At 57.8% G+C, this 55,797-nt stretch carries 59 protein-coding genes (1 of these 59 only partly in view); 45 read left to right on the forward strand and 14 right to left on the reverse strand.

Annotated features, from left to right (window positions below):
- Positions 1 to 44: 44 nt before the first annotated feature.
- Positions 45 to 1,022, forward strand: a complete 978-nt coding sequence (locus tag G411_RS0116270; protein WP_022959703.1) for an IS1595 family transposase — start codon at positions 45 to 47, stop codon at positions 1,020 to 1,022.
- A 170-nt stretch (positions 1,023 to 1,192) separates the two neighbouring features.
- Here G411_RS0116270 and G411_RS0116275 read toward each other — a convergent pair whose 3' ends face one another.
- On the reverse strand, positions 1,193 to 1,636 hold the full coding sequence (locus G411_RS0116275) for a hypothetical protein (RefSeq protein WP_022960273.1): 444 nt from the start codon (positions 1,634 to 1,636) through the stop codon (positions 1,193 to 1,195).
- Positions 1,637 to 1,743: 107 nt separating this feature from the next.
- On the opposite strand from G411_RS0116275, the gene G411_RS0116280 reads away from it, so the two are divergent.
- Positions 1,744 to 1,986, forward strand: coding sequence for a hypothetical protein (locus tag G411_RS0116280; RefSeq protein WP_022960274.1), 243 nt, complete (start codon positions 1,744 to 1,746; stop codon positions 1,984 to 1,986).
- A 194-nt stretch (positions 1,987 to 2,180) separates the two neighbouring features.
- Here the strand turns inward: G411_RS0116280 and G411_RS22195 are convergent, their stop codons facing one another.
- Positions 2,181 to 2,348, reverse strand: a complete 168-nt coding sequence (locus tag G411_RS22195) for a hypothetical protein (protein ID WP_022960275.1) — start codon at positions 2,346 to 2,348, stop codon at positions 2,181 to 2,183.
- Positions 2,349 to 2,789: 441 nt separating this feature from the next.
- On the opposite strand from G411_RS22195, the gene G411_RS0116295 reads away from it, so the two are divergent.
- From G411_RS0116295 to G411_RS0116475, 36 genes are all read left to right on the forward strand, one after another.
- On the forward strand, positions 2,790 to 3,059 hold the full coding sequence (locus G411_RS0116295) for a hypothetical protein (protein ID WP_022960277.1): 270 nt from the start codon (positions 2,790 to 2,792) through the stop codon (positions 3,057 to 3,059).
- Positions 3,056 to 3,259 (forward strand): hypothetical protein, encoded by a 204-nt coding sequence (locus tag G411_RS0116300; protein ID WP_022960278.1) that lies wholly within the window; start codon positions 3,056 to 3,058, stop codon positions 3,257 to 3,259. The genes G411_RS0116295 and G411_RS0116300 overlap by 4 nt, the downstream gene beginning before the upstream one ends.
- Complete coding sequence (locus tag G411_RS0116305) at positions 3,256 to 3,642, forward strand: hypothetical protein (protein WP_022960279.1); 387 nt, start codon at positions 3,256 to 3,258, stop codon at positions 3,640 to 3,642. The genes G411_RS0116300 and G411_RS0116305 overlap by 4 nt, the downstream gene beginning before the upstream one ends.
- Entirely contained in the window at positions 3,596 to 3,856 is a 261-nt protein-coding gene (locus tag G411_RS20890; protein ID WP_157581384.1) for a hypothetical protein, read from the forward strand. The genes G411_RS0116305 and G411_RS20890 overlap by 47 nt, the downstream gene beginning before the upstream one ends.
- A 194-nt stretch (positions 3,857 to 4,050) precedes the next feature.
- Entirely contained in the window at positions 4,051 to 4,404 is a 354-nt protein-coding gene (locus G411_RS20895; protein WP_022960281.1) for a hypothetical protein, read from the forward strand.
- Positions 4,401 to 5,375 carry a DnaT-like ssDNA-binding domain-containing protein gene (locus tag G411_RS0116320; protein ID WP_022960282.1) on the forward strand — a complete coding sequence of 325 codons (975 nt, stop codon included), beginning with the start codon at positions 4,401 to 4,403 and terminating at the stop codon, positions 5,373 to 5,375. Before G411_RS20895 ends, G411_RS0116320 begins: the two co-directional genes overlap by 4 nt.
- Entirely contained in the window at positions 5,353 to 5,721 is a 369-nt protein-coding gene (locus G411_RS21650) for a hypothetical protein (RefSeq protein ID WP_022960283.1), read from the forward strand. The genes G411_RS0116320 and G411_RS21650 overlap by 23 nt, the downstream gene beginning before the upstream one ends.
- Positions 5,718 to 5,909, forward strand: coding sequence for a hypothetical protein (locus G411_RS0116330; RefSeq protein WP_157581386.1), 192 nt, complete (start codon positions 5,718 to 5,720; stop codon positions 5,907 to 5,909). The genes G411_RS21650 and G411_RS0116330 overlap by 4 nt, the downstream gene beginning before the upstream one ends.
- Before the next feature lie 9 nt (positions 5,910 to 5,918).
- Positions 5,919 to 6,434 (forward strand): hypothetical protein, encoded by a 516-nt coding sequence (locus G411_RS22200; protein WP_022960285.1) that lies wholly within the window; start codon positions 5,919 to 5,921, stop codon positions 6,432 to 6,434.
- Positions 6,435 to 6,709: 275 nt separating this feature from the next.
- The gene (locus G411_RS20910; RefSeq protein ID WP_022960286.1) at positions 6,710 to 6,937 is read left to right on the forward strand and encodes a phage holin; all 228 of its coding nucleotides are present in this window, start codon (positions 6,710 to 6,712) and stop codon (positions 6,935 to 6,937) included.
- Positions 6,938 to 6,939: 2 nt separating this feature from the next.
- The gene (locus tag G411_RS0116345) at positions 6,940 to 7,293 is read left to right on the forward strand and encodes a hypothetical protein (RefSeq protein WP_022960287.1); all 354 of its coding nucleotides are present in this window, start codon (positions 6,940 to 6,942) and stop codon (positions 7,291 to 7,293) included.
- A 6-nt stretch (positions 7,294 to 7,299) separates the two neighbouring features.
- Positions 7,300 to 7,626 carry a hypothetical protein gene (locus tag G411_RS0116350; RefSeq protein WP_022960288.1) on the forward strand — a complete coding sequence of 109 codons (327 nt, stop codon included), beginning with the start codon at positions 7,300 to 7,302 and terminating at the stop codon, positions 7,624 to 7,626.
- Positions 7,626 to 8,006 (forward strand): HNH endonuclease, encoded by a 381-nt coding sequence (locus G411_RS20915; protein WP_022960289.1) that lies wholly within the window; start codon positions 7,626 to 7,628, stop codon positions 8,004 to 8,006. The genes G411_RS0116350 and G411_RS20915 overlap by 1 nt, the downstream gene beginning before the upstream one ends.
- 78 nt (positions 8,007 to 8,084) lie before the next feature.
- Entirely contained in the window at positions 8,085 to 8,549 is a 465-nt protein-coding gene (locus tag G411_RS0116360; RefSeq protein WP_022960290.1) for a P27 family phage terminase small subunit, read from the forward strand.
- On the forward strand, positions 8,527 to 10,278 hold the full coding sequence (locus G411_RS0116365) for a terminase large subunit (RefSeq protein WP_022960291.1): 1,752 nt from the start codon (positions 8,527 to 8,529) through the stop codon (positions 10,276 to 10,278). Before G411_RS0116360 ends, G411_RS0116365 begins: the two co-directional genes overlap by 23 nt.
- The gene (locus G411_RS0116370) at positions 10,275 to 11,579 is read left to right on the forward strand and encodes a phage portal protein (protein WP_022960292.1); all 1,305 of its coding nucleotides are present in this window, start codon (positions 10,275 to 10,277) and stop codon (positions 11,577 to 11,579) included. Before G411_RS0116365 ends, G411_RS0116370 begins: the two co-directional genes overlap by 4 nt.
- The gene (locus G411_RS20920) at positions 11,569 to 12,426 is read left to right on the forward strand and encodes a head maturation protease, ClpP-related (RefSeq protein WP_022960293.1); all 858 of its coding nucleotides are present in this window, start codon (positions 11,569 to 11,571) and stop codon (positions 12,424 to 12,426) included. The genes G411_RS0116370 and G411_RS20920 overlap by 11 nt, the downstream gene beginning before the upstream one ends.
- Positions 12,427 to 12,436: 10 nt before the next feature.
- Positions 12,437 to 13,810 carry a phage major capsid protein gene (locus tag G411_RS0116380; RefSeq protein ID WP_022960294.1) on the forward strand — a complete coding sequence of 458 codons (1,374 nt, stop codon included), beginning with the start codon at positions 12,437 to 12,439 and terminating at the stop codon, positions 13,808 to 13,810.
- Positions 13,811 to 14,167: 357 nt separating this feature from the next.
- Entirely contained in the window at positions 14,168 to 15,910 is a 1,743-nt protein-coding gene (locus G411_RS22300) for a hypothetical protein (protein ID WP_051151378.1), read from the forward strand.
- On the forward strand, positions 15,895 to 16,233 hold the full coding sequence (locus tag G411_RS0116390) for a head-tail connector protein (RefSeq protein WP_022960296.1): 339 nt from the start codon (positions 15,895 to 15,897) through the stop codon (positions 16,231 to 16,233). The genes G411_RS22300 and G411_RS0116390 overlap by 16 nt, the downstream gene beginning before the upstream one ends.
- Positions 16,230 to 16,580: a phage head closure protein gene (locus tag G411_RS0116395; RefSeq protein WP_022960297.1), complete on the forward strand. Its 351-nt coding sequence runs from the start codon at positions 16,230 to 16,232 to the stop codon at positions 16,578 to 16,580. Before G411_RS0116390 ends, G411_RS0116395 begins: the two co-directional genes overlap by 4 nt.
- Positions 16,573 to 17,112 carry an HK97-gp10 family putative phage morphogenesis protein gene (locus G411_RS0116400; RefSeq protein WP_022960298.1) on the forward strand — a complete coding sequence of 180 codons (540 nt, stop codon included), beginning with the start codon at positions 16,573 to 16,575 and terminating at the stop codon, positions 17,110 to 17,112. The genes G411_RS0116395 and G411_RS0116400 overlap by 8 nt, the downstream gene beginning before the upstream one ends.
- Positions 17,112 to 17,489, forward strand: a complete 378-nt coding sequence (gene gp17 / locus G411_RS0116405; protein WP_022960299.1) for a tail completion protein gp17 — start codon at positions 17,112 to 17,114, stop codon at positions 17,487 to 17,489. The genes G411_RS0116400 and gp17 overlap by 1 nt, the downstream gene beginning before the upstream one ends.
- 63 nt (positions 17,490 to 17,552) lie before the next feature.
- Positions 17,553 to 18,041: a phage tail tube protein gene (locus G411_RS0116410; RefSeq protein WP_022960300.1), complete on the forward strand. Its 489-nt coding sequence runs from the start codon at positions 17,553 to 17,555 to the stop codon at positions 18,039 to 18,041.
- A gap of 1 nt (position 18,042) precedes the next feature.
- Positions 18,043 to 18,402, forward strand: coding sequence for a phage tail assembly chaperone family protein, TAC (locus G411_RS0116415; RefSeq protein ID WP_028968539.1), 360 nt, complete (start codon positions 18,043 to 18,045; stop codon positions 18,400 to 18,402).
- A gap of 14 nt (positions 18,403 to 18,416) precedes the next feature.
- The gene (locus tag G411_RS0116420) at positions 18,417 to 18,692 is read left to right on the forward strand and encodes a phage tail assembly protein T (RefSeq protein ID WP_211218368.1); all 276 of its coding nucleotides are present in this window, start codon (positions 18,417 to 18,419) and stop codon (positions 18,690 to 18,692) included.
- Between the two features lie 41 nt (positions 18,693 to 18,733).
- Positions 18,734 to 19,048, forward strand: a complete 315-nt coding sequence (locus tag G411_RS0116425; protein WP_022960302.1) for a hypothetical protein — start codon at positions 18,734 to 18,736, stop codon at positions 19,046 to 19,048.
- Positions 19,049 to 19,105: 57 nt separating this feature from the next.
- Positions 19,106 to 21,346 carry a mitotic spindle assembly checkpoint protein MAD1 gene (locus G411_RS21660; protein ID WP_022960303.1) on the forward strand — a complete coding sequence of 747 codons (2,241 nt, stop codon included), beginning with the start codon at positions 19,106 to 19,108 and terminating at the stop codon, positions 21,344 to 21,346.
- Positions 21,346 to 21,849, forward strand: coding sequence for a DUF1833 family protein (locus tag G411_RS0116435; RefSeq protein ID WP_022960304.1), 504 nt, complete (start codon positions 21,346 to 21,348; stop codon positions 21,847 to 21,849). The genes G411_RS21660 and G411_RS0116435 overlap by 1 nt, the downstream gene beginning before the upstream one ends.
- The gene (locus tag G411_RS0116440; protein WP_022960305.1) at positions 21,842 to 22,234 is read left to right on the forward strand and encodes a hypothetical protein; all 393 of its coding nucleotides are present in this window, start codon (positions 21,842 to 21,844) and stop codon (positions 22,232 to 22,234) included. The genes G411_RS0116435 and G411_RS0116440 overlap by 8 nt, the downstream gene beginning before the upstream one ends.
- Positions 22,234 to 24,753, forward strand: coding sequence for a host specificity factor TipJ family phage tail protein (locus tag G411_RS0116445; RefSeq protein ID WP_022960306.1), 2,520 nt, complete (start codon positions 22,234 to 22,236; stop codon positions 24,751 to 24,753). The genes G411_RS0116440 and G411_RS0116445 overlap by 1 nt, the downstream gene beginning before the upstream one ends.
- A 12-nt stretch (positions 24,754 to 24,765) precedes the next feature.
- Positions 24,766 to 25,227 carry a hypothetical protein gene (locus tag G411_RS0116450; RefSeq protein WP_022960307.1) on the forward strand — a complete coding sequence of 154 codons (462 nt, stop codon included), beginning with the start codon at positions 24,766 to 24,768 and terminating at the stop codon, positions 25,225 to 25,227.
- A gap of 6 nt (positions 25,228 to 25,233) precedes the next feature.
- Complete coding sequence (locus tag G411_RS0116455; protein ID WP_022960308.1) at positions 25,234 to 27,225, forward strand: SGNH/GDSL hydrolase family protein; 1,992 nt, start codon at positions 25,234 to 25,236, stop codon at positions 27,223 to 27,225.
- Between the two features lie 3 nt (positions 27,226 to 27,228).
- Entirely contained in the window at positions 27,229 to 27,981 is a 753-nt protein-coding gene (locus G411_RS0116460) for a hypothetical protein (protein ID WP_022960309.1), read from the forward strand.
- Positions 27,982 to 28,031: 50 nt separating this feature from the next.
- Positions 28,032 to 28,934: a hypothetical protein gene (locus tag G411_RS0116465; RefSeq protein WP_022960310.1), complete on the forward strand. Its 903-nt coding sequence runs from the start codon at positions 28,032 to 28,034 to the stop codon at positions 28,932 to 28,934.
- A 476-nt stretch (positions 28,935 to 29,410) separates the two neighbouring features.
- The gene (locus G411_RS0116475) at positions 29,411 to 30,067 is read left to right on the forward strand and encodes an SOS response-associated peptidase (protein WP_084495634.1); all 657 of its coding nucleotides are present in this window, start codon (positions 29,411 to 29,413) and stop codon (positions 30,065 to 30,067) included.
- Positions 30,068 to 30,216: 149 nt separating this feature from the next.
- Here G411_RS0116475 and G411_RS0116485 read toward each other — a convergent pair whose 3' ends face one another.
- From G411_RS0116485 to G411_RS0116495, 3 genes are read right to left on the reverse strand one after another with little or no spacing between them, the layout of a single operon-like run.
- Positions 30,217 to 31,506: a nitrate regulatory protein gene (locus tag G411_RS0116485; protein ID WP_022960313.1), complete on the reverse strand. Its 1,290-nt coding sequence runs from the start codon at positions 31,504 to 31,506 to the stop codon at positions 30,217 to 30,219.
- Positions 31,507 to 31,552: 46 nt separating this feature from the next.
- On the reverse strand, positions 31,553 to 32,317 hold the full coding sequence (gene cobA / locus G411_RS0116490) for a uroporphyrinogen-III C-methyltransferase (protein WP_022960314.1): 765 nt from the start codon (positions 32,315 to 32,317) through the stop codon (positions 31,553 to 31,555).
- Between the two features lie 11 nt (positions 32,318 to 32,328).
- The gene (locus G411_RS0116495) at positions 32,329 to 34,992 is read right to left on the reverse strand and encodes a nitrate reductase (RefSeq protein ID WP_022960315.1); all 2,664 of its coding nucleotides are present in this window, start codon (positions 34,990 to 34,992) and stop codon (positions 32,329 to 32,331) included.
- 479 nt (positions 34,993 to 35,471) lie between these two features.
- Between G411_RS0116495 and nirB the strand changes: the two genes are divergently transcribed.
- Positions 35,472 to 38,051, forward strand: coding sequence for a nitrite reductase large subunit NirB (nirB, locus tag G411_RS0116500; RefSeq protein WP_022960316.1), 2,580 nt, complete (start codon positions 35,472 to 35,474; stop codon positions 38,049 to 38,051).
- Complete coding sequence (gene nirD / locus G411_RS0116505) at positions 38,051 to 38,377, forward strand: nitrite reductase small subunit NirD (RefSeq protein ID WP_022960317.1); 327 nt, start codon at positions 38,051 to 38,053, stop codon at positions 38,375 to 38,377. The genes nirB and nirD overlap by 1 nt, the downstream gene beginning before the upstream one ends.
- A gap of 107 nt (positions 38,378 to 38,484) precedes the next feature.
- Here the strand turns inward: nirD and G411_RS20935 are convergent, their stop codons facing one another.
- The 7 genes from G411_RS20935 to G411_RS0116540 form a co-directional block, all read right to left on the reverse strand.
- Entirely contained in the window at positions 38,485 to 39,735 is a 1,251-nt protein-coding gene (locus G411_RS20935) for an NAD(P)/FAD-dependent oxidoreductase (RefSeq protein ID WP_022960318.1), read from the reverse strand.
- Between the two features lie 3 nt (positions 39,736 to 39,738).
- Complete coding sequence (locus G411_RS20940; RefSeq protein WP_022960319.1) at positions 39,739 to 40,884, reverse strand: alginate export family protein; 1,146 nt, start codon at positions 40,882 to 40,884, stop codon at positions 39,739 to 39,741.
- Between the two features lie 21 nt (positions 40,885 to 40,905).
- Positions 40,906 to 41,745 carry an ABC transporter ATP-binding protein gene (locus G411_RS0116520; protein ID WP_022960320.1) on the reverse strand — a complete coding sequence of 280 codons (840 nt, stop codon included), beginning with the start codon at positions 41,743 to 41,745 and terminating at the stop codon, positions 40,906 to 40,908.
- 23 nt (positions 41,746 to 41,768) lie between these two features.
- A complete protein-coding gene (locus G411_RS0116525) occupies positions 41,769 to 42,773 on the reverse strand; it encodes an ABC transporter permease (RefSeq protein WP_022960321.1) in 1,005 nt (334 codons plus the stop codon).
- A gap of 20 nt (positions 42,774 to 42,793) precedes the next feature.
- Positions 42,794 to 44,167, reverse strand: a complete 1,374-nt coding sequence (locus G411_RS0116530) for a CmpA/NrtA family ABC transporter substrate-binding protein (protein ID WP_022960322.1) — start codon at positions 44,165 to 44,167, stop codon at positions 42,794 to 42,796.
- A gap of 326 nt (positions 44,168 to 44,493) precedes the next feature.
- Positions 44,494 to 45,237, reverse strand: coding sequence for an SDR family NAD(P)-dependent oxidoreductase (locus G411_RS0116535; protein ID WP_022960323.1), 744 nt, complete (start codon positions 45,235 to 45,237; stop codon positions 44,494 to 44,496).
- A 29-nt stretch (positions 45,238 to 45,266) separates the two neighbouring features.
- Positions 45,267 to 47,627: a TonB-dependent receptor gene (locus tag G411_RS0116540; RefSeq protein ID WP_022960324.1), complete on the reverse strand. Its 2,361-nt coding sequence runs from the start codon at positions 47,625 to 47,627 to the stop codon at positions 45,267 to 45,269.
- 133 nt (positions 47,628 to 47,760) lie between these two features.
- Between G411_RS0116540 and G411_RS0116545 the strand changes: the two genes are divergently transcribed.
- From G411_RS0116545 to G411_RS21665, 3 genes are read left to right on the forward strand one after another with little or no spacing between them, the layout of a single operon-like run.
- The gene (locus G411_RS0116545; protein WP_169530726.1) at positions 47,761 to 49,035 is read left to right on the forward strand and encodes a DsbA family protein; all 1,275 of its coding nucleotides are present in this window, start codon (positions 47,761 to 47,763) and stop codon (positions 49,033 to 49,035) included.
- 22 nt (positions 49,036 to 49,057) lie between these two features.
- Positions 49,058 to 50,698, forward strand: coding sequence for a sulfatase-like hydrolase/transferase (locus G411_RS0116550; protein WP_022960326.1), 1,641 nt, complete (start codon positions 49,058 to 49,060; stop codon positions 50,696 to 50,698).
- A 17-nt stretch (positions 50,699 to 50,715) separates the two neighbouring features.
- A complete protein-coding gene (locus tag G411_RS21665; RefSeq protein ID WP_022960327.1) occupies positions 50,716 to 51,363 on the forward strand; it encodes a TetR/AcrR family transcriptional regulator in 648 nt (215 codons plus the stop codon).
- A 10-nt stretch (positions 51,364 to 51,373) separates the two neighbouring features.
- Here G411_RS21665 and G411_RS0116560 read toward each other — a convergent pair whose 3' ends face one another.
- Both G411_RS0116560 and G411_RS20950 read right to left on the reverse strand, forming a co-directional pair.
- Positions 51,374 to 52,489 (reverse strand): glutathione S-transferase family protein, encoded by a 1,116-nt coding sequence (locus tag G411_RS0116560; RefSeq protein WP_022960328.1) that lies wholly within the window; start codon positions 52,487 to 52,489, stop codon positions 51,374 to 51,376.
- Positions 52,490 to 52,515: 26 nt separating this feature from the next.
- The gene (locus G411_RS20950; RefSeq protein ID WP_169530728.1) at positions 52,516 to 53,598 is read right to left on the reverse strand and encodes an MBL fold metallo-hydrolase; all 1,083 of its coding nucleotides are present in this window, start codon (positions 53,596 to 53,598) and stop codon (positions 52,516 to 52,518) included.
- 164 nt (positions 53,599 to 53,762) lie between these two features.
- Here G411_RS20950 and G411_RS20955 point away from each other — a divergent pair, with 164 nt between their 5' ends.
- The gene (locus tag G411_RS20955; RefSeq protein WP_211218369.1) at positions 53,763 to 55,502 is read left to right on the forward strand and encodes an arylsulfatase; all 1,740 of its coding nucleotides are present in this window, start codon (positions 53,763 to 53,765) and stop codon (positions 55,500 to 55,502) included.
- 74 nt (positions 55,503 to 55,576) lie between these two features.
- Positions 55,577 to 55,797 carry the beginning of a multiheme c-type cytochrome gene (locus G411_RS20960; protein WP_169530730.1) on the forward strand. Its footprint extends 1,948 nt past the window's final position, so 221 of the gene's 2,169 nt are visible here — the first part of the coding sequence; its start codon is at positions 55,577 to 55,579; its stop codon lies off the right edge, out of view.

Raw genomic sequence — 55,797 nt, forward strand, 5'->3', positions numbered from 1 at the left:
TATAAGGGGTATCCATTTAGCTCCACATAGCGTATAACTACTGGATGGATATCCATACTTTATCCCCGATTGCCGGCAAAGACTACCCCCAAAATTGGAATGCATTCCTGGACTGGTTTTCCACTGAGGATGCCTGTCTTGCTTATCTCGAAAAACTCCGTTGGCCAGAAGGCTTCGTGTGTCCATCCTGTGCCCTGGCGGGGAAGCCGCATAGAGCGAATCGCGGTCGATTGATTTGTCGCCACTGTCGTTATCAAAGCTCTGTTACTGCCGGTACGATTTTTAGCAAGACGAGAACACCACTCCGAGTGTGGCTGGCGGCAGCATGGTATCTGACCAATCAGAAGCAAGGTGTAAGCGCGCTTGGCTTGCAGCGGGTATTAGGCTTGGGAAGCTACCAGACAGCCTGGATGATTCTGCATCGGTATCGCCGGGCGATGATCAGGCCGGGTAGAGAAAAACTGCACGGTTTGGTCGAGGTCGATGAGACCTATCTGGATATGACTGATGGCCGGCCGGGGGATAGAAGCAAGCGGAAAAGCCATACACAGCGCGTACTTATCATTCTTGCGGTGGAGATAAAGGAGCCCCAAGGCTTCGGTCGGATTCGCTTGCGTCGCATTGATGATGACACGAAGGGTAATGTCCTGCCCTTTATCCAGAACTCAATAGAAACCGGCAGCCATGTCCGCACCGATGGCGCGGGTATGTATGTGAAGCTACATGAGCTCGGTTACCAGCATGATCGAAAAGTCATGCTGGGTTCGGAAACGCCTGCACATACCTCAATGCCGGGCGTACACCGTGTCGCTTCACTGATTAAACGCTGGCTACTTGGCACCCATCATGGGGCTGTTCGGCCCGAACAACTTGACGCTTACCTTGATGAGTTCGTGTTCCGATTTAATCGCCGTTCTTCAAGATCGCGAGGGATGTTGTTTTACCGATTGTTGCAGCAGGCTGTTGCAACTGAACCGGTGACTTACGAGAACGTCGTTGTGAGGAAGGCTAAGGAGGAATAAATGAGAGGTGGAGCTAAATGGATACCCCTTTTATCTATACAGTATTTTTACTGCGCGGCCCGAGTGAATAAAACGAGCATAACGCGGAAACCGCTCGGGCGGGGTTGTGTCGATGGATGACAGTGCAGCATCGCCATTGAGAGGCGCGGTCGCAGCCGATGTCGCGGAGGTCATCCGGTTTTGCCTCGCTGAGCGGCGATCCGGAAAATCTGCATCAGATATTCGCGTTCCTCAGGACTTGCCTCCCGAAGCGTTTGCAAGAGTTCTTCTTCTTCTGGAGAGGTGCCGGGTGTGATGGTGTATTTTCCCTTGCTCTCACCTACGCCGGGCGTTTCCTGCGCACCGGTTATTTCCTCTTCAGCAATGTCCAAGCCTTCGGCCAAGTCTCTGATGCTGTAAAGGTCGGGGTGTGGGGCGTCCATCCAGCCTTTTGGTAGGCCGATCACGGTTTCTATTTTTCTTGCTGTTCGCGATCCGAAGCTTCCGAACCCGCCGCAGAGCTGGTTGATGTAGTTGGTGCCGATGTAGCCCAACTTTTCTGCGACAAAATTCCTGCTGTATTTGTGGTCAGCAAGATAGCGAATATTCAAGCGGCGACAGGTGTTTGCGTCCATTGGGCGAGTATAAGCGTAGTAAATTACTAACCGTTATCAGCAAAACACTATTGACAGATATTAGTAAAACGCTATTATCTGCCTGTCGATAACGGAATTCTCAGGCTATGACACCAAAACAGTTCTACCACGGCACATCGAAAGAGCAGTTGGCTCGCGTGTGTAGCGAAGCAAAAACGACTGTCGCTAACTTTAAGCAGATTGCTTTGGCTGGCGGCTCCTGCGGTAAAGGTCTGGCTGAGCGCCTGGCTAAGGCATCGGGCTACGGAATGACCGAGATGGAAATTCTGTACCCGGAGCGTTATGAGCAATCTTCCTCTGTGCCTGATGCGCTGAAGTGCGCGTCATGAGTCCACTGTATCTCACGGCTGAGCCTCGCCGTCAGTCTCTTATTCGTTACCCACTAATTGGTGGGGTGTTTTCCAAGCTCGGGTCTCGGGCGTTGTGTGCCTGCCCTGGTGGCGGGCTTTTTTATTTGGGGGTGGGGTGATGCGCGCGCCGATTGTTTGTCGGGCGGAGGTCGCTGTGGCTGGAGTGAGGTGCGCTATGACGGTGGAAGTTGAGCCTTCAGCTTTTGCAAGTCCAGAAGCATTTTCAGCATTTGAGTGTGTAGCTTCATCGCTTGAGGAAGTGTTGGTGAGGCAATCGGCTCAAATGCATTCAGTGCTTTATTCAAATGCTCAATCGTTTCGTCAAGCTGTTGAGTTTGCATGCGGTGAGGCTCTTAAAAAAAAGGTGGGTCGGGATGTTTAGTGTAGCGCATTGCTGGTGCGATTTTTTCGGTGGCTGCGGATTGTGATGCGGCGCGCTGACTGGCTTGCGCCGCCTAAGCGATTCCGGTCTCGGCAGTGTCGTCGGGGTGAGCGGGTGCGGCGGGCCAGAAGGGCGGCTGTCGAGCTCAAGTCGCTGGATGGTTATGTCGTCGATGTTGGGGCGCTTCGGATGGTTGTAGTTGAGGAGCTCCGGGTAGCAGGCAACCAAGCAGCCAGTGCTGATGCTGAGCTAGCAATGATGAGTGGCGTTTGGTTCAAGTCCAGCCTCACCGGAATGCTGTACCGAAGTTCTGATGCTGCGGGCGATGTGGATTGCGTTTTGGTAGATGGCGTTTGGTACGACAAGGGTCGTCTTCGTTGAGGTCTTAGGAGGGGTAGCTATGTCTGGTATTACGTTTAAAACCCCGATGCAGCGCCGGGTGCATCGGGAGTTGAGTAAGTATCCGGAGGGTGCGACGGCGCATGAGCTGCGGCTGGGTATTGGGCCGCAGGTGGCGTCGGGCGCGGTGTTGAATGCGCTGCGGATTATGGAGCAGTTGGGGCAGTGCCGGGTGGTTGGTGCCACGACGGACCCTGATCGCAAGAGCAGTTCGCAGGAGGTGGTGAATTTATACGCAGTGACTGAGCGAGTTGATGGGGTGGCGGCATGACGGCGCTGAAGAAGCCGAGGCGGGCGCGGCCAGATACGTGCCAGAAGGCGCTGGCGGCGCTGGGCGATTTGTCGCTGTGGCCTGAGTTGACGTCGCGGGTGCGCAAGTCGCGTTTGCGGGCGGTGGCCGCGCAGCAGGAGCGAGTGCAGGCGGTAGAGGATGCGCTGGCGGTGTCGCAGCGGCACGGGATTTACCGTTGAGGCTGTTGATTACGGGTTGCGCTGACCCTTTGCGCTGGTACGCGCCCCTGGTGGGGCAGGTGGTGCCGATGCTGGGGGATGTGGGGAATGAGTATCGCAGCCGGGAGCCCGGTGGGGCGGTGAATTTTGTTCAGTACGCGGATGCGCGGCTGATTGCTGATGATGCCGACCCGGCGCTTGAGGCCTTGGCTGAGCTGGCAGATACGCTGGCGGCTGAGGTGGTAATGCATCGCGATGCGGCGGCAAAGGCGTTGCGGGCGGCATTGGTGTGCGAGCGTGGGGCGGCAGAGCTGCGGCAGACGTTGGCACGGTTTGAGAGGCAGCATGATGAGAATAATGATGGGCCAGCAAGAGCAGATCGATTCGCTGACTCAGCGCCTTGAGGCGTCGCGCCGGTTGTTGGTGCAGGCGGACTATCAGCGGCAGGTGTACAAGTCGGTGGCGACGAATCGCCTTGAGGTGGTGCGCAACCGGCTGCGTGATGCGGCGGGTGTGAGCTGCGATGCACAGTTGGCGGATGAGTTGGTAGCGGCGATAGATCGCTCGCTGCAGATTATTGATGTGGATGGTGAGCTGCGGCAAAGGGTGACAGAGTGAATTTGCCAAGTGAAATAAATTGTCGTATGTTGGCGCCCGTATCAGCAAAATCTGGTACCGGGGTTAGCCTCCCGTTCAGAGCACGAGCGCAAAGGCGCTCATCCGAAGCGCTTTTTTTGTGCCCGCAGTTTATGGTGGGCGTCATAGGGGCGACTTCGGTCGCGCCGGTTCTCGTGCCCGGTAAGGCTAACCCTGTGGCGCCTGCCACCCAATCGATTAGCCTCGACGGTGGCGGCTCTCTCAAATTGCACGAGGCCTCCATCATGGAAAACCCTACCCAAGATCCGTCCGGATTAACCGATACCGAAGCTCTTTATGAGGCTATTCGCGACGTTAATAGCCTTGCCCAAGAGGGATTTTTGCAAGTTGCGGCGCTAGCCAGTTTGGTGGCGCTGCGGCTTGAGAGCGGTATTCAGTACGCCTGGCAGCTGGAAGAGTTGCGCTATGCCTTACAGGTGATTCGCAGTCGATCGCTGGATGCGCGCAGCTGTATTTTGTGCATCGCGCAGGACTCTGGCTGCTTTGACGATGCCGAGGTGGGCCGATGACGCTGCATATACGCCTTACTGAGGCAGAGCAGGAGGCGCTTAACAGCATGCCTAGCTCTGCCCGCGTTCTTTACATGCTAGGCCTGCGCCCCTATATGGATTACGCCAGTGGAGTTGTTGGCGTGCAGCGCCGAATATCCTTGCAAGGTTTCCGCGAGCTTCTGGAATATGAGCCTGACAGGGGAAGTCGCTTAGGTGCGCGCTACACGCCAACCAAGGACGAGGTGCGCAATGAGGTGGATCGCCTGGTGAGGTCGGGGCTGCTTTTGCGCTTGCCTAAAAAGAAGCGCAATGATCCGCTGGTATTCAAACTCCCGCTTGCTGATTGTGATGCCAAGCTCCGTCTTTATGAGGAACCCCATATGAACCCCATAGGGAGAACCCCAAACGGAGCGACAAAGCACAAGACAAAGGAGAGCTGCAAAAACAGGGCTTTTAGTTCGCATTGCGCCACCAGCAGCGCCATAGATGACGCCACACCAGTTTCGGCAGACGAACCCCATACCTCCGTATATCCGTTAAGTAATAATAATAACGCGCGCGAGGCTTCGCCCTCGGGTTTGGGCGCGCCTACTCATGGAAAAACATCGGTTGATCAGTGGGAGCCTTGTTCTGAGACGTGGGGCATTCTGCGAGCGCAGGGCGTTGACCCGGTGTTCGCTCAGGAGAAGCTGCCAAGCTATCGAATTTATTGGCGGGACCGAGGCGAGGTTCGACATTCGTGGTCTTCGCATTTTGTGAATTACGTGATTGGTCAGTGGCGACGCTATGGCTGGCAGTGGAAGCAGGAGGTTGGCAATGAAGCAAGCAAGGTTCGATCAGGTGGCGGCAAAGGGCGAGAGAGCCTTGTTGACCGAGTTGAGCGCAAGTCAGAGGAGTGGCTGCGACGACGCCATGCCGCCAGCGAGGCAGAGGGCGGAGTTATTGACGGCGAAGTTGTGGCCGAAAATGAGCCAAGCCTACGGGTATAAATTTGCCAGCCAGTTTGGTGATGAGCCGAACGATGTGTGGATCGGTTCGCTGGCTGGGTTGAGTGGTGAGCAGCTGGCAGAGGGTTTGCGGCGGTGTGCCGAGTGCTATCCCCAGTGGCCCCCGGGCGCAATCGAGTTTAGGGCCCTTTGCTTAGGCAATGATCCGCGAAATGTTGACGGCAAGGGCAATGATGCAGGCTGGCAGCAGCGGGTAATGGCTAAACGCAGTGCTGAGCTGGATGCGGAGCTGGCTGAGCGTCGTTTGCGGCTAACTGATGGCAAGGCGAGGGCGCGTGCGAAAGCGGCGCGTGATTCGGTAATTCAGGCTATGCGGAGTGGTTTGTGATGATGGGTTTTGAGGTGCTGTGTTTACTGGTGAGCAAGGCGCGCTCTTCCGAGGAGCTGAGCGTGGCGATGGACCTTGTGGAGCGTGCGATCGACGATGGCTTGGTGATGACTGATGCTGAGTGGTCGGTGTTTGAGTGCGTGGCGGCAGGCGTGAAGGTGCGCTTGCTTGCGACGATAGCAGCCTAGGGGGTGGCAATGATTCCGTGGGTGCAGGGTTTGTTGGAGCGTTGGGCGGCTGAGATGCGCGCTGAGGCGGCTGGGGCGCTTGGGCTGGCATCGTCGCCTTCGTGGGTGGGTGGCGCGGCGCTAGGGCGGTATACGCGGGCGCGGCGGCGGCCTGATGGTCGTCGGGCATCGGTGTTGCGGGCGTCGTTGGGCGGCGGTTTGACGGCGAGCGGGGTGTCGAGTGGCCGAGGTGGGCCAAAGCAGGCGGTGCTGCGTGGGGATGTGGATAGGTTGGATCGGTTTGTGGGTGGTTTGCCTGCGGATGACCAGGCGCTGCTGGCGGTGATGTATGTGGAGGGCGCGCATTTGACGGAGGCGGAGAAGGCGGGGCGCTTGGGTGTTTCGGTGCCGACGTTGTGGCGGCGGCTGGACCGGGTGCATGTGTCGATTGACCGGCATTTCCGCCCCGCGGTGTATGGCGAGGCGCTGGATGCGGGTTACGACGATGAGACGGATCGGCTGATTTCGGCGTTGTTGGCGTCGTGACAAGTCGCGAATTAGGGATTTTTGAAATTATTTTTTGTGGGTTAAGTGCTTGTGGTGATTGGTGTTAGCGGGGTTATCCACATGGCATGGACATTTTGTCATCTTGCGGGAGTGATAGGCGCGAGGTAGTTTTGTGTCACGGTCGCCAGACGTGCACGCCGAGAGAACCCAGCCATTGCGCTGGGTTTTTTTATGTCTGCGTTTTGGTGCGGATCCTGTCAGCAGTAACCCCCGTTGCCCCTGTATTGGGGCTTTTTTGGTTTTGGAGTGTGTGGATGTCGCCAGACAAGGCTTCGACAGTGGGAAGTTATGCAGCGTCTGCGGTGACGACGCTGGCCGGTCTGACGATCAACGAGTGGGTGGCGATTGGTGGTTTGTTGATAGGTGCTGCGACGTTCGCGGTGAATGTTTGGTTTCGGCATGAGCAGCTGAAGATTCAGCGTGATAAAGCGCGGGCAGATGCGCGACTGGCATTGAATGCAGAGGCAGGGCAGGGAGAGTGACGATGAAGAATCTTTGGTCAAGCACGGTTAAGTGCTTGTGGTTGGTGGCGATGTTGCTGGTGGTGCCAGTGGCGTTGGCGATGGATGTTGATGCGGCAGAGGCTGCGGCGGCGGTTGTGCAGGTGGCGGCGTCGGCTGGTTGGCTGGGGTCGATGGGTACCTGGTTGGGCTATGGCGTGACGGCTGTGGGTGCGGCGTCGTTGGTGGTTCAGGGTTTGTCGATGGTGACAGGCATGACGCCGAGCAAGGCTGATGATGAGTTTATCAACGGCGCCTATCGATGGTTGGCGCGGGCGCAGCGTTGGCTGGACCGGTTGGCGCTGAATCCCCCGGCATCGAAGGCGCGGCGGCGGTAGACAGTGATGGCTGACGGTAAGGGTTTGATTGAGGTGCGCGTTGATTGCGCACTGACGCCTGAGCGGCGTGAATGGCTGCAAGAGCAGTTTGCTTTGGTGGCTGAGCAAGCGGGCTTTGTTTCTGTGGTGCTTGAGCCTGGCGTTGAGATGTCGGTGCATCATGATCTGTCGCCGTTGGTTGCTGCGATGGAGCGGCAAACCGCGATGGTTGGCGAGCTGGTAGAGCTGAATCAGGCCGTGCTCTCTGAGCTGCTGGCTGGTGATTGTGTTGATGTTGATGATCCGGATGGCTTGGGGATGCCGGTCTATCTGGATGGGTCGCCGGTAGAGTAATGCCGGGTAAGGCAAGTCGCTGGTGTGGTCGCTGTCAGGCGGTGCACGTTGGTGAGTGTCCTGAGCGTAAGCCGTTTGAGCGCAAGCGGGCTGGCAATGCTTCGGGGCGAGGTGGCAGCAAGTGGCGCAATAAGCGGCGCGAGATCTTTGAGCGTGACAACTATCTTTGTCAAATCCATTTGGAGCGCGGTGAGTTGGAGCCGGTGACGCTGCATGGCGAACGGCACGGCGTGTGCGATCACATTATTCCCTCGGCAGATGGCGGTACGGATGCGGACGGAAACCTGCAGACAATTTGCCAAGCCTGCGACAAGGAAAAAACCCAGGCGGAGTCGCAGATGGGGAGGGGTGGGGCAAAACCTTGGAGCTTTTCCCCCTGACACCGCCCCCCCCGTGCAATTTTTGCCTAGGGGCAATTGAAAAGAAATTCACCACCTGTTTGGTGGTTGGAGTGAGGTATGGCGGGTCGATACCCCAATGACAATACGGTGAAACACCCGGCGTTTCAAGAGGGTGCGGACAAGGCTGCCGAAAATGAGGCGCTGCACCAGCAGAAGGCTGATGAGCTGGCGCCTGCGGAGTTGACTGAGTTGGAGCGCAAGGTGTGGAACCGGCTTGCCCCCGAGCTGAGCCGACTCAGCCGATTGAAGCCTCACTTTGTTGATTTCATCGCACAGTACTGTGTGGTGAAGGTGCGCATGGATGAGCTGCGCAGCGAGCTTGATGCAGAGCAGTGGTCGTATGTAACGCATGGCCGTCACGGCGTGCAGTGGAAGAGCCGACCGGAGGTGGCCCAGCTGAACGACGATTGGCGCAAGTGGAACTCCCTGGTTGCGCAGTTGGGCTTGTCGCCAGCTACCGAGCTGCGTTTCAACGACCGGCAGGGCTCGCTGTTTGACGATGACGACTTCGGCGGCATCTGACCACCTCGCCGACATCGAGCTTTATTGCCGGCAGGTGCTCACTGGCGAGCGTCCGGCCTGCAAATGGGAGCGGCTTGCCGTGCAACGGCATGTGGATGATCTGGCGCGCCAGAACACTGACGATTTCCCCTACGTCTTCGATGTAGAAAAGGCTTGCCGGGTTATCAACTTTGGTCAGCTTTTTCCGCATGTAAAGGGTAAGTGGGCGCGCGGTACCGGTCTGTCAAATCGTATCAGGCTGGAGCCGTGGCAGAAGTTCAACTTCGCCTGCATCTTCGGGTGGGTGCATGCGACAACGCGGTTGCGCCGATTCCGCATCGTATTTCTGATCGTTCCGCGAAAGAACGCCAAGTCTGTCAAAGCGTCGATCATCGGCCTCTACATGCTCGTGGAGGATGGCGAGTACGGCGCCGAGGTGTACTGCGGTGCTACCAGCGAAAAGCAAGCATGGGAAGTCTTCCGCCCCGCGAAAAAGATGGTCGAGAAAAAGCCCAGCTACCGGCGCCGGTACGGTGTAAGCGTCCATGCCAAGCGCCTGGAGTGTGACTCGGTTGGGCGTGACGGTAATGGCCGCATCGTTGCCATGCCAGACGGCAGCCGTTTTGAGCCTGTCATCGGCAAGCCGGGCGACGGGGCGTCACCTAGCTGCGCAATCCTCGACGAGGTGCATGAGCATCAGGACGACACGCTCTACGACACCATGCTCACTGGCATGGGGGCGCGAGAGCAGCCACTGTTGGTCATGATTACCACGGCGGGGTCGAACATTGCCGGGCCGTGTTACGCCACTCAGCAGGAAGTGCAGCGCGTGCTGGAGGGTGAGCAGAACGACGAACTCTACGGGATGATCTACACCATCGACGATCCCGAATCCGAGTGGATGACCGATACCGGGATCATCAAGGCAAACCCCAATGCGGGTGTCTCGGTTGGTATCGACTACCTGCGTGCCCGTGTCGAAGACGCAAAGCGCAGTCCGCGTAAGCGCAGCATTGTGCTCACCAAGCACTTCAACGTCTGGGTCACTGCAAAGAATGCCTGGCTCAACATGCTCTACTGGAACAAGGCTGCCGATCACAGCTTGGCCCCGGACGACTTCGAGGGTGAGACCTGCGGGCTAGGGTTGGATCTGTCTGAGGTCGACGACCTCACCGCCGCGGTCAAAGCCTTTCGGCGTGAAGTCGATGGCGAGGATCACTACTACTTCTTTGGGCGGTACTACACCACTGAAGCCAAAGTGGAAGATCACGACCATTACGACGGATGGGTACAGGGCGGCCACCTGGTGGAGTGCGATGGTGAAACCATCGACTACACCGAAGTGGAAGAGCACATCGAAGAAGACGCTGAGATCTTCAGTATCCCGCGCGTTTTCTACGACCCGACCGGAGCGGCGCACCTCGCGCAGCGCCTGCAGCAAGGTCAGCACGAAATTGAGCCGGTAAAGGTGGCTCAGAACTACACCAACTTCACGGCCCCGATGCGCGAATTTGAGCGACTGCTCAAGGCGGGCCGGATTCACCACGACGGCAATCCCTGCCTCGCGTGGATGATGGGCAACGTCGTCGCGAAGGAAACCGACGACGGCAAGATGATGCGGCCCGTCAAGGAAAACCGAGAAAGCAAAATAGACGGCGCCGTTGCGTTGCTGCTCGCCTTCATCGGCGTGTACCAGCCAGCCGACGACGATGACATCGACGACTTCCTGATGGACCCCATTATCGTATGACTAAGCGAGCGAACAAGCCCGGCCGCATCAAATCAGCCGTGCTTGGGTGGCTGGGTGTGCCCATCGAGCTGACCGACGAAGCATTCTGGGCGGCGTGGGGCGGTGGCCAGTCATCGGCGGGGCAATCCGTCAACGAGCGCACGGTAATGACGCTATCGGCGGCATGGGCCTGTACGCGCTTGATCTCGGAAACCATCGCAACCATCCCGGTGCGGCTCTACGAGCGCACGCCGGGTGGTCGCAAGCTGGCCGACAGCCACCCGCTGTATCCGTTGTTGCATAGTCGCCCCAATGCCCAGTCAACCGCCACCACCTACTGGGAGGCCAAAGTTGCGGCCATGCTGTTGCGCGGGAATGGCTTTTCAGAAAAGCAGTACCTGGGTAATCGGCTGGTCGGCGTGAAATTCCTGGTGCCGTCGCGTTGCAAATTGCAGTACGACGCTCGGAGTCGAATTGAAATTCGGTATACCGAGTTTAACGGGCGGCAGCGTGTCATTCCTGAGGAGCGCTTGTTCCACGTGCCGGGCTTTTCGCTCGATGGGCGCTGGGGGCTGTCGGCGATCTCCTACGGTGCCGGGGTATTTGGCAGCGCGCTGGCAGCGGCTGAAGCCTCCAACAAAACCTTCGAAAACGGCTTGTCGCCGACCGTTGCGTTCACTCTCGAAAAAGTCCTGAAGAAAGAGCAGCGGGCAGATTTTCGCGACAGCTTGAAAGAAGTAACGGGCGCACTGAATGCCGGTAAATCACCGCTATTGGAAGGGGGTATGGATGCCAAGGTCATCGGCATCAAGCCCAGCGACGCCCAGTTACTGGAGTCGCGCAACTTCTCGGTGGAGGAAGTGTGTCGTTGGTTTCGCGTCGATCCGTCGATGGTGGGTCACGGCAATAAAGACAGCAACTGGGGCACAGGGCTCGAGCAAAAGCTCATTGCCTTCCTCACCTTTACCCTGCGCCCTTGGCTAACGCGCATTGAGCAGGCGGTTAACAAAGAGCTGCTTAGCCCGACAGAGCAGCTGCGCTACTACGTTGAGTTTTCCATCGAGGGCCTGCTGCGTGCCGACAGCGCGGGCAGGGCAGCGTTTTACTCCGTCATGGTCAACAACGGCATATTCACCCGCGACGAAGTGCGGGCGCTGGAGAATATGCCGCTCAAAGGTGGCAATGCATCTGTGCTTACGGTGCAGAGCGCTATGGCGCCGCTCGACAGCATTGGTGCGGCTACAGAGGGCGACCGGGCGCGGGCGGCGCTCAAGGCCTGGCTGGATGATCAAGAACCTGAAGGACTCCCCAATGAGCAATAGCAAATTTGCAGCCCTGCGTCCGCAGGCTTCGCTGAGTCGTGGCGACATCCGTTTCGACCTTATCCCTAAGGCGCTGGAAAGCTGGTCACCGGGTGTTCGTGCTGCGGGTAATGACGAAAACAGCATCAGCATTTTCGATGCTATCGGCGAAGACTACTGGACCGGCGAGGGCGTCACCGCCAAGCGCATCTCCGCTGCCCTGCGCAGCATTGGCGATCGCGACGTGGTGGTGAACATCAACTCTCCGGGCGGCGATATGTTCGAGGGCTTGGCGATCTACAGCCTGCTTAAAGAGCACCCCGGCAACGTCACTGTGCGCATTCTCGGGCTGGCGGCGTCTGCGGCGTCCATCATCGCGATGGCGGGCGACGATATCCAAATTGCCCGAGCTGGGTTTTTAATGATTCACAACGCGTGGATCTGCGTTTGCGGCAACCGCAACGACCTGCGGGAATTTGCCGAATACCTTGAGCCTTTCGACCAGTCGATGGCCGATATTTACACCGCTCGCACCGGTGAGGATATCGATGCCATCAAGACGTTGATGGATGCAGAAACATGGATCGGCGGCCAGGCCGCCATCGAGCAAGGCTTTGCCACCGCGCTGCTGCCATCAGACGCCATTGAAGAAGACGAAAGCCCCGAGGCTCGGGCCGTGGCGAAGGTCGATCTAATTCTGGCAAAGGCGGGCATGCCGCGCTCGCAACGCCGTCAACTGATCAAAGAAATCAAAACCAGTACGCCAAGCGCTGCTGGTGGTGATACGCCTGGCGCTATCACACCCGACATGCAAAACGCTGTCGTCTCAACTGCGGGCGCTATGCCCCGTCTTTCCTTTTCTGTGTGAGGTATCACCTATGAAGCTAACAGCAACGAATCTGCTGTCGGTTATTTCAATCGCAGCGCTGGGGCCGTTCACCTTTGGTGTATCGGTAACATCCATTCTCTGGGCGGCCGCCGTGGTCGCGATTGCCGCGCTCTGCACCGAGCGCGGCGTGTCGGTCAAGCGAGGGGCTTTTGGCCAGCTCGGCGAAGTCGGTGCGCTGGAGAAAGAATACAAGCAGGTGCAGGCCGATCTGAAAAAAGTCGGCGACGACCTGAAAAGCTACGCGGAGCAGTCGAAAAAAGAACTGGCTGGCCATCAGCAGCTCAGCGCTGAAACGAAAGAAAGCGTCGACAAACTGCTGGTCACTCAGGGCGAACTCAACGCCCGCCTGCAGGCTGCAGAACAGCTTATCGTGTCGCTGGATGGTGGCGGTCAACCGGCCAAGGTCAAAACGGCGGGCATGAAGGTTGTCGAGTCCGATGAGTTCAAGGCTGAGGCGGACAAAATCAACCGCGCCAAGGGCTCTTTCTCGGTGGCGGTGCAGGCTGCTATTACATCTGACCCCGGTTCTGCGGGTGATTTGATTGAGCCGACGCGCGTGCCGGGTGTTGTGGGTTTGCCTGAGCGGCGACTGACCATCCGTGACTTGCTGAACTGGGGGCGCACCCAATCCAACAGTATTGAATTTGTCCGTGAAACGGGCTTCGCGAACAATGCTGATGTGGTGGGCGAGAACCCCTCTGGCGGTAAACCCGAATCTGGTATCACCTTTGAGCTGGATGATGCCAAGGTTGCCACCATTCCTCACTGGATTCAGGCCTCCAAGCAGGTGCTGAGCGATGCCTCTATGTTGGCGTCGTACATCGATGGCCGGCTGATGTATGGCCTCAAGCTCAAGGAGGAGCTCCAGCTCCTGAAGGGCTCGGGTGTGGGGCTGAATATCAACGGCCTGTACACCCAGGCGTCAGCCTATGCCAATCCCGGTGTAACGGTGCAAGACGAAACCTTCATCGACCGCCTTCGTATCGCCATGCTGCAAGTGCAGTTGGCGGAGTATGCGGCCGACGGCATCGTGCTGAACCCAATTGACTGGGCGCAAATCGAGCTGACCAAGGACAACGAGGCGCGCTACCTGTTTGCGAACCCTAACGCCCTGGCGGGGCCGACGCTCTGGGGTCTGCCTGTTGTGGCTACGCAATCGATGGACGCCGATGAGTTCATGGCCGGCGCCTTCCGCATGGGTGCGCAGGGATGGGATCGCGAAGATGCGAGCATCACCGTGTCGACGCAGGACCGCGACAACTTCATTAAAAACATGGTCACCATCCTGTGTGAGGAGCGCGTGGCGCTCACGGTTTACCGCCCCGAGGCCTTTGTTAAAGGTCAGTTGTCACTCGGTTCGTAGCGGCGGTTGGTGGTTCTAAGGCGGGGCCCTGGCCCCGCCTTTTTGTATTGGGGGAATTATGCTGGTCACAGCTTTATCCAGTTTTGAGCACGGTGGTTCTCGAAAGCGCGGTGTCAGCTTTGATGTGTCGCCGCAAGTGGCTAAGCAGCTTGCGCGGGCAGGGCTGGTTCGTATTGCTGATTCCCGCCCTGTGGGGGCCGTTGGCAAACCGTTGTCTGCATCGCCAGCGGCCCCAGCCTCACCGCAGACGACTGCGAGAAAGTCCGCCAATGGCGGGACGCGGCGCCGCAAAGCCGAGGCGTCATCGTCACAAACACCACTTATCGAATAGCGCCGTGGGCGGATGTGCTCTACGCCATGGATCGCGCCTGGTGGCGTGAGCATGACGGCGCGCTCGGTGAGTTCAGTGGTCAGTGCGTGGCACCGGTAGCAGATTGCCCGAGTGCAGAGCATGTTAATTTTGCGAGCGGCCGTAACAGTGGCGCCGGGGCGATGGCTCTTGCGGAGCGTTTCGGTGCTCGGCGCATAATCTTGCTGGGTTACGACTGCAAAATCTCTGGCGGCAAAACCCACTGGCATGGTGATCACCCAAAGCCACTGGGTAATGCGGGCTCTGTTGGGAAGTGGCCTGCTCAGTTTGCAGATATGGCCGGTCAGCTGGGCCATGTGGATATTGTCAATGCCACCCGCGATACCGCGTTAAAGCATTGGCCGGAAGTGAGTTTAGAGCAGGCGCTCGCGAGTGAGGTCTGTCCGGCTCACAGCGGCAGCCCTTTTCTCATCGTCTCGGCGGCCACTGCTGGGAGTCGCTACGTCGAGTGTCTGGACCGGCAGCGTGCCAAACACGGCGCAGAGGTGTTTTTGGGGTTGGAAGTGCCCGATCGGGGAAGCTGGGCTGAAAACACAAAGATCAAGCCAGCGGCTATCTTGTCAGCCCTGGGGCGGTCGATACATGTGCTGTGGGTGGATGCTGACTGCGATGTGTCGCCGCCGTCTGAGCTGCCTCCCGGTGAGTGGGATATCTGTACAACGGAGAACATCCATCCTACTCACAAAAACCGGATCAGCGCGGCGTTTATCTTATTCAAGGATACGCCTGCCACTCGTCAGTTTCTGGCGGATTGGGCGGTGTTGAATCAAACAGCTAAAAAGGATCATCCCGCGTTTGTATCTGCGCTCCGGCGTGCCAGTAATTTGCGCGTAGGTGATATGACGGTCTGGTTGAAGGGATTGCATACCATCAATGCTTTCGCGCGGGACCGTGGGGAATTCGTTTCTTGCGGTGTCGACACGTCGATGCGGATAAATGTCATGCCCTGCCGCATGCCGCTAAAAGGTGGCGAGTGGCCGCAATTGCTCCGAAAGGGAATGGAGTCAGTCGGCGACAAGGTCCGTTTCTCGCAGGCGGTAGGTGATGACGACCTGCACGTGTTTTGGGGGATGCGGAGATCGTGGGGCAAGGCCGCTCTGCAGTCTGGTAAGAAGTGCCTCGTTGTAGAGCGGGCCTATCTGGGCGATCGCTTCAAGTGGCATGCTCTTGGTTTTAATGGCCTGAATGGCTTGGCAGATTTCTGCAACGAAAGCGTGCCTGATGATCGTTGGCGTAAATATTGGCGCCACACCGCCGAGCCCTGGAAGGAGTCGGGCGACTATGCCCTGATTATTGGGCAGGTTCCTGGTGATGCTGCATTGCGGGGCTTGGATGTTGGCGAGTGGGTTGGTTCGGTGGTAGAGGAGGCGAGGCAGCGATTCGGAAAGGTGTATTTTCGTCCGCATCCGCTGGCTCGTAAGCCTGTTCGTGTACCGGGTGTTGAGGTTATGGGTGGTGACTTGGCTAAGGCGCTGAGCGGCGCTTCGGCAGTGATTACGTATAACAGCAATACAGCGGTCGATGCGGTGATGGCGGGTGTGCCCGCTATTTGTTTCGATCGCGGCTCCATGGCGTGGGACGTTTGTAGCCACAGCATAAGCGAGCCGCTATATCGCGGAGACCGGGATGACTGGGGGCGGAAAATTGCCTATGCCCAGTGGTTGCCGGAAGAGCTGAGCAGCGGGGCTGCGTGGCGGCATTTGAGGGAATCTGTATGGCAGCCTTGTTGATACCGCTTGAGGATATCAAGCGCCATCTGCGGTTTTCCGATTTGTCGCCCGACTCCGAGCTGGACCCGTACCTTGAGGGCCTGCTCGATGCGGCCGTGGACTACTGCAGTAACTATCTCGGGCGGCCCATTCCGTGGGTGGACGATGATGGTGATAGCAATTCGCCGTCGGAGGTTTTTCCGGCGTCTGTGCGCCAGGCTATTCTGATCGTGATCGCAGAGCTGGACCAAAATCGAGAGCAGCGAGCTGTGGGTGTGAGTATTGATGAATTACCCACGGTAACTAATTTTCTGCACTTTTACCGCGTGGGGCTGGGTGTATGAGGCTGGGTCCGTTGCGGCATCGCGTGCAGTTTCAGCGGCGACAGAGTGTGCAGAACCCGGTATCGGGCGCGAAGGAATCCGTCTGGGTTGATGCCTTCAAGGCGTGGTGTTCCATCGAATACCTGAGCGTGCGCGAATTTGTTAGCGCCTCTGCCGAGCGTGCGGAGATTACCGCTCGTATCAAAACACGGTTTCGCGACGACATTCCCAGCGATGTGAATCGGCTGGCGAACATGCGGGCCAAGCATGGCGGCAAGGTTTACAACCTGCATGGCGCGCTGCCAGATCCTCGCTCGGGACGCGAATACCTCACCATGCCCGTAAGTGAGGGGGTTAACGATGGCTGACGGCGTCGATTTTTCCCTTACCGGCATGGATGGCGTGCTGGGCAAAATGCGCGAGCTGAAGGTGGATGCGCGTTTGAAGGGTGGGCGGTTTGCGGCCCGTAAAGCGGCGCAGGTGATGCTGGCGGCGGCGCAGGAGAATGCCAGCCGGATCGATGATCCGGCAACGGCAAACAGTATCGAGAAGAATCTGGCGCTGCGTTTTTCTGGTCGGCGGTTTAAGCAAACCGGCGACATTATGTTTCGCGTGGGGGTGATGGGCGGGGCGCGCAGCTATGCCGACACCAAGGAAAATCGGCGCAAGTCGCGGGTAGGTGCCCGCTATCGTACCGATGGCGACAAGTCGAATCCGGGCGGTGATACCTGGTACTGGCGACTGGTGGAGCTGGGAACGTCGCGTATGCCTGCTAACCCGTTTATGCGTCCGGCGCTGGAGCGCAATATCAGCCAGGTAATCGATACCTTCGCTACGCAGTACGACAAGGCGCTGGATCGCGCCATTCGCCGCGCTAAAAAGCTGCAGGAGAAAGGCTGATGTACCCGCCCATCTTTTTGGTCTGCGCTGCGGTGCCTGCGGTAACCGCGGTGCTGGGGGTGGAGCCGGTTCGTCTGTGGCCGTTTGATTCGGCCCCGGCTCAGGGCGACGACTTTTATGCGTTGCCCTACGCCGTGTGGCAGACCGTTGGCGGCTCGCCCGAGAACTACATTGATACAACGCCAGATATCGACTCGCACACCCTGCAAGTCGATGTTTATGACCTTAATGCCAGCTCGGCGCGCGGCGCTGCCGAGGCTCTGCGCAACGCCATAGAGCCACATGCGCACATCGTGTCGTGGCGCGGCGAAAGTTTTGAGCGCGATACCCAGCTGTATCGCTATTCCTTTGATGTCGACTGGTGGGTGCCTCGTTAAGGCGCTGCACCTTGTCACCCGCTGCGGCGGGCTTTTTCAAACCCCCTGTAGAGGACAACCACCATGAGTAAGCTAACTCAGGGCACGCAGCTCTATGTTATCGACCCGCGCGGCAGCGAGCCTGTTGTGCTGGAGATTAATTGCATCACCGGCTTCAATCCCGGTGGTGCGCCCAAGTCGCAAATCGACGACACCTGTCTGGACGAAACCGAGGCAATGCGCTATCGCGCTGGGCTCAAGGCGCCGGGGCAGGCCACAATCAACCTGAATGCCGACCCCACAAATGCCTCGCATGTGGCGCTGTATGAGCTGTATGACGATCCCCTTGTGGAAGACCTGCATTGGGTAGTCGGCTGGAGCGATGGCAAGGATATTCCGCCAACCATCGACAGCAATGGTGAATTCGAGCTGCCGACAACGCGCACCTGGTTTGGCTTCGACGGCTATATCGCCGACTTCCCCTTCGATCATCAGGGCAACACCGTGGTGGCCACGGCGGCGACCGTTCAGCGCAATGGTGCCGGTCGCTGGGTGCGTAAGGTGGTGGTGTAATATGGATCTGACGCTGGATGGCCTGAAAAAGATGGGGGCCTTCACCGGTGCGCCGGTGAAGAAAGAAGTGGAGTGGAAAAGCGGTGGCGAGAGCTATTCCGGTACGGTCTATGTGCGTATGTTGTCATTCCACTCCGCAAAAACTGATCTGCTGGCGGCTGGTGGCCGGGTTGACCAGGTGGCGGGGCGCATTGCGGCCTGCATCTGCGATGCGGAGGGTAAATCGATTTTTACGCCCGAAGATATCACCGGCGAAGCTGATCCGGCGCGTGGGCCAATGGATGGCAATCTAGCCATTGCCTTGCTGGGTGCAATAGGCGAGGTCAATAATCTGGCGGGAAAGCCGAAAGCCACCCACTAAACAGCGAGGATGAATTGTGGCACGAGCTGGTGCTGTGCGGTGTGGGTGGTCGGACCATCGCCGAAGCGCAACACCGAATGAGCTACAAGGAGTTTTTGCGCTGGGCGGAGTACCGGGCATTGCGGGGTAGCCTGCATATCGGCATGCGGGTAGAGGGCGGCATTGGGATGCTGGCGGCAATGTATGCCAATGCTCATAGCAAATATGGGGGCTACTCTGCCTACGACTTTGCGCCGCACCTCGAAGAGCCGGAAATCTCGCTAGAGCAAGCCATGGAGCGCTGGCAGTGATATTGTAACGTTTGCAGGAAATATCATTACAGGAGGTTGTTGTGTCCAAGGGTTTGTGGATATTCGTGGTGGCAGTTTTGTCTTGCGGTCATATTGCCGCAGATACAGAAAATCGATACTCGTTATGTAAGCAAATGTCCGACGTGGCGGGCATGGTGATGGAGAATAGGCAGGAGGGGGTGCTGATGTCCGAGCTTATGGCATTGGCGGATAGTAGTTTCTCCGGGCTTTTGGAGGATATAGCTTCTGCTGCTTATTCAAAGCCGAGGTACAGTACAGAAAAAATGCAGAAACGCGCTATTGTGGACTTTCAGAATGATGTCTATTTGGGCTGCGTTACCAATCTAAAGGATTGATGCTAATTTAAGTTTCAAACCCGCTAAGGCGGGTTTTTTTATGTCTGGAGAAAATGCATGGCCACAAAAAGCCTTGGGCAGCTCACCATTGATCTGATCGCGCGCGTCGGCGGATTCACCGGTGGTTTGTCCAAGGCTGAGCGTGATGCCGACCAGTGGAAAAAGAAGGTCAAGAAGCACGTTGGTGAGGTTGGCCAAGCGTTTGCGTTAACGGCAGGCGCAACGCAGGCGGCGCTTACGGCAATCACTGTGTCTACCGTGAATACGGCTACTGAGGTTGCCCAGCTATCTGCCCTTGCTAATACCGGTACCACAGAGTTTCAGAAGTATGCCTCTGCGGCCAAGGTGGTGGGTGTTGAGCAGGATAAGCTCGCTGATATCTTCAAAGATACCAACGACAAGATTGGCGACTTCATTCAGACCGGCGGCGGTCCGCTGCAGGATTTCTTCGACAATATCGCGCCGCAAGTCGGTGTGACCGTTGAGCAGTTTAAGCGGCTGTCTGGCCCGGAGGCGCTCGGGCTTTATGTGTCGAGCCTGGAAAAAGCGGGCGCGTCGCAGAATGAGATGACCTTCTACATGGAGGCCATTGCCTCTGATGCGACCTTGTTGCTGCCCCTGCTGCGAAATAACGCTGAGGGGTTCCGGCTGCTGGGCGATGAGGCCGAGCGGGCGGGGGCAATACTCGATGAGGATGCGATCAAGTCCGCCAATGAGCTGAATGCGGCCATGCACCTTATGCAGCTCGGTGTTGGTGGGATTAAAACTGAGATTGGCACCGAGCTGGTGCCAGTAATGGCGACCTTTGCCGAGGAGCTGTTGTCGGTTTCGGCGGGTGGCACGCTCGCTGAGGATGTGGCGGGCACTCTGGCGCAAACGCTCAAGTTGCTCGGTTTGGCGGCTATTGGTGCTTTTGGTGGGTTGCAGTTGGTAGGCAAGGGGGCGGCTGGCGTAGCTGCTCTCAGGGCGTCCGCTACGGATGGCGGAAAGTGGTATGAGTCATTTTTTGGTCCGCTCGCCATAAAGCGATACATCGATAACTGGGGTAAGTTCAAAGCCACGGCCGGTGCGGTTGCGGACGACCTTGAGGCGACAGCTGATCAATATGTGGAATTAATCCAGCGCATCTATGCGGGTGGCGAGCGTGAAGGCGACGATGCCGAAGCCATGCGTGAAAAGTTGCAGTTGATCTCCGGGCTGTTGACAGATTTCCGGAATAGCGCCGGAGGTGCTGGGGCGTCGGGTGAGATCGACGCAACAACGCAAAAACTGATCGACCAGGCCGCTGTGCTTGAGTCGCAGAATCAGTTGCTGCGATTGGGTTACGAGCTTGAGGACGCCAAATTCATCGCGGCCTACCAGCACGCCGACGAAATGACGCAGGCGCTGATGGCGCAGGAGCGTCAGCAGCGCGCCATTCTCGACGCGAAATCTGAAGAGCAAGAATTATTGGATGCCTTCAGTGCGGCGAACGACGAGCGCATTGCGGAGCAAATCGATGCAAATCGCAGTTTCTGGGATGAATACCTGCGGGCAGCCGAGGAGGCGCTTACGCAGGTTGATGAGCTTGCGCTGTCGACCATTGAGAATATGTCGTCGGGCTTCGGTAATGCGCTGGAGAGCATCGTTTTCGATTTTACCAATGTGAGCGATGCCTTTGATCAGCTGATGGAAACCTTGGCTCGCTCCACCGTGAACGCGCTTGGGAAAATGGCGGCGGAGTGGCTGGCGTATCAGGCGGTCCAGTTGCTTGTCGGGTCGGCGGGGCAGGCGGGGGCTGTGGCTGCTGTTTCCTCTGAAGCTCAGACAGGGGTGTTGTTGGCTGGGATCCATGCTTATTCTTCGACGGCGGCCATTCCTGTGGTGGGGCCTGCGGCAGCTCCGGCTGCAATGCAGCAGGCTATCTCCGTTACGAGTCCTCTGGCCTCTGCGGCAGCAGCGGCAGCGGCGGCAGGGTATGCCGGCGCCTTCGATAACGGCGGCCATATTCCTGCTGGTAGTTTTGGCCTGGTGGGCGAGAAGCGGGCCGAGTTTGTTATGGGGCCGGCAGATGTGATCAGTGGTCAAAAAACGCAGGCCGTGCTCGACCGTGTGGCGAGTGATCGCGCCGCGAATGATGCATCCGCCGCGGTGGCGCCGGTAGTGGTTTACATCAACGGCGTTGCCCAGCCGGTAGATATCGACATGATCCGCAACGGCGCGCGTGAAGTGGTCATCGAGGAGGTCAGCAACAAGGCCAGTAAAACGATGCGATCGCTCAAGGCGCAAACCAATGTGCGCCCCAAGGGTAAGTATTGATGATTGGGGCACTTGAGCAGGCGTATGCCAGTGCGGTGCAAACGCCGGTGCTGACGGTGCGGCTGGTGTCGCCGGGACTGACGGGCGGGTCGATTGCCTTTGCGCAAAGCTATCGCGATTTGACGGCTACCCTGGAAGATGGTGTGACGTCGGTGGTATTTGAGGCCAGCGGTGCGGCCATCGACTGGCCGAAAGCCGGTGTCGAGGGCGCGGAAGATATTGGTGTGCGCCTGGAGAATGTGAGCCAGCGTGCGCGGCATGAGATCAAGGCGGCCAAGGCCTATTACCGGCAAACCGGGCATAGCGTGCGGATGGAGCTGCGCCAGTATTTGCCGAGCGATCTGTCGGCGCCGGTGGGTGGTATTTATAAGGCGTTGGTGACGGATACGCAGGTGGATCGCAATGTAGCGCAGATTAAGGGCGCCTTTCATTTGATGATCGATATGGTGTATCCGCGCCGTCGTTACTACGCGGCGAAGTATCCGGGCTTGGAATATGCCTGATCGGGCGGCGCTACGGCGCTTTCGGCATTGGCAATATCGCGACCCGGGCGCCAACTGCAGCGACTACGTAGCCGCGTTTCTGAGCGCCTTTACCTCGTTAACGGCAGATGACTACCCGGTAGGAGTGGTGTCGGCGCGCGATGGTCTGCGCAAGGCGCGGGCGCATGAGCGTGTGGTGCAGCTTTTTGAGGCCTGTGAGCCTCGCGATTTTGCCTTGGCCTGTCAGTACATCGGTCGCGTGTTTGTGCATGTGGGCGTGGTGTTTGGCGGGCAGGTGTGGCACACCGGCGCGGCCACCGGCACGGTGGTGGAAAGCGTCGAGCATTTTGAGCGTCGCGGCCAGCATGGCGGCACGCGTTACTGGATACACAAGAAACTCCTCTGATGGCATCTATTGCGATTTACGACCAGCTGGGCGACTCGCTTGGCAGCTTCCGTGCGCCTGTTGGTTGCACGCTGGCGGCCTGGTTGGCCGAGCAGGCGCCCAGCTATACCGATTTGCCGGTGCCGCCCTACCTGGCGGAATTGAACGGTCAGGCGTGGGAGTATGCAGACCACGCGCGGCGTCCGCTCGCTGAGGCGGACCATGTAGTGCTCACGCTGCGTGCGCGTGATCCGGTCACGCTGGCAGTGAACTACCTGATTGCCGATACCGCCTACCAGGTGTACCGGGCAATCAACCTTGATATTCCCGGCTATCAGAGCAGCACGCCAGAGGGGGCGAGTAGCTACAACCTCAATGTGCGGGCGAACCGCGCGCGCCTCAATGGCATTATTCCGGAGATTGCAGGGAGCTTTCCGCGCTACCCGGATTTGCTCACGGGCATTCGCCGCGTTTACGAAGATCAAAAGGAAGTGCTTTACCTCGCGTATCCGCTGGGGGTGGGGCGGTATAACACCGGTCTGGCGAATGTGTACGTGGGCGAGACGACGGCGGCCCTCTACAACGATGCGTTAACGGCCAACTTCTATGGCCCCGGCGATGACCTGGGTGCTGACGAAGCGGCGCAGAACTGGGTAACCAGCGTGGAGATTGGCGGAAGTCGCAGTGCGTCTGGGCTTGAGCTGATTTACGAGGCCGGTGCTGAACTGATTTGCGATCTGGCAGAGACTGAGATCGTGGTAATAGGCGAAGGCGGGCTGCCAGTCAGTTCAGACTTTGACGCGGGTGAGGTGATAGAGATTAGCACCGGCCCAGATGCGGTGGTGGGCTACTACTACATCACCGCCAAAGAGGTGTCCTCTCCCTATGCCATGACAGTGGATCGACTGTTGTCGGCCAGTGCCAGCGATGTGGACCCGGATTGGCAAGGCTTCTCCCCGGTAGGTGAGGTGGCTTACGAGGACATTGCGCTCGATATCGACCGCGTGCCCAGCGTGGATGCCGGGCCTTGGTCCAACTGGTACAGCGTGGGAGTGGATGGCCGCGATACGCTGGCCGTGGAAGTGGATTACCGATTCCCGGCGGGTTTGCTGCGGGTTACCGGTGGCGGGTCAGATGTGGCCTACACCGTGAAATTTGAAGTGCAACTCGATTACGATGGCGCGCCCAGCCCGGAAAGTGTGCTGCTTGAGCATACCGACAAAACCCGCGATGCCCTGTTGTACACCTGGCGCGATGACTTCGCTGGCCCGCGCTCCGGCGTGCGGGTGCGTTTTCGCCGGCATACGCGTTCGCATACCAGCCTGCGCTATACCGACAATCTGGAAATTGTGCAGGTAAAAGCCCGGCTGCCGCAGGCCAACAGTTACGACGATGTATCGGTAATGACCTTGCGCATGGTGGGTACCAACACCTTGGCGGCCAGTGCCGAGAATAAAATCAACATTCGCGGCGACAGCCGTCTGCTGCCAACGCTCGCGAACCTTAAAGACCATCTGGAAAACGGCACGCCGCTGGTGTACTCGGCCACCAGCAGTATTGCGCGTTTCGTCTGCTGGACCCTGTTCGACATGCTGGGTGACGAAGCGCTGGATGCGATCGACTGGGCGCGCTTCGGCGAGCTGGAAACCTTGTGGGAAAGTCGCGGTGACACGCTGAATGGCGAATTCACCGACGAAACCACCCTGTGGGAGGCGCTGCGCCTGATGCTGGCGCCCGGCTTTGCAGAGCCGCTGCCGCGCGAAGGTCGAGTCACGGCGGTGCGCAAGCAGTCCGGAACCGTCGACGACATCAGGCATTTTTACACGCCAGACGTGATGCTGGGTGAGGGCGTGCAGTGGTCAGAAAGTTGGTACAACGACGCCGAGCCCGACGGCATCGATATTGAAATTATCGACCCCGATACCGGCAAGGCCAAGGTCGTGGAGTGTCGCCTGCCGGGCGACCTTGGCGGCAAGCCAAAGCGTATTCAGCTCATTGGTGTAACCGATGAGGTGCAGGCCTGGCGCTACGGTATGCGTGAGCGGCGACGCCTGTTTTATAAGCCCGGCAGCCTGTCGTTTGATACCGAGCTGGATGGCCTCAACAGCTTGCCCGGCGACTTTATCGCCGTCGCCAGTGATCTCGACCTTGAGCAATACGGTGTTGTGCGCGGCTTTGATGATGTCGATGTCGTCACGCTAGATCGCGTGCTGGAGTGGAGCGGTGCGGGGCCGTTCTTCATCGCCTTTCGCAAAGACACCGGCCGCATGTCAGATCTGTTTGAAGTGCAGGCCGTCTCTGCTCAGTCGCGCGCCGTGCGTCTGCTGGCGCCCAGTAACCTCGATTTTACTTTTGCTCTCGATCCGTCACTGGAGCCGACTTGCTACAGCTTCGGTACCGAAGACGAGTGGGCGTCGCTGGCGGTGGTCACCGAGATATCGCCCACGGGTTTTGGCGATGGCAAGCCGCGTGTCTCCATCGTTGCCGAAGAATACGTGGCGGAGATCTACGCCGACGACAACAACCTGCCGCCCAGCTGAGGGAGAGCCGTAGTGGAAACCTGGCCCGATATTCTGCCCAAGCCCCAGCGTGGTTACAGCATCCAGCCCAATAGCGGCGGCGTGCTGCGCAGCGAGTTCAGCACGGGGCGCGCGCGTCAGCGGCTTGTGTCGGATGTGCGTGACGATATTTTCCCGCTGGAGTGGCTGCTCCAGCCAAATCACCTGGTGATTTTTGAGCACTTTATAGGCGTGCTGTGCCGCAAAGCCGACTGGTTTAACGGCCCCTACCACGACGGTGAAGGCCTCAAATCCGGCGTGCTCCGCCTTGTGAGTGGCCGCTGGCAGGTGCAGCAGGTAAGGAATGGAAACCTGTTCCGCGTTTCCGCCAATGTGGAAGTGCAAGACCGGCAGTTCGACGAATACGGCGTGCTGGCCGCCTATCTCTATCCCAACACCATCGATCAATACCTGGGCAATCTCGACGATGCCTGGGACAACTGGTACACGGAGTAACCCCGCATGGCCGATGAATACACCAATGCCCAAAAGCTCGCTGCGGTAACGGCTGCCTTTGAAGAGATGTTCAAGGGCGACGACGCTACCGACGTGACCTACGACGGCGAAACCAAGCCGAGCGTAGAAAAGCGCTTTAAGCACATTATTGATGACTACGGCAACATCGTGGATCTGACGGCGGCGGCTGAGGCGGCGGCTACTGGCTCTCAGGCTGCGGCCTTGCAAGCCGCGGGCGCGGGGCATGTTTATGCAGATACGACCTCGGCTCAGAGTAACGGTGTGCTCTCAGCATTAATCAATAGTGGCGGTACTGGCGGTACTGACGGTCAGTATGATGTTTCGGTAACTGGTGATGGTGGCGGGGCGCTATATCGCGCGGTGGTATCGGGTGGCGCCATCGTGTTGATGCAAAAAGTCAGCGCGGGAGCCAATTACACTGCAGCAGCCTTTGATTTTTCTGGTATCGCTGGGCTCAGTGGGCACGATGTGGATGCCGTGCTTGGGCAGAACCGGGCGCCGGGTGAGCTTTATCTGGTGCCCATCTCGGGTGGGAATGGTGCTGCCCGCTACTATAAAAATAATGCTGGAACGCCGTACACGGAAGACGATTGGGTGTTGGCGTCGTCAGCAGTGGTGCAGTCGTTGTTCGCTGAATATTCGGTGGAGTCATCTTACATTCCTCTTTTCAAAACCGCTGATGACAGGGTTCCGCTCTGGTTGGAGAACTTTAAGCTTGCAGCGAAGGGGTTGTCCGACGGATTGCTATCCAGTATCGAAGCCTACCTGGCTGAATTGGGCGCAACTATCACTGAGGGGGAGCCTGGATATCCTGACTTTACGATTCTGACGGCTGACGACAAGGTCATCTTTCGTTATCAGGATGGCGTTGCCTACTATTACGGTAAGGCGCCAAATGTTGGGGCTGTAGATAGTCGTCCCCGCGGAGCTAGTCTGTTTGCATATAAAACCGCGATTGCCAAGGCTATTGAGGGTGCTGGCAATGCAATAAAAGTTGCGCTCACGGGTGACTCCTGGCGCGAGCGGTGGCTCATTCCTCAGCGCATCGCTGACAAGGGGTATGCGGCTTACGGACGGGGGGCAGATGGGTGGTTGTCAGTATCGTCCACAGACGACGCGGAGGGTATAGGGTCTCGCAAGCCGCTGAACGATGCGATTCTGGTCCGCTCTGGATGGACGCTGACCGACATTAGTGAGGCTGCGAAAACAGGGCTGCTTGCGCCTGATGGGCATCGCATTGCGTGCAGCAACACTGCGGGTACTTTGACCTACTACGGAATTCGTGCAGTCACCCTGAATATCTACTATCTGGATAATGAGGGTGATTTCCGGTACCGAGTGGATGGCGGGGCCTGGGCAACGGTGAATGCCGGGGTATCTGGCACTACAGCTAAAATTGAGATTACCGGACTTTCTGCGCTCGGTACGCATACGCTCGAAATTGATACCTCGGTTAACACTGGCACGGTCACGCTGTTTGGATTCTACGCGACAGGAATCGCGGGGTTTGAGGCATCGAAAATTGCTAATAGTGGGGCGACGGCGCCGCAGTATGCCTCCATTGCCGCTGATGAGAGTGTGCAGTACATCCTGCAGGATATTGGCTTCGATCTGGTTGAGGCTTGTCTTGGTACCAATGATTTTAACCAAGGGGTGTCGCTGGCGAGCTATCGCTCAGGGCTTGAGGCGCTGGGTGGTGCCTATCAAGGTGCTCGGGCAGAGACCGGCATTGTTATCACTTCTCCACCGGTTTGTAACACAACCGGCACTTACCCTATGTCGTCCTACCGCGACAAAGCCGCCGAGGCGGTAAAGGCGCTGGATTGCGAGCATTTCGATCTGTATTCCCGGTTCGCCGACTTTGAGGCCATGGATGGCCTTGGGGTGTGGGGTGATGATTTTCATCTTAATTACATTGGTGGTCGCCTCAATGCTGAGGAGTTAGCCGCCGAGTTTTTACTTCCTTTTGAGGTATAACGCATGGGCATTTATAAACACCCAATCATTCGTCTGGGCGCTAACGCCAATGATCCCGCTTTGCCAGCCCTTTCCGGGTTTCTCCGCTATGTGCCCGAGGATGATTTGCTAGATTTTTGGACCGCTCAGGCGGGGCTTGATTTGAGTGATGCCGCGCCTGTTGTGAGTTGGACTGGCGTAAAGGGTACTGTGGCAGCTCAAGCCGATGCGGCAAAGCGGCCTGTGTTTGATGTTGATGGCGTCGCGTCTGGGTACCCGGCAGTGGTCGGCGATGGAAGCGACGATATACTGCAGACATCGATAGTTCCGCCAGCCCAAGGAGTGCTCGGTATTGCCTTTAAAACCCCTGCATCGTTGAGTGGGGTGAAGGTATTAATGGGATCGTATGGTGGTAGCGCCACATCTGCTCTGGCAATTGGGTTTAATGGTACTGAGCTCGCAGCTCAGGTGGGTGACCAGAATTTCACAACACTCAAAGGCGGCGCGTTGGCTGCTGATACGAGCTATGTGGCAACATTGTCTTGGGATGACGCAAATTGCTATCTCAGGCTGGATGGTGACCAGGTTGCATCTGCTGCTTGGGGCGGCTCGCTAGGTACCGCAGTGCTGGGATTGCTGGGGCGTAACGCGGGGTCTCCCAATTACAACACATTGGCTCGGCTGGGCTCGGCTGGGATTTATGACGCATTTAAATCGGGCGTTGGTATGAGTGACATCGAAAATGGCTTGGCGAAGTCGATTGGGGTTGTGATCTGACAGTCCTTCGGGGGGCTAATGGGGGGGCATTTGTTGGGAAAAGGGTGCGGATGAAATTAATACTATTTGGCGCTGGCGCCAGCTATGGAAGCGTAGATGTCTATCCAGCTCCGCCGCCGCTAGGGGTTAGCCTCTTTGATAGCATGCTTTCTACGAGTGAGGTTGCGCAGCGAATCCCTGCTGACATACAGGATGTTTTTCGTGAGGATTTCGAGAGGGGTATGGCGAAATTGATCGAGCATACCGACAACGGCGTTTTCGAGTTTCAGAGAGATTTGGCTCGTTATCTGGTTGAGTTTGAGGCTGGAAGAGATAATATTTATTGTCAATTTTTGCGCGCTTTTGGCGCGAATGTGGTGTATGCAAGTTTGAATTACGACTTGCTTTTGGAGGAATCCGCAGAACACTTGGGTCTGGGGGTGTATTACAAGTCCACGAAAAGGCCCGGCTATGTAAATATAGTTAAGCCACATGGGTCCTGTAATTTCTGGCCGGATGCAGCGCTAGGAAAGATAAACATGGTTGGTTCCTACGGCAACGGAGGGGCCGACCTTAGGGTTCCGTTGCAAGCTCTCCCTCCGCCCGATGCTAGGCGTCGGTGCAGAAACGAGGTGGGGATGGGGCCTGCGATCGCCCAGTATGCCAAAGGTAAGCGCTACAACGTAACTGGCGACTTAATAGATCATCAGCAGGCGGCATTCCAAGACATTATTCGACGTGCGTCAGGAATTGGAGTAATTGGTGTTAGGGTTCATCAGGCCGATGGTCATATTTGGGGTGAGCTTGCCGAGACTGCAGCCAATCTGTGGTATGTGGGTTTTGATAAAGACCGCGCAGCGTTTGACGTTTGGAAGGCCGATGTCGGAAAAAGTAATGCCTACTTTATCGAATCAGATTTTGAGGGCTGTATCGGGAAGTTATATAGAAGAATGTTTGGGCGGAGGTCGAATTAGATTTTTTATGCGGTTGAAGGTCATTCAAATAAACCTTCCGCCAGTTTTCTCTCCGGAAAAGCGGTGTCAGGTATTGCCCTTTGTTTCGGCCTATCTATCTCGGTACCAGTACGGGCCTGCCGTCTCCCAATACACAATAAACGCCCTTGGCGGTCAGACACCCCTGAATCGCTAATCCCTTGGGTATATCGCGCCATTTTGGAAAGCGCTGATCTGCTGATACGCTGTAGTAAGCAATGTCCAGCTTCACCGGCTTTGCGTTCGGCTTTCCCCTGGCGTCCTCTATGTCGATATAGCCTAGCCATTTCACCCGCTTGAAATCCCCGTTCTTAAGAAGTACGGGCGCCACGTCGAATTTCGGTGTCCCGAATTCTGGTAGCTCGGTCATGCAGGCGTTGAACTGGTAGCGAAGGTTTATCATATATGTATAAATATACAGTATATTGCTGCGCGGGCAATGGGGTAGCCTTGCAAATATGTGTGGCGGATATTCACTCAGAAAAAGCCAGGCGAGCTGGCAGCGGGCTTTCGGGTTTTCCCTCGATGATGGGACGGGCTCTGACCGGGTGATGGTTCGCCCTGGAGAGCTGATTCCGCTAGTGCGCGCCGGTGAGGGAGGGGTGGAGAAGGCGGATCTGCTATGGGGACGTACGACGGCTCGCATGCCTCGGCCAATCATCAATGCCCGCGCTGAAACTATTTTTGAAAAGCCTACCTTCAAGCGCGCCATCCTTGAGCGGCGCTGCCTGATACCCGCCGACGGTTGGTATGAATGGGTGCCTGAAGTAGATGGCCCGCTCTCTGCGCAACAAGCCCGCGAGCTCGGTCTAACTCGTGCCGGAAAGCGGCGCAAGTACTACAAGTTCTCAGGCGGCGAGACTTTCTTTTTCGCCGGTATCTACGGCAACGGCCAAGTCAAGCGAGGCGGCCAATGGCTGCCCGCCGAAGCTGCTATCATCATCACCACCGAAGCCTGTCTCCAAATCCATGAAAGCGGCCACCGCCGTCAGCCCGTCATTCTCAAGCCCGACCAATTCGATGATTGGCTAAGCCCTGAGCGCGGTGATGTGAGCGAAATCAGCACAGCGCTGCAAAGCCGCGAATATAACAATCTGATTATCGAATCTCAGTAATAAGTCGAGCTAAAACATTGGCTTAGCGCGGTGTTCATGCCACCTTGACATGGTGGGGGTCGGTGGTTCGAGTCCACTCGGTCGTACCAATATTTATAAAAAAGCCCGCATACAGCGGGCTTTTTTATTTCATGCGGTTTATCACCGCGTCAGCCATCCAGCATTTCCGCCACACTGATCACATTGGCAGCAACATCGACCATACGTTTATTGTTGCTCATCGCCGCCTCGCGTAGCTGTCGGTAGGCCTGTTCCTCAGTGATGTTGCGTGACTTGATCAAAATCCCCTTCGCTTTATCAATCAGTTTGCGTTCTTCCAGCGTCTGCCGGGCCTGCCCCAGCGCATCGTTCAGCTCGCGAAGACGTTCCGCCTGATGCTGCACCAGGTCGAAAATACTGCGGGCGACCCGCACGTTGACGCCGGGGCCAATACTGAGCGTCGTGTCGGCGTTATCGTCTTCATCGCCGAGCGAGGATAGCGGTACGGTGTCGCTGAGCGTTGCCAGTTGACGGTGATGCTGCTGCAGGTCCATTTCTGCGGCGTCGATCTTCGCCTCGCAGAGTGTCAGCAGCTCCTGAGCCAGACGTTGTTCGCAGCGCTGCATGGCGTCAATACGGTGGGTGGTCAGTTCATACCAGATCTCGGCCATTGTGGTGGGCAACTGTTCGCCGGGTTCGTAGCGTCGAATCATCTGGCGCATGCGCGCCAGCTCTGAGTAGCTACTGTCATTGGTCTGGGATTCCCAGCAATGCAGGGCGTCAGTACTGGCGACATCACTAAAAATATCCAGGCAGCGCTGTTGCGCATATTGCAGGCCGTTCAGTCGGTCGATGATGTTTTTGCTGAATTCGCCGGCACTGAAACCAATCACTCCCCATGCGCGTTCCTGCCCGGCATATTCTTTACCCTGCAAAAAATTAAACATGGCGACCAGAGCCTGGGTAATTTGTGGGTCGCCGGAAATATCTGCTGCCTCGAAGATCAGCGCCAGCAGGTCGGCAATCAGCTGGTTGTATTCATCGGTATTGTTGGCGGCGGCGATTTCCCTTGCATTAACCTGCTGGCGAAGGGCGTCCAAGCTGTCGAGCCGGTGCAAAACCACGGCGATACGGTTGAGCAGCGTGGCCGCGCTCGTCATGGAATTCAGTTCAAGGCTGTCCAGTGCTTCGCGAAAGGCATCTACGGCAAAGGTACTCAAGCCGAGCTGGTGCGCCCGTGTATCGCCGCCCCGCGATCCCCGAGAGACCAGGTAGATATTGCTGAGTCCGCGCTCGCGCTGAAGTTCGTGTATAAGTGCGGTCACGTGCGTGACAAGGCCGCAGCTGAGTTCGAGCTGTTTGAGAGAGTGGATTTCTGCCTGCTTGGCGGCAAGCAAAAAGTCCTGGCTGCTTAACTGGCTGGCTGACATGGATTCTGGCCGGGGTTGCGTATTGGTCATAGTGGCACCTCCATTCTAGTTGGCTTTGCCGAGTGCAGAAAGGCCCTCAGGCGACGGCTTCATCAAGTTGTGCAGCGGGTTTGGCGAAGCGCGTGACGTCACCCACGATGATCAGTCCGGCATCGTCATTTTGCGCCTGTGCCGCTAATGTCGGCAGTTCGTCGAGTCGACCGCACAGTAATTGCTGGTTGGGTCGACTGCCATTGAGGATGAGGGCCACCGGTGTTTGTGGTAGCAAGCCTTCTTGAAGCAGACGTGCCTGAATAGATGCCGCCTGCCGTAGCCCCATGTAAAACACCCGTGTTGGGAGCTGGGCATTGTCAGGTGCAGGCGCTTGCTGACGGTGGCCGCTCTCCAGAATCAGAGAGTTGCCCCAGTCCCGATGGGTGAGGGGGATATTCACCGCCGCAGCGCAGGCAATGGCGGCACTGATGCCGGGCACGATGGAGACGGTAATGCCGCGTTGCTGCAGGTAGTCCATCTCTTCACCGCCGCGACCAAATACAAAGGGATCGCCGCCTTTCAATCGCACTACGCGAGGATATTTCTTTGCGCAGCGGTACAGCAGACGATTGATTTCCTCTTGCGACAGTTTGTGGGCGCCACAGCGTTTGCCAACGTGGACGCGGCGACTGGCGCTGGGGATATAGGCCAAAATCTCCGGGCTGATCAAACTGTCATAGAGCACAACATCCGCAGACTCGATCAAGCGAACGGCCTTCAGCGTCAGTAACTCCGGGTCGCCGGGGCCAGCGCCTACCAGCCAGACGCGATTGCCGGAATGTGTGGGTTGATTCGGTCCAGTCATCATGGTGTTGTTCCTCATGCAGATTCGGCGGTGATCGCGCACTGCGTCTCAATCAAGCCGGTTAGCTCAGGCAGGCAGGAGCCGCAATTCGTGCCGCATTTCAGCGCCTTGCCGAGCGCGGCCGTTGTGTCGCAGCCGTTGGCAATTGCTTGCCGAATGGCGGTTTCTCCCACCTGAAAGCAAGAGCAAATAATGGCACCACTGTCCTGACTGCCTTCCCGTGGTCGCCCGGCCAGCAGCGCCAGTCGTTCCGGGTCACTGATAGACGTCGACGTGAAACACTCCAACAGCCAACGCCGGTTCCCCAGCTCTACGCGGTGGTCTCGGTGGGTGAAGAGCAGACATTGCAGCTGGCCCTGTTCAACGCCAACCAGCCGATAGTGTTGTTCAGCGTTGTCGTGGACATGTAGCCATTCGATCCCCGGAAATTGACGCTGCAGGGTCTGGAGAAGCCCGTCGGCACTGCCCGCATCTGCCAGTTCGTAGGCGTGGTAATCCGCGCTTCGGTTATAGGCCCAGTAATCGCAGGGCAATGGGCCGATATCCCTGCGGCTGAGCAGAAAGCCGTAGTAGCGTGCCGGGTAGGGCGAGACGTCCACGCGACCGGCTTTCAGCGCTGGCTGGCCGGAGTGCGGGTCGCGATCACTGGTGATCAGCGTGCAGACGCGTGCGCGACTGGCATAGCGGCTGGTCCAGTGCATGGGTGCAAACAGCTCACCGGGGCGCTGACGCTCGTCCTTGGTAATACGAACACGCAGCAAGCTGCGGGCCTGTGTATTCGACAACGCGACGATCTGGCCATCGATAATGCCCCGCTGTGCAGCATCGATGGGATGCATATCCACATAGGGCTCAGGGCTGTGCTGGGTGAGCCGCGCAGATTTTCCGGTGCGGGTCATGGTGTGCCAGTGGTCGCGGATGCGGCCAGTGTTGAGCAACAGTGTGTCACCACTGCTTGAAAGCGGTGCCTGTGCTCGAACGGGAATCAGCCGGGCTTTTCCATTCGGCGTATAGAAACGGCCGTCATCGAAAAAGCGCGCACGGCCTTGAGGGTATTTGGCATTGACCGGCCACTGTACCGGCAGCATCGCGTCGTAGTCGGTTTGGGAAAGCCCGATGAGCCCCGACAGGTCAAAGTCGCGCTGCCCGTGATTTTCGAAGCCCGACAGACGGGCGTGCTCGTCGAAGATATCGGCGGGATGTTGGTAGTTGAAGGCATCGCTAAAGCCCAGGCGCTGACCGACCTGAGAAACGATCCACCAGTCCGGGCGGGCCTCACCCGGCGCGCTCAGGAAAGGACGTTGCCGGGAAATGCGACGCTCTGAATTCGTCACCGTGCCGTTTTTCTCCCCCCAGCTTGCGGCTGGCAGCAGGATGTCGGCGGCCGCGGTGGTATCGGTGTATCGCATGCAATCCGATACCACCACCATCTCGCAGTGCTGCAGGGCAGCGCGCACGGTGTCGGAATCGGGCATGCTTACCAGTGGATTGGTGGACATGATCCACAGAAATTTGATGCGCCCTTCGGCGACGGCCTGAAACAGCTCAACGGCTTTCAGTCCCGCGTGTTTGGCGATATTCGGTGACTGCCAGAAGCGCTGCACTCGGTCTGCGTCATCGTCGCCGAAGTCCATATGGGCAGCCAATTGATTGGCGAGCCCCCCTACCTCCCGGCCACCCATCGCATTGGGCTGGCCGGTAATCGAAAAAGGGCAGGCTCCGGGTTTGCCGATGCGGCCGGTCGCCAGATGGACATTAATAATGGCGTTGGCTTTGTCGCTGCCATCGCGGCTCTGATTCACGCCTTGGGAGAATACGGTGACGGTGCGCGGCGTTTCTTTGAACCAGTAAAAGAACTGGGCAAGCGCGGAGGGCGTGACGCCGATGGTTTGTGCAAGCTGCTCATCATACTGTGTGGCGTCTAGTGTCGTTTCCCAGCCTTCACAGTGTTGCTGAAGAAAGGCTTCGTTGGTGGCCCGCTCGTTGTGCAGGTAGCGCAGCAAACCGTTAAACAGCAGGGTATCACTGCCGGGCCTGATCGGCAGGTGAAGGTCGGCGATATCACAGGTCGCGGTGCGCCGTGGATCAATCACCACAATCTTCATCTCGGGGCGGGCGGCCTTGGCTGCCGCGATGCGCTGGTAAACAATCGGGTGGGCCCAGGCGGTATTGCTGCCGACCAGTACCAGCAAGTCGGCGGCTTCCAAATCTTCGTAGCAGCCGGGGACGGTATCGCTGCCGAAGGCGCGTTTGTGGGCGACTACCGCAGAGGCCATGCAAAGCCGAGAGTTGGTGTCCATATTGGCGCTGCCGACAAAGCCCTTCATCAGCTTGTTGGCAACGTAGTAGTCTTCGGTGAGTAGCTGCCCAGAGCCATAAAAGGCCACGGCATCCGGGCCGTGATCGGCGATCACCTGCTTCATCTTGTCGGCAACGGCTTGCAGGGCGGCGTCCCAGCTCGCGGGCTCGCCGTGAATCAGCGGGGTAAGCAGGCGCTCGTCGTGGTCCAGCGTTTCATGCAATGCCGAACCTTTCACACACAGCCGACCATAGTTCGCGGGGTGGTTGTCGATGCCTTTCACCGGCTGAACACGACCATCGCAAACCGATACCTCAACGCCGCAGCCCACGCCACAGTAGGGACAGGTGGTATGGCTTGTGGTGGTGTCGGTCGTCATGGCTTGTGCTCTCGTTGTGCGCTGCTGAAAACAGGCAAAAAAAAGGCGCTCGCAGCTAAAGCTGCGAGCGCCAATGCTCTATCAAACAGAAGAAAATCCGGGGTACCTACATTGGTACCAGAACACCATCGCTGATATTCCTGCTGGTGAATATTCAAGAACAGTGCCAGCTTTATTCATCCCGAAAAGCCTTCCAAATTGCGCCGGAAGCGGTCATTTGAGGGTGGTGTGTGCCTGTTTTTTGGGCATGTTTTGCATGTTGTGCCTGATACGAGTGCGTATCTGACGCTGCAGTGAAAGCGCCTCTGACGCCATTTACATTGCAAAACAGGGGAGTTAGGACAAATCTGGCCAACTGGCACTGCTATTGCTTAAACCCTGTCGATACCATTTGTGGCAATGGCGCCTCACTCTGGTAGAGCAGCGACGCAACACATAGGAGATATGAACCCATGACCTGCTAAATAGAGAGAGACGCCATGAGTAAGATGCGCATTGTCGTTGTCGGCAACGGAATGGTTGGCCACAACTTCCTTACTACCCTCGCTCGTTCTGAGCACGCGCAGCACATCGACCTGCTCGTTTTTTCCGAAGAACCCCGCCTCGCCTACGACCGAGTACAGCTAAGCAGCTATTTTTCTGGTGCCACGGCAGATGATCTTGCCATGGGAGATGCAGAGGAATATGCGGCGCTCGGTATCCGCTTTGTTACTGACGACCGTGTCGCGCAGATCGACACCACCCAGAAACGCATTACCACGGCCTCGGGCCGCCAGGAAGACTACGACAAGCTGGTCTTGGCGACGGGTTCCTATCCCTTTGTGCCGCCGATTCCCGGTAAAGACCAGCCGCATTGCCTCGTCTATCGCACTATCGAAGATCTTGAGGCGATTTCTGCATCCGCCGCGGTGTCGAAAACCGGTGTGGTGGTCGGCGGTGGTCTGCTCGGTCTGGAGGCCGCCAATGCCCTGAAACAGGCGGGACTGGAAACGCATGTGGTGGAATTTGCGCCGCAGCTAATGGCAGTGCAGCTCGACGAGGGCGGTGGTGCCAGGCTGCGCAGCAAGATCGAAGCGCTGGGGGTGCAGGTGCACACCGGCAAAAATACCCAGGAAATCACCGGCGGAGAGAACAGCCGCTACTGCATGCAGTTTGCCGATGGCAGCCAACTGGAAACCGACATGATCCTGTTTTCGGCGGGCATCCGCCCACGGGATGATCTGGCCCGCGAAACCGGACTGGCGATCGGTGAGCGGGGCGGCATTGTGATCGACGATTACTGCCAGACTTCCGCCGCCGATATCTATGCCATTGGCGAATGCGCCCTGTGGAACCAACGCATCTTCGGTCTGGTTGCCCCCGGCTATCAGATGGCGAGGGTGGCAGCGGCACATATCGAAGCGGCAATTAGTGGCGACGAGCCGTCGAGCCAGTTTCAAGGCGCTGATATGAGCACTAAGTTGAAACTGCTGGGCGTGGACGTGGCGTCGATTGGTGATGCGCAAGGGCGCACTGACGGTGCGGTCAGCTACGTGTTCAGTGATGAGCGCGCCGATGTTTACAAGCGTCTCACCGTCTCTGCCGATGGCAAGCAACTGCTCGGTGCGGTACTGGTTGGCGACGTCGACAGCTATACCACACTGCTGCAAATGATGTTGAACAAGATGCCCATCGGTGGTGATCCTGCGGCCCTGTTGTTGCCCAATGATGTGGGGGCTGCACCGTCGATCGGACTGGCCGCATTGCCGGACACCGCGCAGATTTGCTCCTGCTTCGATGTCAGCAAAGGCGACCTCTGCGCCGCCATTGAGGGGGGCTGCCACGAGCTGGGCGAACTGAAAGCCCTGACCAAGGCCTCCACTGGCTGCGGGGGCTGCGCCGCGTCGGTCAAACAACTGCTGGACAGTGAGCTGTCTGCATTGGGTGTGGAGGTGAACACCGATCTCTGTGAGCACTTCCCCCATACGCGCCGCGAGCTGGCCGACCTGATTCGCGTTAAAGGCTACACCCGTTTCAACGAGGTACTGGCGGCTCACGGTAGCGGTCATGGCTGCGAAATCTGTAAGCCGACCATCGGTTCTATTCTGGCCTCCCTGCACAATGCCTATGTGCTGGAAGACGAGCTGATGCCCCTGCAGGATACCAACGACATCTACCTGGGTAATATGCAGAAGGACGGTACCTATTCCATTGTGCCGCGCGTGCCGGCGGGCGAAATCACCCCGGAGCGTTTAATTGTGCTCGGCGAAGTAGCGCGGGACTACGATCTGTACACCAAGATTACCGGCGGTCAACGAGTGGATTTATTTGGCGCCCAGCTCCACGAGCTGCCGGACATCTGGGAGCGGCTGATTGCCGCCGGGTTTGAAACCGGCCACGCCTACGGCAAGTCGGTGCGCACGGTGAAATCCTGCGTGGGCAGCACCTGGTGCCGTTACGGTGTGCTGGATTCGGTGTCGATGGCGATTGCCATTGAAGAGCGTTACAAGGGCCTGCGCTCGCCGCATAAACTCAAGTTTGCGGTGTCGGGCTGTACTCGGGAGTGTGCTGAGGCACAGTCCAAGGACATCGGCGTGATCGCTACCGAAAAGGGCTGGAATCTATATGTTTGCGGCAACGGTGGTATGCGCCCTCGCCACGCCGATCTGTTCGCCACCGAGCTGGATGACGACACGCTGATTCGCTATATCGACCGGGTATTGATGTTCTATGTTCGCACCGCTGACCGCCTGCAGCGCACCTCGGTGTGGCTGGAGAATCTTGAAGGCGGGCTCGATTATCTGCGCGAGGTGGTCATCGACGATAGCCTTGGACTTGCCGAGGAATTGGAAGCCTCGATGACCCGTGTGATTGCCAATTACCAATGCGAGTGGAAAACCACGGTGGAAGACCCCGAGAAGCGCAAGCGTTTCCGACACTTCGTGAATGCCGATGCTGCCGATTCTCGCTTGCAGTACGTGCGCGAGCGCGGCCAGCGCCGCCCAGCCACCGATGCGGAACGCCGTGCGGCCGATACTCATTCTGAAAACCCCGAATCACTTGCTGTGGAGTTGCGCTAATGACTGCCTGGATAGATGTTTGTGCCGTTTCGGATATTGTACCGGACACCGGTGTGTGTGCCCTGTTGGGCGATGAGCAGGTGGCGGTATTTCGCTTTGGAGACAGCGAGGTTTACGCCATCAGCAATTTTGACCCCTGTGGTGAGGCCAATGTGCTGTCCCGCGGCATCGTCGGCTCTATTGGCGAGCGCAAGGTGGTGGCGTCGCCATTGTACAAACAGCATTTTGATTTACGTAGCGGCGAGTGTCTGGAAGCGCCCGAGAAATCGGTCCGCGCTTACCCGGTGCGACTGACAGGCGAGCGTATCGAAGTCGCTGCAAACTGAGTTCCAATGCGTGCTTGACGGCCCCTTCGGGGGCCTTTTTTATGGGCGCAGGATAGCGATAGCCGGTGGATCAGATAGAAGGGGAGTGATTGCCGGTGGAAGAGGGGTCAGGCGATGCCGTCGCAATAGGCGCGGCCAAACAGCAACTGCTGACGCAGTGGCGCGACTGACTGCCCGGACTCCAGTAACTCGGCATACCAGAGGCTGTCTCGTATATCGCCCAGGCAGAGAAGGCCGATCAGTCGGGAGTTCCGCAACAGCAGTTTTTTATACACGCCCCGCGCCGGATCGCTCAAACACAGACAATCGTCGCCGGGTTCGGCAATAAACTGTCCCATGCTGTGTACATCCAGCCCCGAGACTTTCAGTTTAGTCAGGTGTTGCCGTTCGCTGTAGCGTGCGGCGTGGTCACCACGAAGCTGCGCGGCGAGAATCCGGACCTGATCCCAGATGGGGGCGACCAAGCCGTAGCTATTGCCATCAAACTCGCAGCATTCGCCAATGGCGAAGACCCGGTCGGCGCTGCTTTGCAAGGCCGTATCGACGACAATGCCGCGATTCACCGTCAATCCGGCCTGCTGCGCTAGCTCGGTATTGGCGTGAATGCCTGTGGCGAAGACCAGTAAGTCGGCGTTCAATTCCCGCATGACGCCCTGCCGGTTCAGCGCCAGCCCGCGCAGTTCGCCGCTCGCGTTGTGCAGAACAGCAGTGGGGCTAACGCCGGTCATCACCTCAATGCCGCGTTGCGCCAGCGCATCGCACAGCAGTGCGGCGGCCTCACTATCCAGTTGCCGGTTCATCAACACCGGATTGCGGTGCAGCAGGGTGACGGACAGGCCACGTTGACGCAGGCCCACCGCGGCCTCTATGCCCAGTAATCCGCCGCCGACGACGATCGCGCGCTTGGCGTTTTCTCCCGCACGAAGCAGGGCGTCTACATCGCGTAGTGAGCGAAAGCCGTAAACGGCCGGGTGATCGATGCCGGGCAGGGTGGGCAAGGCGCTGCGACTGCCGGTGGCAATCACCAGTTGGTCGTAGCACAGTGTGTCGCCATTTTCGGCATAAACGCGCTGCTGTTGCGTATCGATGCGACTGACCGGCCAGGGTGACAGGCGCCGAACGCGCCGGGCCCGATACCAGTGCTCGTCGTGTGGAGTGATGGTGTCGAGTGAGACCTCACCCGCCAGCAGCGGTGACAGCATAATGCGGTTGTAGTGCGCAACGCCTTCGTCATCCAGCAGCAGAATTTCACTGAAGGGATGTTGAAGGTCGAGCTCTTCCAGCAGGCGGTTGGCCGCCAGGCCGCTGCCGATAATCAGCAGGCGGTTGCTGGCGGGGGAGGACAGTTGCTCAGTCATTGCTCACAGGCTGAATTGCAGCCACAGCCAGAAGCGGCGAGTGTCGTTGCCCAGGTCTTTGGCGCTGTAGTCGGCGAATTTGGCGCCCACGGTATAGCGCTCGGCCAGCTTCATGGTGGCCAGCAGGTCGATTTCATCGCCGTAGCGGTCGCTGCCTTCCATCGCGGCGAAGTCGTGGTAGTGGGCGGCCAGCTTGACCTTGCCCAGTTTGCCTCCGACTTTCAGGTAGCGGTCATCCAGACCGTTGGCGGGTGTCGCCAAAAACACATCCGCCCAGCCGTTGAAAGCGTGTTTGGTGGCCAGCGGGGTTTGAAAGCCGTATTGGCCGTCGTCGCTGCCCAGACGCTCGTTGCCGAGGGTCAGGCTGACGCCGGACACGGACGTGCCAATGTCGGCAACGAGGTAATCGGCATCAAAGTCGGCGCCCCCGGTGTCGGCGCGTTGCTGGGCATATTCCGCACGATACGTCAGTTTCTGGTCGCCGAGGACGACACTGCCGTCGATGCGCAGACCGGTCGTGTCGTTTCTTGCACCGCTGTCGTCGTCCTCCAGCAGGTAGCTGTAGCCGCCGACAGACAGCGTCTCAAATTGATAACTGGCATTCAGCAGATGGCTGTCGGTATCGGCGTCAAATTTTTTCAGAATGCTGTGGACTTCATCAATGAAGGCATACTGAACGGTGAACTTGCCCTGCTGGTAGCGCAGGCTCGCCGCGTCGTAGGTCTGTTCATTGGCTCTCCAGCCGACGTTGCCGATAAAGCGAGCATTGTCGAAGATCAGCCGCTGACGGCCGACAACAGCCTTAAAACCGCCTTGTTTGTATTGCAGTTGCGCGCGATTCCACTCGCTGAATTGAGGGTCGGCAATCACGTCGTAGCCGGGATTCTCCGGTGCGAAATCATCGAGGGCCAGGACGCCGGCCTCGTACTCGGCCAGTACGCTGAAACCGGCGTATTCAGCACTTTTGAAACCTACGGCGATATCGGCAAGCGCGGCGTCGGCTTTGTCATTGTCGGCCGGATCGTCGATGTCGGCATGTTCGTAACGCAGTTTTATATCGCTGTAAAAGCTGCCCAAATCCGATATTTCGGCCAGACTCGGCTGGCTGCACAGCAGGGCTGCTGCGCAGAGAGAGAGCGTGTATTTCATGGTGTTGTCTCCATTGGCGGCCTAGGCCGCGGCCTCACACTTTTTTGGCTGGGTGGTTTGTGGTGCCGGGGTCTGCGCTTCTGGTGAGCGCTGTTTTTCATAGAGGAAACTCAGCACGCGTTGGCGGTACTGGTTGTACAGCGGATCATTGGCCAGACCGACCCGGTCGCGGGGGCGGTGAAGGCCGATGTCCAGGATTTCGCCGATGCTCGCGGCGGGGCCGTTACTCATCATCACAATGCGGTCGGACAGCAGTACGGCTTCATCCACATCGTGAGTAATCATGATGACGGTGTTGTTGAGCTGGCGCTGAATGCGCATCAGCGAATCCTGCAGGTGGGCGCGGGTCAGGGCGTCCAGTGCACCGAATGGCTCGTCCATCAGTAATACTTCCGGCTGCATGGCCAGTGCCCGGGCAATGCCGACCCGCTGCTTCATACCACCTGAGATTTCGTCCGGGCGTTTATGCAGCGCGTGATCCATTTGCACCAGCTCGAGGTTGTGCTCGATCCATTCACGCATTTCGGCCCGGGTCTTTTTGCCTTTGAAGACCCGCTTGACTGCCAGCTCAACGTTTTCATAGGCGGTGAGCCAGGGCAGCAGCGAATGGTTTTGAAAGACCACCGCGCGCTCCGGTCCGGGTTCGTTGACTTCCTTTCCGTTCAGCACCACGCCACCTTCGGTCGCCTGGTGCAGGCCGGCGACAATGTTCAGCACGGTGGACTTGCCACAGCCGGAGTGGCCGATCAGCGAGATAAACTCGCCTTTTTCAATTTTCAGATTGACCTTTTGCAGGGCGCAAAAAGGTCCTTTGGGTGTCGGGAATTCGATGCCGACATCGCTGAGTTCGAGTAATGCCATGATGTTGTCCTCTCGCTGTTGGCTTATCGCAGGGTGGCGGCTTTGTCCCAGGACACGAGTCGCTGCAACATCAGCATGGCGCGGTCCAGCAGAAAGCCGATCAGACCAATAGTGAGCACCGCGACCATGATGCGGCCGAGTGATGATGAGCTGCCGTTCTGAAATTCGTCCCAGACGAATTTCCCCAGTCCCGGGTTTTGCGCCAGCATTTCGGCGGCGATCAGTACCATCCAGGCGATGCTCAGCGACAGTCGCAGGCCGGTGAAAATCATTGGAATGGCCGATGGCAATACAATCTTGCGCACGTGCTCAAGGTAGCTCAGACGCAGCACGCGGCTGACGTTGGCGAGGTCGTCGGGAATCGATACCACACCTACAGCGGTGTTGATCAACGTGGGCCACAGACAGCAGAGCATGACGGTGATCATCGAGGTGATAAACGACTTGGGCAGCAGCGGATCGTCACTGACATACAGCGCCGAGACCAGCATGGTGACCAGCGGCAACCAAGCCAGCGGCGAGATCGGTTTGAAGACCTGAATCAGCGGGTTGAAGGCGCTGTGCAGGCTGCTGCTGAGGCCGATAACAATGCCGAGCGGAATCGCGAGCAGTGACGCCAGCACAAAGCCACTCATCACCGTTATCAGACTGGTGCCGATCTGATCGAAAAAGGTAGGCTTGCCGGTGTAGTCGCGAATTTTGGGCTCGTAGCTGGGGTCTTTCGCCACACGTTCGGCATTGCGTTTTTCCTGGCGCTCATAAAACGCGGCAGCGCGCTCCCGTTCCCGCTCGTGTTCACTGATCAGCCCCTGAGCCTGATGGTAAACTTCGGCGGGACCGGGAAATTTACCCAGCGAGGTGTCAATATTGCTGGCCGCGGTGTGCCAGAGCATGAGAAAGACCAGAATACCCGCCAGCGGAATAAGCAGCCGGCTGAACAGCATCTGGCTGTTCTGGACAAGGTTTTCTCCCTTGGCCATTTTGGCCAAGGGCTCCAGCCAGGCGGGCAGTGTCGAGACGTTAATCATGGATAGGTTCTCCCCAGCCCTCAGAGGGCTTCTTTGCCTTTCAGGCCAATCGGGAATTTCTCCAGATAGGCGTTGGGCTTGCTGCCGTCGTAGGTGATGTTGTCGATAAAGTCGGCTTGCGGTGGCTTGAAGCCGCTTTCGGTATCGAAGTCAGGAAAGTCGCTGGCGCTCAGCACACCTTCGGCGATCAGCTCTTTGGCGGCAGCGGCGTAGATATCGGGACGGTATACCTTGCGGGCGATGTCCATGTACCAGCTATCGGGTTTGGCCTCGGCAATCTGTCCCCAGCGGCGCATCTGGGTGAGATACCAGATGGCATCGGAGTAGTAGGGGTAGGTAGCGAAGTGGCGGAAGAAAACGTTGAAGTCGGCGGCGTCGCGGCGGTCGCCCTTCTCGAATTCAAAGCTGCCGGTCATGGAGTTGGCAATGACTTCGCGGTCGGCACCGACATAGCGCGGCATGGCGAGCATCTTCACGGCTTCGTCGCGGTTGGCATTGTCGTTCTCATCGAGCCAGGCGGCAGCGCGGATCAGCGCTTTGACCACTTTGCGGTGAGTAATGGGGTATTTTTCCGCCCAGGTCTGGCTGACACCAAACACCTTTTCAGGATTGTTCTTCCAGATCTGGTAGTCGGTGACGACCGGCACGCCGATCCCCTTGAACAGCGCCTGCTGGTTCCAGGGTTCACCTACGCAATAGCCTTGAATCGTGCCGGCTTCGAGGGTGGCGGGCATCTGCGGTGGCGGCGTCACTGACAACAGTACATCAGCATTGAGCTGGCCGGAGTTATCGCCTTTTTGCGGCGCGTAATAACCGGGGTGAATCCCGCCGGCCGCCAGCCAGTAACGCAGTTCATAGTTGTGGGTAGAGACCGGGAAGACCATCCCCATGCGGAAGCGCTCACCGGCCTTGGCGTAGTCCGACACCACGGGTTTCAGTGCCGCCGCGCTGATAGGATGCTGAGGCTTGCCATCTTCACGCTTGGACACATGGGGCTTCATCTGCTCCCATACACGGTTGGCAACAGTAATGGCGTTGCCGTTCAGATCCATGCTGAATGCAGTAATGATATGCGCTTGTGTACCGTAGCCGATGGTGGCCCCCAGAGGCTGACCGGCCAGCATATGTGCGCCGTCCAGTTGTCCGTCGATGACGCGGTCGAGCAATACTTTCCAGTTGGCCTGGGCCTCCAGCCGCACGTACAGGCCTTCGTCCTCGAAGAAGCCTTTTTCATAGGCCACCGCCAGTGGCGCCATGTCAGTGAGCTTGATAAACCCGAAGGTTAATTCTTCTTTCTCCGGGTAATCCTCGGCAACTGCCACGATTGAAGTCAGTGCAATCACCAGTGTTGCGCAGCAGTGGAGCCGGCGGCGTAGGGCCTTGAAGCCAGGCATAGTGTCCCCCTTTAGGGCCCACAAAAATGCGGGCAAAAAAAAAAGGCGCGCCGACGAAATCTCGTCGGCAGCGCCTTTGCTGAATATCTGTTGGATAACGGCGGTTTCTACGTTGAAACCTGATCACAACTATTCAAGGCTTGTGCCAATATTCTGTTTGTCCAGTATTTTTCGGCTAAATCCTATAAAAATGCCGACATCTGTGCTGATTTGATGTTTTTTTGAAGGTGGTCTGCCGGTTGGGCTTGTGGGGTGCCCGCGCAGTTTTCGTGCGCGAAGCAAAAAAGCGGTGCGCTATTTCGGCGCAGTGTGACACGGCGGTGCGTCTAGGATTTGAAGCGCTGCCAGATTCGGTCGGGCAGATGGCCCAACAGTGGCCGGAACAGTGTCCAGGGAAAACGGGGCACAAACACATCTTTCCGACGCGCGAGAATCGCCTTCGCCATTTCACTTGCGGCTTTTTCAGCTGAAATGGCGAAGGGGTAGCGGTCGATGTTCTCCATGATCTCGGTTTTGATAAAGCCGGGTCGTATCTGGGTGACGTCGATATGCTTATCTTTGTGCTCAATGCGCAGCGCATCGAGATACATGGAAATTCCAGCTTTGGAGGCGCAGTAGGCTGCTTGGCTGGGGATGGCCTGCAGGGAGGCCAATGAAGAAATGCCAACAATCTGACCCTGCCCGCGCTTCAGGAAATAAGCCACTGCAGCGTTGGCGGTGGCCATGGCACCGAGTAGATTCGTGCGGATAATGGCTGTTTCGTCAGCTAACTGACCGTGACCGACACGGGTGAAATTGTTGATGCCGGCATTGATGATTACACTGTCTACCCCGCCCAGTGCCGCGAATAGATCGAGCAGGCTGAGTTCTACGCTGTCGGTGTCGTCCACATCCAGTCTGGCGATGTGGACCTCGACACCAGTCTGCTGCTGCAGTTCGACTTGCAATGTTTCCAGCGCTTCCAGACGCCGTCCTGTGAGTCCAAGTCGGCAACCCCGTTTGGCGAATTCCCATGCAAGCGCTTTGCCGATGCCTGCGCTGGCACCGGTGATGATCAGAGTGTGAGACACGTTTTTCTCCTGTTTACGGCGGTGGCGGGTCAGAAGTAACGGCGCGCGGTCAGTCCAGCACTGAACGGCGCAATAGTGAAGGCCTGATAGGAGCCCTCGCTTGCGCCGATATTGCGATCGACTTGTGTGTGGACATTGGCCGGTGCGGTTTGGGCGATAGCGTCTTCATCACTCAGGTTTTTCCCCCATATGGCAATATCCCATTGAGCATTCTGCCATCCCAGACGAAGATTGGTGATGCCGTAGGCCTCGGTTTCGGCGCGGGGGTCCAGAGAGGCACTGTTATTGGCGCTACCGTTGTAGAGGTAGTCTAGTCGCGCATAGAACTCACCGGAAAACAGCGGGCGGTAGTAGTTCAGGGCGATATTTCCTTTGAATCGGGTCGCTGAGGGCAGGCTCTCGCCGCTGAGGTCGCACTGCCCCAATGCGTTGTCTGGATTTCTACCGTAGTAGCACTGGCCGCCAGTGTATTCGTCGTAAATGGTATCAATGTAGGCTAGGTTGATATTGGCGACCAGCGAGGGCGTGAGGATAAAAGTGGAGTCGATTTCTACACCGCTAACCGTCACCAGCTCGGCATTGTTCACCACGAAAATCAGACCGGCATAGCTGGCATTCTGAAAGTCTTCATACTCGGTGTAAAAAGCTGCCGCGTTTACTCGCGCCCGTTTGTCGAGAAACTCACTCTTCAGACCGATCTCGTAATTGGTGACGTTCTCCTCTCCGTAGGGACGAGATTCGCCGGTGGCCGTGCCGTTCTGCAGGCTGAAGCCTCCGGCCTTGAAGCCAGTGGAAATTGCGCCATAAAGCATAGTGTCAGTGCTGAGAAAATAGTTGCTTGAGAGCGAGCCTGTGACCGCTTCAAAATCGAGGGTGTCATCGTAGTTATTGCCGTCGGGGGTAACGCTACATAGCAGGTTGGTATTCAGCGGCGGAACGCAGCCCAGCGCCGATAGCTGATTGGATTGGTCGATGCGACCGTGTTTCTTCTCGTAGGAATAGCGCAGACCCAGTGACAGTTGCCACTGCTCTGAAAGCGTCAGGTCGTATTTGTTAAAGACGCCAAGACTTTCAGTTTGCTGTTTAACGTAGTAGTCGCCGCGATCACCGGCAACGCCCAGCGCGGGGATGGTCAACGGTAGGAGGTTAATCGGCAGCAGTCCTTGAGAAACCTGATAGTCAAATACCGCGTCGCCATAGGCGGCGATATCCTGCTGTGCAATAAATTCCGACAGTTCGCGATCACCGCGGATAAACGTATTTTCGTAGTAGAACAAGCCGGCCAGCCAGTTCAGGCGAGCATTGTCGTTGGACGCAAAACGCAGTTCCTGCGAAAACGAGTGCCCGTTCTGTACATCGAGGAAGTCGGCAAGCTGCAGGCTTTGCTGTTCCACATCGTTCACGCCATTGGCACTTTCGTAGTCGTCGTAGCTGCTGATGGCTGTCAGCGTCACCTTGTCGAAGGCGTATTCCAGTTTAAGGATGACATCGTTGCTTTCACTGTCGAAGGTGGTGTTATCGCGATATTCCACTTTGCGGTCGGTGGGATCATTGGCAATGCTCAGGCGGCCGCCAGCATTGGCGATAATTTCCCGGGCCGCTTCGCTCAGATAGACATCGCCGCTCATTGGATTCATGTCTTTCTCACTATAGCCGACAATCAGCCGGGCACTGAGTCGGTCGCTGAAGTCGGCCTGCAACTGGGCGCGAATGGCGCGGCTGTCCTGGGTGTCACTGTCGGCACCTGCGGTGTTGTCAATCCACGCATCGCGATGGGTTTCCACCAGGCTTAGCCGCCCGCGCAACCAATGATTAAAAGGGCCGCTGATCGAGGTTTTGAGCTGTTGCAGATTGTCACTGCCGAGAGTGGCTTCCACCATGCCCTCAAGGCTTTCGCTGGGCGCTTTGGTAGTCACGCTGATCACCCCGGCGGTGACGTTTTTACCGTGCAGGGTACTCTGCGGCCCCTTGAGGACTTCCACCGATTGCACATCGGCCAGGTCGCCAATACCCATCCCGGAGCGCGATCGAAATGCGCCATCGATAAACAGGCCGGTAGCCGGTTCGAAGGTCGGGATGTTCCCGGCATTGCCGATATTGCGGATGCGGAAGGTGGCCGACAGCGGACTGATATTGGTCAATACAATCAGTGAGGGCACCTGGGCAGCGATGTCGGCAATATCGTTGAAACCGATGTCGTCGAGCTGATCGGCGGTGATCGCCGACACCGCGACCGGCACGTCCTGGAGATTCTCGGAACGCTTCTGCGCAGTAACGATCACTTCTTCGAGCTGGGGCGCAGCCAGCGCGGCGTGATTAACGGCCAGCGCCAGTGCCGTGCCAAGCAGTTTTGGCCTGCTATAGAAGGGTTTTTTGCGGAAAGATGTCATGGCGGAGTCCCTGTTATCCGGGCGCCGACTGCGGCCCGATTTGTTGTTATTTTGGGCCACGCTATCACAGGGTTTACACTGTGTAAATAAAATTGCTAGTATCGTTCCGTTGAATAAAAAAACATGGTGTGCCATGACAATGCCGACTAAGGCGAGATGTAAGGCCCGTATCATTCAGGGGGTGGCGGGCGGATATGCGCTGCTGCAGTCGCGCCGTGCGGCTCGTGAGAATGCGCAGGATGAGCTGGAGTTTTACTATGCGGTGGGTGATCCGCATTCACACCTGGCTGCGCAGTTGCTGCCGCGACTGCAGGCGCAGAGTAAGTTAACGATTCGCCTGCGACTGGTCTCCCAGCAGCAAAGCCCCATCTACCCTGAAATTGACAAGCAGCGGCGCTTTGCTCTGAACGATGTGCCGCGTTTGGCCTCGGCGTATGGGCTGCAAACCGTGCCGATGAACGGCCCGCCTGATGACGCTTTAACGACTCAGGCTAACACTTATCTGATGGCGGCCGACTCCCTTGAGGATTTCATACGGCGTGAGTGGCAAGTGGCCAGTGTGTTGTTTTCCGGACAGGGCGACTTGCCCGTTGGCGACACCAAATCGGCAACTGACGTCGAAGAAACATTGCAGGCCAATAACCTGCGACGCGAACGGCTGGGGCACTACCTGCCTGCAATGTGGCAGTTTCGCGGCGATTGGTTCTGGGGTGTCGATCGCGTCGATGCGCTGCTGGCAGCTCTGAATCGGGCTGGGCTGTATGAGGGCCCGCTGACCTTGCTCTGCCATGCGAATAAAGCAGACCTTGGGGAGACGCCATCGGCCGGGACGCCACTGGAGTTCTTTTTCAGTTTTCGCAGCCCATATTCCTATCTGGCTGCCGTGCAGTTGCAGCGTCGCTTGTCCTCCATGACGTTGCCCCTGTCAGTGCGACCGGTCCTGCCGATGGCCATGCGTGGCTTTAATATTCCCCTGGCCAAGCGTATGTACATTGTTCACGACGCGGGCCGGGAGGCAAAGCGTTTGGGGGTTCCTTTCGGGCTGATCAGTGACCCTATCGGTGAAGGCGCTTTGCGTTGTTTGAAAGTGTTCAGTCTGGCAGAGAGCCCGCCGCAGCAACTCGATTTCCTGGTGGAAGCGGGGCGGTGCGCTTGGGCAGAGGCCATTGATCTGGCTACTGACCGGGGGTTGCGAACCGTCTGCCAGCGGGTGGGTATCGAGTGGGCCGCCGCGCAGCGCTGTCTGACCGAGCCGCTGCCTGCCTATGCCCAGAATAACCTCGATGCGCTGCTGGATATGGGGTTTTGGGGCGTGCCGAGTTTTCGCCTCGGGCAGTTCACCAGTTGGGGGAATGATCGCATGTGGATGCTGGATGAGTTGCAGCGCCGCGCAATGCCGTCTGATTGAATCACAACGCTAGGAAATAATAATGAAAAAAATCCTGCTCTCAATGCTGTTGATACTGTTACTGCTGGTGGCCGCGGTCTGGCCTCATCGCGGCGAATGGCTGCTGCGGGCGGTGATCGGACTGGATAATCTCCGGCACCCGGTGGCAGAGAATCAGCCGGTTCACTGGCGGCAGGGAGAGGCCGCGCCCGGCGATCAGCGCCCCAATGTCATTCTGATTGTGGCGGATGATCTGGGTTTTAACGACATTAGCTTTCACCGCGGTGAGCAGGCGACCCTGCCGACACCGGCGATTGATGCTCTGGCCAGCCAGGGTGTGTCGTTCAGCAGCGCCTACGCAGGCAATGCCGTTTGTGCGCCGTCCCGGGCGATGCTGATGACCGGGCGTTATTCCACGCGCTTTGGCTTTGAGTTCACCCCGGCGCCGCGTAGCTTCGCCAAAATGTTCAAGATATTGCCGCAACCCCCCGGCGCCCTGCATCCGCCCGAGGTGGATATGGCGGCGGTAGACCGCTTGCCACCGTTTCAGTCCCTGGGCATGCCCGGCGAGGAAATTACGCTGGCAGAGCAGCTTCAGGCGGCGGGTTATCACACCCTGCATATTGGCAAGTGGCATTTGGGGCGGGACCAAGGCATGCGTCCCGAGCATCAAGGCTTCGATGAAAGCCTGCTGATGGAGAGCGGTCTGTACCTGCCAGTGGATGATCCGCAGGTGGTCAATGCCCGGCAGGGTTTCGATCCGCTGGACCGGGCGATCTGGCTGAGAATGCGTTATGCCGCGTCCTATAACGGTAGCCAACCCTTTGCCCCCAGCGGCTACCTGACGGATTACTACACCGATCAAGCGGTGAGTGCGATCGCGGCAAATAAGGATCGACCATTTTTCCTATACCTCGCCCACTGGGGCGTGCACTCACCATTGCAGGCGTTGAAAGCTGACTACGATGCGCTGTCGCATATTCAGGATCATCGCCTGCGCGTGTACAGTGCCATGCTGCGCGCACTCGACCGCAGTGTGTCGAGGGTGATGCAGTCCTTGGTAGACAACGGTATCGACGACAATACCCTGGTGATTTTTACCAGCGACAACGGTGCACCGGGCTATCTGGGTTTGCCGGACTTGAACGCACCGTTCCGTGGCTGGAAACTGAGCTTTTTTGAGGGAGGTGTGCGCGTGCCGTTTTATCTGCGCTGGCCGAAGCAGCTATCATCGGGCTTGCAGTATGATGCGCCGGTTTCCCATCTGGACGTGTTTGCCACAGTGGCTGCGGCTGTGGGTATCGCGCTGCCCCAGGACCGGGTGATGGACAGCGTGAATTTGCTGCCCTATGTGAACGCCGATATTCAGGGGCCTCCCCACGACGCGATTTTCTGGCGGGAGGGAGCTTATCAGGGCATGCGTGCCGGTGACTGGAAGCTGATGCGCTCGCCCAAGCCGCGTAAAATTTGGCTGTACAATCTCAAGGACGATCCGCTGGAAGCACAGAACCTTGCCGCAGAATACCCGCAGCAGGTAGCTGACATGGCCGCGCAACTGGACGAACACAACCGCCAGCAGCAGCCTTCGCGCTGGCCCTCAATCGTCAGCCTGCCCGTGCTGATCGATAAAACCATGGCTGACCCGGCCTCGGCAGAAGATGAATATATTTACTGGCCAAACTGACAGGACACCACGCTGAGATGGCGGAGAAAAAAACGGCAAAGCGGAATTACCTGAATCGGCAGCAGCGCCGACAGCAGCTACTGGACACGGCGGCGTCGATTGTTGACGAGCAGGGTTGGTCGGGGCTGACCATGATTTCGCTGGCCGAGCGGGCCGAGGTGAGTCGCCAACTGATCTACCAGCATTTTACGGCCATTGATGAGTTGTTGCTGGAAACCATCAAGTACTTGTTTGGCAGTCTGTATCAGGACTCGCAGGCCGATTTTAATCAGCAGCCTAGCGATATTGAGCAGGCGGTACAGGCCCAGCACCGTCACTATCACGAGGACTTGTCTGCCGGGCGGGTGCGTGCCCTGTGGACGATTCTGTTCACCCCCTATAACGCCAATGAACCCATTGCCAAAGCGGCGCGTATGATTCGCCGTCTCAGCGCCGATGTGCCTGCCGCCGCAATACCGGGCCTGGTGGGCGTAGAATTGGCCGATGATCAGCGGCGGCAAATTGGTTTCATGATCGACATGCTGTTCTGGGGCAGTTATAGCCTGGTGAGCGATGGCGAGATGGATGAAGACAGTGCGCTTGAGCTGCTGTTGTGGATGCTGCGGCGCTTCAAGTCCGGTGAGTCGGCGGGCCTGCCGCCAGCATTTCGCAAATCCGCCAAATAATCCAGGGCTATCACGCGGCGACCCGACAGATGGCCGTGCCCGCTTTTTCCAGCCGCCAAGGTATCGTGCTTTTTAGCAGGGGCAAAAAGCCGGTGTCGGCAAGCAGGATGTCGGCACGGTGCTGCTGTTCCTCTGACAGCGTCCGGTAGGCAATTGCTACCCGCTGTAATTTCCAGGCCACATAGGTCGAACTGGCCGCAGTTACCTCAACGCCCTCAATGCTCGCTGGTGCCGGCCCGAAGGACGCGGGGAGGATGTCGCTGTCATTGCTGGCAATACCCTCGGCGACGGCCCGCCATGTGGTCTCGGCCATGGTGGCAAATGGCGCTGCGAGTTTGGCGAGAAATGCAGGCAGTTGCGGATCGTTGCACAATTCGCCATCGCTGGCTTCTCCCGCCGCAGCGTGCATACGCATCATCCACATCGACAGCTTCGTGCAGTGGCGCCGCAGGTGTTCCCCGGCCTCGCAGGGGTCCATATACAGATGGCCGAACAGGCCGTTCATCATTGCTACATCGGCAAGGCAGGGGCGGTTGCCAAGCAGGAAACGCTGCTGACTCAGGCGCTGTTCCAGTGTGTCCAATATGCGGTGGGTGAGCTTTCTGCTGAGGGTCTGTACCTCGTCCCGGTCCTGTCCCAGTTTGCGCACTTTGGCCTGAATACCTTCGGCGACCAGTTCAGAGACCCCTTCGGCCTGCGCGCGCAGTTCGGCGTCGTCGAGATCGGTGTGCAAGACCGTTTGAAACATACCGAGTGCCCACTGGCGAGTGTCTTCTGGAATCCAGCGGTAGTAGATGAACGGGGCGACAAAAAACTCATCGCAGAGCGTTTCGAGCAGCAGGCAGGCCACGGTGAGTACCGGGTCGTCGGGCGTCAGTGGGCGCTCAGGGTGACGTCGTTCAAGGGTTTCGACGATATCGCAACTGTCGTTCAGCAGCTCACCGTCAGGGCAGAAAACCACCGGAAATTTGGCTTCGCCGGTGCGTGGCATCACTTCCTGAAAAAGAGCCTGAAAATTGCTCGCCCGCTCCGTGTAGGGCAGGCGTTTGTACTGCAGGCAGGCGCGGACCTTGGCGGAGTAGTAGGAATATTGTGTGGCGATCAGAATATAGTCTTGCTGAGGCATAGTGGCGTCCGAATTCAGTAATGGATTTACCGCAGGGAGTCTGTGCGAATAGCCGTGCTGTTGGCGGGCAGGCTGAAGAAGTCGCCGTCGCGGGTAATGCTGATGGGGCCGTTGTAGTGCTCAGCGCTTCCCTGAATAAACAGTTTTTCCAGGTAGCGCAGCGGCAGGCCAGGAACGATGTGGTTCAGTGCCAGGTAGTGCGCCCCGGCGGCCTGGGCAATGTCCGCGGCCTGCTGCGGGGTGGTGTGGTAGTCGAGTATGTCTTCGGAAATCTGGGCCATGTGCTCGACTCCCACGGCACTGGCGGCGCGCTGCATCACATTCACTAATTGTGGTGATAGCGCTTCGTGAAGTAGCAGGTCTGCGTCTTCTGCTAGGGCTTGAACATTGGCGCTTTTGCGGGTGTCGCCGGAAATCACCACGCTGCGGCCTTTGTAGTCAAAGCGATAACCCACGGCATTGGGTACGGGATAATGGTCGACCCCAAAGGCGGTAATGCGCAAGCCGTCCCGCTCAAGAAGCAGCGAGCGCTCCCCGTTGTTAATTGCCGCAAAGGGGCGGGCGAGAAGTCCGGCGCCGGAGGGCAATACTGTTTTGGTGCCGTGGTGGTCGATGCGGTATTGGGTATCCTGGGCGTAAGCCTGATTAAAACCGTCGACAATTTGTTCTACCCCTGGTGGGCCGTAGACATCCAACGGCTTGGCCTGATGGCCACCTGCCCATCGCTGAACGGAAAGCTCGCCCAGCGCATCAATATGGTCGGAGTGAAAGTGAGTGAGTAGCACGGCACTGGCACGACCCGCAGATAGCCCTGCTGGGCCGAGATTGCGAATACTGCCACTGCCAGCGTCGACGATGTAAAGCTGCTTGCCTGCGATAACCGCAGTGCAGGGACCAGCGCGGTGCGGGTCGGGAATCGGCGAGCCTGCCCCGCAGATGTACACATGCAGACCGTCGGGTAATTCACTCATAAAGTGGTTACTGAGAGTGCCTTCAACCTGGCGCTGCATAGCGCGTAAAACGAGCTGGTTGCCGGCTTGCCAGATGAATACTGCGCTGACGACGAATAATAGCAGGAGGCTCAGGCCGAATTTGGAACGTGTTGTCATTGGATTATTCTCGTTGTTATTAATGGCCATGACTGGACAGTTCGCGACATTCTGCATTAAAGTTTACATTGTGTAAATAATTGTGTGGGCGCCGCCGATACGTCAGGCCGGCGGCGCTCGACGCAAGCAGTAATGCATAACAATAACGATACGAGGACATGCCTGTGCTGAGGCGAACCCTATACTGCGGCCTGCTGTTGATGGCGCCTGTGCTCGCACAGGCGGCGCCACCGAACATTGTGCTGATTCTGGCCGATGATCTCGGCTTTACCGACATTCAGCCCTTTGCCAGCGAAATTGCCACCCCCAGTCTGGCGGCACTGGCAGATAACGGCATTCGTTTCACCAACCACCATGTGGCGGCAAGCTGCGCACCGACCCGGGCAATGCTGCTGACCGGCGTGGACAGTCACCTGAACGGCGTGCCGAATATTCCCGAGGCCATGCCACCCAGTCAGCGGGGCCGTAATGGCTATGATGGCGTGCTGTCTCATCGGGTGCAGACGGTGGCAACACTGCTGCGCGAACACGGATATCACACCTATGTTTCGGGCAAGTGGCATTTGGGCAAGGATGCGAGTCGTTTGCCAGATCAGCGCGGCTTTGAGCGCAGTGTGATTCTGGCAGACAGCGGTGCAGATAACTGGTCCCAGCGCCCCTATCTGCCCATGTACCGCACGGCGCAGTGGTACAAGGACGGGCAACCCCATCAGTTGCCGAATGAGTTTTATTCTTCGGAATACATCGTCGACCAGGCAATAGCGCAGATTGATAGTCAACATGGCGATGGTCAGCCGTTTTTTTCCTACGTAGCGTTTCAGGCCGTACATATTCCCGTACAGGTGCCCGCCGCGTACCGGGCCATGTATGAAAGCCATTATCAGCAGGGTTGGTCGGCACTGCGCGAGCAGCGCTACCGGGCAGCGGTGGCGGCTGGGTTAGTGCCGCCTTCCACCGCGTTGACTGCAATGAATAGCACGGCGGATTGGATGGCGCTCAGTAATGCGCAGCAGCGCGATTGGGCGCGACGCATGGCGGTGTATGCGGGGATGGTGCAGGCGATGGACCACCACATAGGCCGTTTGGTCGAGCATCTGAAAACGCTGGGGGAATACGACAACACTGTGTTTGTGTTCATGTCGGATAACGGCCCTGAGCCCGCCGACCCGGTCGCCCGCTTTGGCCTGCCTTTTGTGCTGTGGATGAAGGCCATGGGCTTCAATACTGACTATGGCACCTTGGGTGAACGCGATAGCTATGTGGTGATTGGTCCCGGCTTTGCCAGCGCGGCGGCCTCGCCGTTGTCCTACTACAAATACTATGCTGGGGAAGGTGGGCTGAGAGTGCCGATGATTATTGCCGGGGCCGGCGTTGCAGCACCGGGGCGGCAGTCACCAGCGCTGACCCATGTGACTGATATTGTGCCGACGTTGTTAGACCTCAGTGGCGCTGCGCCGCCGGGAGACGACTACTATCAGCCCTCTGGCAAGAGCTTGTTGCCGGTGCTCGCCGACCAACGTGAGCGCGTGCGGGGGGAAGACGATGCGCTTGGCTACGAACTGGGTGGCAATGCCGCGCTGTTCAAGGGTGACTATAAACTGGTGAAAAACCTTCCTCCTGCGGGAGACGGCCGCTGGCATTTATATAACATTGTCAGTGATCCGGGAGAGAGCCGAGACCTGAGTGAGAGCATGCCGGAGCGTCTGGCCGCCATGTTGGCCGATTATGAGGATTATGCTCGGCGCAACGGTGTATTGGCCGTGCCGGATGGTTATGATCAGCTTCAGCAAGTGAGTTGGAATTCGATTATGGCGAGAAAAACAGAGTGGCTATCGGCAGGGTTGCTGCTGTTCGTACTGGTGTACGGCGGGCTTCTCTGGCGGCGTAAGCGGCTGCGGGGATAATGGTGCGGCATGTTATCGCAGCCTGTTGGCTGTTTATTGCTTTGTTTTGTGGCACTGCCCGTGCCGAATTCTCATTGACGGTCAATCAGCCAGAAAGCTGTGCTGGCTGCCATCAGGTACAGTTCAGCCAGTGGCAGGCGTCCCAGCATGCCGAGGCCATGCAGCCCACCAGTTCAAAGACGGTACTGGGCAATTTCGATGGCCAATCGCTGACGCATGCCGGCGTGCGCTATCGCTTTCTGGAAGCGGAAGGGCGTTACCAGATTGCTCTGACAGCGCCGGATCAGCCGGAACG

Source organism: Spongiibacter tropicus DSM 19543, from assembly GCF_000420325.1.
In the GTDB taxonomy this organism is placed as follows: domain Bacteria; phylum Pseudomonadota; class Gammaproteobacteria; order Pseudomonadales; family Spongiibacteraceae; genus Spongiibacter; species Spongiibacter tropicus.

Excerpts from the sequence above, each read along its gene's own strand:
- G411_RS0116270 (WP_022959703.1), top strand. The coding sequence starts at position 45 with ATGGATATCCATACTTTATCCCCGATTGCCGGCAAAGACTACCCCCAA.
- G411_RS0116275 (WP_022960273.1), bottom strand. The coding sequence starts at position 1,636 with ATGGACGCAAACACCTGTCGCCGCTTGAATATTCGCTATCTTGCTGAC.
- G411_RS0116280 (WP_022960274.1), top strand. The coding sequence starts at position 1,744 with ATGACACCAAAACAGTTCTACCACGGCACATCGAAAGAGCAGTTGGCT.
- G411_RS22195 (WP_022960275.1), bottom strand. The coding sequence starts at position 2,348 with ATGCAAACTCAACAGCTTGACGAAACGATTGAGCATTTGAATAAAGCA.
- G411_RS0116295 (WP_022960277.1), top strand. The coding sequence starts at position 2,790 with ATGTCTGGTATTACGTTTAAAACCCCGATGCAGCGCCGGGTGCATCGG.
- G411_RS0116300 (WP_022960278.1), top strand. The coding sequence starts at position 3,056 with ATGACGGCGCTGAAGAAGCCGAGGCGGGCGCGGCCAGATACGTGCCAG.
- G411_RS20890 (WP_157581384.1), top strand. The coding sequence starts at position 3,596 with ATGATGGGCCAGCAAGAGCAGATCGATTCGCTGACTCAGCGCCTTGAG.
- G411_RS0116320 (WP_022960282.1), top strand. The coding sequence starts at position 4,401 with ATGACGCTGCATATACGCCTTACTGAGGCAGAGCAGGAGGCGCTTAAC.
- G411_RS21650 (WP_022960283.1), top strand. The coding sequence starts at position 5,353 with ATGAGCCAAGCCTACGGGTATAAATTTGCCAGCCAGTTTGGTGATGAG.
- G411_RS22200 (WP_022960285.1), top strand. The coding sequence starts at position 5,919 with ATGATTCCGTGGGTGCAGGGTTTGTTGGAGCGTTGGGCGGCTGAGATG.
- G411_RS20910 (WP_022960286.1), top strand. The coding sequence starts at position 6,710 with ATGTCGCCAGACAAGGCTTCGACAGTGGGAAGTTATGCAGCGTCTGCG.
- G411_RS0116345 (WP_022960287.1), top strand. The coding sequence starts at position 6,940 with ATGAAGAATCTTTGGTCAAGCACGGTTAAGTGCTTGTGGTTGGTGGCG.
- G411_RS0116350 (WP_022960288.1), top strand. The coding sequence starts at position 7,300 with ATGGCTGACGGTAAGGGTTTGATTGAGGTGCGCGTTGATTGCGCACTG.
- G411_RS20915 (WP_022960289.1), top strand. The coding sequence starts at position 7,626 with ATGCCGGGTAAGGCAAGTCGCTGGTGTGGTCGCTGTCAGGCGGTGCAC.
- G411_RS0116360 (WP_022960290.1), top strand. The coding sequence starts at position 8,085 with ATGGCGGGTCGATACCCCAATGACAATACGGTGAAACACCCGGCGTTT.
- G411_RS0116365 (WP_022960291.1), top strand. The coding sequence starts at position 8,527 with ATGACGACTTCGGCGGCATCTGACCACCTCGCCGACATCGAGCTTTAT.
- G411_RS0116370 (WP_022960292.1), top strand. The coding sequence starts at position 10,275 with ATGACTAAGCGAGCGAACAAGCCCGGCCGCATCAAATCAGCCGTGCTT.
- G411_RS20920 (WP_022960293.1), top strand. The coding sequence starts at position 11,569 with ATGAGCAATAGCAAATTTGCAGCCCTGCGTCCGCAGGCTTCGCTGAGT.
- G411_RS0116380 (WP_022960294.1), top strand. The coding sequence starts at position 12,437 with ATGAAGCTAACAGCAACGAATCTGCTGTCGGTTATTTCAATCGCAGCG.
- G411_RS22300 (WP_051151378.1), top strand. The coding sequence starts at position 14,168 with ATGGATCGCGCCTGGTGGCGTGAGCATGACGGCGCGCTCGGTGAGTTC.
- G411_RS0116390 (WP_022960296.1), top strand. The coding sequence starts at position 15,895 with ATGGCAGCCTTGTTGATACCGCTTGAGGATATCAAGCGCCATCTGCGG.
- G411_RS0116395 (WP_022960297.1), top strand. The coding sequence starts at position 16,230 with ATGAGGCTGGGTCCGTTGCGGCATCGCGTGCAGTTTCAGCGGCGACAG.
- G411_RS0116400 (WP_022960298.1), top strand. The coding sequence starts at position 16,573 with ATGGCTGACGGCGTCGATTTTTCCCTTACCGGCATGGATGGCGTGCTG.
- gp17 (WP_022960299.1), top strand. The coding sequence starts at position 17,112 with ATGTACCCGCCCATCTTTTTGGTCTGCGCTGCGGTGCCTGCGGTAACC.
- G411_RS0116410 (WP_022960300.1), top strand. The coding sequence starts at position 17,553 with ATGAGTAAGCTAACTCAGGGCACGCAGCTCTATGTTATCGACCCGCGC.
- G411_RS0116415 (WP_028968539.1), top strand. The coding sequence starts at position 18,043 with ATGGATCTGACGCTGGATGGCCTGAAAAAGATGGGGGCCTTCACCGGT.
- G411_RS21660 (WP_022960303.1), top strand. The coding sequence starts at position 19,106 with ATGGCCACAAAAAGCCTTGGGCAGCTCACCATTGATCTGATCGCGCGC.
- G411_RS0116435 (WP_022960304.1), top strand. The coding sequence starts at position 21,346 with ATGATTGGGGCACTTGAGCAGGCGTATGCCAGTGCGGTGCAAACGCCG.
- G411_RS0116440 (WP_022960305.1), top strand. The coding sequence starts at position 21,842 with ATGCCTGATCGGGCGGCGCTACGGCGCTTTCGGCATTGGCAATATCGC.
- G411_RS0116445 (WP_022960306.1), top strand. The coding sequence starts at position 22,234 with ATGGCATCTATTGCGATTTACGACCAGCTGGGCGACTCGCTTGGCAGC.
- G411_RS0116455 (WP_022960308.1), top strand. The coding sequence starts at position 25,234 with ATGGCCGATGAATACACCAATGCCCAAAAGCTCGCTGCGGTAACGGCT.
- G411_RS0116460 (WP_022960309.1), top strand. The coding sequence starts at position 27,229 with ATGGGCATTTATAAACACCCAATCATTCGTCTGGGCGCTAACGCCAAT.
- G411_RS0116465 (WP_022960310.1), top strand. The coding sequence starts at position 28,032 with ATGAAATTAATACTATTTGGCGCTGGCGCCAGCTATGGAAGCGTAGAT.
- G411_RS0116475 (WP_084495634.1), top strand. The coding sequence starts at position 29,411 with ATGTGTGGCGGATATTCACTCAGAAAAAGCCAGGCGAGCTGGCAGCGG.
- G411_RS0116485 (WP_022960313.1), bottom strand. The coding sequence starts at position 31,506 with ATGACCAATACGCAACCCCGGCCAGAATCCATGTCAGCCAGCCAGTTA.
- cobA (WP_022960314.1), bottom strand. The coding sequence starts at position 32,317 with ATGATGACTGGACCGAATCAACCCACACATTCCGGCAATCGCGTCTGG.
- G411_RS0116495 (WP_022960315.1), bottom strand. The coding sequence starts at position 34,992 with ATGACGACCGACACCACCACAAGCCATACCACCTGTCCCTACTGTGGC.
- nirB (WP_022960316.1), top strand. The coding sequence starts at position 35,472 with ATGAGTAAGATGCGCATTGTCGTTGTCGGCAACGGAATGGTTGGCCAC.
- nirD (WP_022960317.1), top strand. The coding sequence starts at position 38,051 with ATGACTGCCTGGATAGATGTTTGTGCCGTTTCGGATATTGTACCGGAC.
- G411_RS20935 (WP_022960318.1), bottom strand. The coding sequence starts at position 39,735 with ATGACTGAGCAACTGTCCTCCCCCGCCAGCAACCGCCTGCTGATTATC.
- G411_RS20940 (WP_022960319.1), bottom strand. The coding sequence starts at position 40,884 with ATGAAATACACGCTCTCTCTCTGCGCAGCAGCCCTGCTGTGCAGCCAG.
- G411_RS0116520 (WP_022960320.1), bottom strand. The coding sequence starts at position 41,745 with ATGGCATTACTCGAACTCAGCGATGTCGGCATCGAATTCCCGACACCC.
- G411_RS0116525 (WP_022960321.1), bottom strand. The coding sequence starts at position 42,773 with ATGATTAACGTCTCGACACTGCCCGCCTGGCTGGAGCCCTTGGCCAAA.
- G411_RS0116530 (WP_022960322.1), bottom strand. The coding sequence starts at position 44,167 with ATGCCTGGCTTCAAGGCCCTACGCCGCCGGCTCCACTGCTGCGCAACA.
- G411_RS0116540 (WP_022960324.1), bottom strand. The coding sequence starts at position 47,627 with ATGACATCTTTCCGCAAAAAACCCTTCTATAGCAGGCCAAAACTGCTT.
- G411_RS0116545 (WP_169530726.1), top strand. The coding sequence starts at position 47,761 with ATGACAATGCCGACTAAGGCGAGATGTAAGGCCCGTATCATTCAGGGG.
- G411_RS0116550 (WP_022960326.1), top strand. The coding sequence starts at position 49,058 with ATGAAAAAAATCCTGCTCTCAATGCTGTTGATACTGTTACTGCTGGTG.
- G411_RS21665 (WP_022960327.1), top strand. The coding sequence starts at position 50,716 with ATGGCGGAGAAAAAAACGGCAAAGCGGAATTACCTGAATCGGCAGCAG.
- G411_RS0116560 (WP_022960328.1), bottom strand. The coding sequence starts at position 52,489 with ATGCCTCAGCAAGACTATATTCTGATCGCCACACAATATTCCTACTAC.
- G411_RS20950 (WP_169530728.1), bottom strand. The coding sequence starts at position 53,598 with ATGACAACACGTTCCAAATTCGGCCTGAGCCTCCTGCTATTATTCGTC.